This is a genomic window from Poseidonibacter lekithochrous, from assembly GCF_018861145.1.
In the GTDB taxonomy this organism is placed as follows: Bacteria; Campylobacterota; Campylobacteria; order Campylobacterales; family Arcobacteraceae; genus Poseidonibacter; species Poseidonibacter lekithochrous_A.
In genome coordinates this window covers 1-57671 of sequence record NZ_JAHKQT010000044.1, presented here as the reverse complement: position 1 = coordinate 57671, position 57671 = coordinate 1, and the positions used below count along the sequence as shown (strand labels likewise).

At 26.4% G+C, this 57671-nt stretch carries 48 protein-coding genes and 1 tRNA gene (1 of these 49 running past the window's edge); 27 read left to right on the top strand and 22 right to left on the bottom strand.

Annotation, left to right across the window (positions count from 1 at the left end; translation table 11 throughout):
* A protein-coding gene (locus KO488_RS14945; protein ID WP_216059610.1) for a diguanylate cyclase crosses the window boundary here: on the bottom strand, positions 1–713 show its beginning. 766 nt of this gene lie to the left of the window's left edge; the window shows 713 of its 1479 coding nt (coding positions 1–713); the start codon lies at positions 711–713; its stop codon lies beyond the left edge, outside the window.
* Between the two features lie 140 nt (positions 714–853).
* Here KO488_RS14945 and KO488_RS14940 point away from each other — a divergent pair, with 140 nt between their 5' ends.
* Both KO488_RS14940 and KO488_RS14935 read left to right on the top strand, forming a co-directional pair.
* Complete coding sequence (locus KO488_RS14940) at positions 854–3481, top strand: valine--tRNA ligase (RefSeq protein WP_216059609.1); 2628 nt, start codon at positions 854–856, stop codon at positions 3479–3481.
* Positions 3482–3514: 33 nt separating this feature from the next.
* The gene (locus KO488_RS14935) at positions 3515–4279 is read left to right on the top strand and encodes a hypothetical protein (protein WP_216059608.1); all 765 of its coding nucleotides are present in this window, start codon (positions 3515–3517) and stop codon (positions 4277–4279) included.
* A 48-nt stretch (positions 4280–4327) separates the two neighbouring features.
* On the opposite strand, the gene KO488_RS14930 is transcribed toward KO488_RS14935, so the two are convergent.
* The 4 genes from KO488_RS14930 to KO488_RS14915 all read right to left on the bottom strand — a co-directional run bounded on the left by KO488_RS14930 (position 4328) and on the right by KO488_RS14915 (position 11751).
* The gene (locus KO488_RS14930; RefSeq protein WP_216059607.1) at positions 4328–7414 is read right to left on the bottom strand and encodes an efflux RND transporter permease subunit; all 3087 of its coding nucleotides are present in this window, start codon (positions 7412–7414) and stop codon (positions 4328–4330) included.
* A gap of 85 nt (positions 7415–7499) precedes the next feature.
* The gene (locus KO488_RS14925; protein WP_216059606.1) at positions 7500–9713 is read right to left on the bottom strand and encodes an EAL domain-containing protein; all 2214 of its coding nucleotides are present in this window, start codon (positions 9711–9713) and stop codon (positions 7500–7502) included.
* A gap of 13 nt (positions 9714–9726) precedes the next feature.
* The gene (locus KO488_RS14920; protein ID WP_216059605.1) at positions 9727–10368 is read right to left on the bottom strand and encodes a transglutaminase-like cysteine peptidase; all 642 of its coding nucleotides are present in this window, start codon (positions 10366–10368) and stop codon (positions 9727–9729) included.
* A 69-nt stretch (positions 10369–10437) separates the two neighbouring features.
* Complete coding sequence (locus KO488_RS14915; RefSeq protein WP_216059604.1) at positions 10438–11751, bottom strand: MFS transporter; 1314 nt, start codon at positions 11749–11751, stop codon at positions 10438–10440.
* Between the two features lie 75 nt (positions 11752–11826).
* On the opposite strand from KO488_RS14915, the gene KO488_RS14910 reads away from it, so the two are divergent.
* A complete protein-coding gene (locus KO488_RS14910; RefSeq protein ID WP_216059603.1) occupies positions 11827–12426 on the top strand; it encodes a non-canonical purine NTP pyrophosphatase in 600 nt (199 codons plus the stop codon).
* Between the two features lie 91 nt (positions 12427–12517).
* Here KO488_RS14910 and KO488_RS14905 read toward each other — a convergent pair whose 3' ends face one another.
* A complete protein-coding gene (locus KO488_RS14905) occupies positions 12518–12904 on the bottom strand; it encodes a hypothetical protein (protein ID WP_216059602.1) in 387 nt (128 codons plus the stop codon).
* 115 nt (positions 12905–13019) lie between these two features.
* On the opposite strand from KO488_RS14905, the gene KO488_RS14900 reads away from it, so the two are divergent.
* From KO488_RS14900 to KO488_RS14890, 3 genes are read left to right on the top strand one after another with little or no spacing between them, the layout of a single operon-like run.
* Positions 13020–13376: a DUF805 domain-containing protein gene (locus KO488_RS14900; protein WP_216059601.1), complete on the top strand. Its 357-nt coding sequence runs from the start codon at positions 13020–13022 to the stop codon at positions 13374–13376.
* A gap of 28 nt (positions 13377–13404) precedes the next feature.
* Positions 13405–16185 (top strand): RDD family protein, encoded by a 2781-nt coding sequence (locus KO488_RS14895; protein WP_216059600.1) that lies wholly within the window; start codon positions 13405–13407, stop codon positions 16183–16185.
* Between the two features lie 52 nt (positions 16186–16237).
* A complete protein-coding gene (locus KO488_RS14890) occupies positions 16238–16828 on the top strand; it encodes a hypothetical protein (protein ID WP_216059599.1) in 591 nt (196 codons plus the stop codon).
* A 26-nt stretch (positions 16829–16854) separates the two neighbouring features.
* On the opposite strand, the gene KO488_RS14885 is transcribed toward KO488_RS14890, so the two are convergent.
* The 4 genes from KO488_RS14885 to KO488_RS14870 are packed head-to-tail and all read right to left on the bottom strand — an operon-like array spanning position 16855 to position 18547.
* Positions 16855–17178: a hypothetical protein gene (locus KO488_RS14885; RefSeq protein WP_216059598.1), complete on the bottom strand. Its 324-nt coding sequence runs from the start codon at positions 17176–17178 to the stop codon at positions 16855–16857.
* A complete protein-coding gene (locus KO488_RS14880; RefSeq protein WP_216059597.1) occupies positions 17175–17519 on the bottom strand; it encodes a hypothetical protein in 345 nt (114 codons plus the stop codon). Before KO488_RS14880 ends, KO488_RS14885 begins: the two co-directional genes overlap by 4 nt.
* The gene (locus tag KO488_RS14875) at positions 17509–17796 is read right to left on the bottom strand and encodes a hypothetical protein (RefSeq protein ID WP_216059596.1); all 288 of its coding nucleotides are present in this window, start codon (positions 17794–17796) and stop codon (positions 17509–17511) included. Before KO488_RS14875 ends, KO488_RS14880 begins: the two co-directional genes overlap by 11 nt.
* Positions 17783–18547: a pyrroline-5-carboxylate reductase gene (locus KO488_RS14870; RefSeq protein ID WP_216059595.1), complete on the bottom strand. Its 765-nt coding sequence runs from the start codon at positions 18545–18547 to the stop codon at positions 17783–17785. Before KO488_RS14870 ends, KO488_RS14875 begins: the two co-directional genes overlap by 14 nt.
* A gap of 94 nt (positions 18548–18641) precedes the next feature.
* Between KO488_RS14870 and KO488_RS14865 the strand changes: the two genes are divergently transcribed.
* From KO488_RS14865 to KO488_RS14830, 8 genes are all read left to right on the top strand, one after another.
* Positions 18642–19298 (top strand): outer membrane protein assembly factor BamD, encoded by a 657-nt coding sequence (locus tag KO488_RS14865; RefSeq protein WP_216059594.1) that lies wholly within the window; start codon positions 18642–18644, stop codon positions 19296–19298.
* 28 nt (positions 19299–19326) lie between these two features.
* Positions 19327–21744 carry an endopeptidase La gene (gene lon / locus KO488_RS14860; protein WP_216059593.1) on the top strand — a complete coding sequence of 806 codons (2418 nt, stop codon included), beginning with the start codon at positions 19327–19329 and terminating at the stop codon, positions 21742–21744.
* Between the two features lie 8 nt (positions 21745–21752).
* On the top strand, positions 21753–22361 hold the full coding sequence (locus tag KO488_RS14855) for a hypothetical protein (protein WP_216059592.1): 609 nt from the start codon (positions 21753–21755) through the stop codon (positions 22359–22361).
* Entirely contained in the window at positions 22345–22884 is a 540-nt protein-coding gene (locus KO488_RS14850; protein ID WP_216059591.1) for a rhomboid family intramembrane serine protease, read from the top strand. Before KO488_RS14855 ends, KO488_RS14850 begins: the two co-directional genes overlap by 17 nt.
* Before the next feature lie 15 nt (positions 22885–22899).
* Positions 22900–23757: a DUF808 domain-containing protein gene (locus tag KO488_RS14845; protein ID WP_216059590.1), complete on the top strand. Its 858-nt coding sequence runs from the start codon at positions 22900–22902 to the stop codon at positions 23755–23757.
* 324 nt (positions 23758–24081) lie between these two features.
* Positions 24082–25374, top strand: a complete 1293-nt coding sequence (locus KO488_RS14840) for a Y-family DNA polymerase (RefSeq protein WP_216059589.1) — start codon at positions 24082–24084, stop codon at positions 25372–25374.
* Positions 25375–25432: 58 nt separating this feature from the next.
* Positions 25433–25714, top strand: coding sequence for a hypothetical protein (locus KO488_RS14835; RefSeq protein WP_216059588.1), 282 nt, complete (start codon positions 25433–25435; stop codon positions 25712–25714).
* A 9-nt stretch (positions 25715–25723) separates the two neighbouring features.
* Complete coding sequence (locus tag KO488_RS14830; RefSeq protein ID WP_216059587.1) at positions 25724–26143, top strand: hypothetical protein; 420 nt, start codon at positions 25724–25726, stop codon at positions 26141–26143.
* Positions 26144–26161: 18 nt separating this feature from the next.
* Here KO488_RS14830 and KO488_RS14825 read toward each other — a convergent pair whose 3' ends face one another.
* Together KO488_RS14825 and KO488_RS14820 are read right to left on the bottom strand one after the other, a co-directional pair.
* Positions 26162–28105, bottom strand: a complete 1944-nt coding sequence (locus tag KO488_RS14825) for a mechanosensitive ion channel family protein (protein ID WP_216059586.1) — start codon at positions 28103–28105, stop codon at positions 26162–26164.
* 95 nt (positions 28106–28200) lie between these two features.
* Positions 28201–28285 (bottom strand) — tRNA-Leu (locus KO488_RS14820).
* A 167-nt stretch (positions 28286–28452) separates the two neighbouring features.
* On the opposite strand from KO488_RS14820, the gene KO488_RS14815 reads away from it, so the two are divergent.
* Positions 28453–29583 carry a PAS domain-containing sensor histidine kinase gene (locus KO488_RS14815; protein WP_216059585.1) on the top strand — a complete coding sequence of 377 codons (1131 nt, stop codon included), beginning with the start codon at positions 28453–28455 and terminating at the stop codon, positions 29581–29583.
* Between the two features lie 34 nt (positions 29584–29617).
* Here KO488_RS14815 and KO488_RS14810 read toward each other — a convergent pair whose 3' ends face one another.
* Together KO488_RS14810 and KO488_RS14805 are read right to left on the bottom strand one after the other, a co-directional pair.
* Positions 29618–31570 carry a methyl-accepting chemotaxis protein gene (locus tag KO488_RS14810; protein WP_228319238.1) on the bottom strand — a complete coding sequence of 651 codons (1953 nt, stop codon included), beginning with the start codon at positions 31568–31570 and terminating at the stop codon, positions 29618–29620.
* Positions 31571–31722: 152 nt separating this feature from the next.
* The gene (locus KO488_RS14805) at positions 31723–32037 is read right to left on the bottom strand and encodes a F0F1 ATP synthase subunit C (RefSeq protein ID WP_216059584.1); all 315 of its coding nucleotides are present in this window, start codon (positions 32035–32037) and stop codon (positions 31723–31725) included.
* A 223-nt stretch (positions 32038–32260) separates the two neighbouring features.
* Between KO488_RS14805 and KO488_RS14800 the strand changes: the two genes are divergently transcribed.
* The 9 genes from KO488_RS14800 to KO488_RS14760 all read left to right on the top strand — a co-directional run bounded on the left by KO488_RS14800 (position 32261) and on the right by KO488_RS14760 (position 45616).
* Positions 32261–34342, top strand: coding sequence for a hypothetical protein (locus KO488_RS14800; protein ID WP_216059583.1), 2082 nt, complete (start codon positions 32261–32263; stop codon positions 34340–34342).
* Between the two features lie 146 nt (positions 34343–34488).
* The gene (locus tag KO488_RS14795) at positions 34489–34689 is read left to right on the top strand and encodes a hypothetical protein (RefSeq protein WP_216059582.1); all 201 of its coding nucleotides are present in this window, start codon (positions 34489–34491) and stop codon (positions 34687–34689) included.
* A 108-nt stretch (positions 34690–34797) separates the two neighbouring features.
* Positions 34798–35502: an SDR family NAD(P)-dependent oxidoreductase gene (locus KO488_RS14790; protein ID WP_216059581.1), complete on the top strand. Its 705-nt coding sequence runs from the start codon at positions 34798–34800 to the stop codon at positions 35500–35502.
* Between the two features lie 107 nt (positions 35503–35609).
* Positions 35610–37637 carry a methyl-accepting chemotaxis protein gene (locus tag KO488_RS14785; protein ID WP_228319237.1) on the top strand — a complete coding sequence of 676 codons (2028 nt, stop codon included), beginning with the start codon at positions 35610–35612 and terminating at the stop codon, positions 37635–37637.
* 109 nt (positions 37638–37746) lie between these two features.
* Positions 37747–38391 carry a TetR/AcrR family transcriptional regulator gene (locus KO488_RS14780; protein WP_216059580.1) on the top strand — a complete coding sequence of 215 codons (645 nt, stop codon included), beginning with the start codon at positions 37747–37749 and terminating at the stop codon, positions 38389–38391.
* Positions 38381–40174, top strand: a complete 1794-nt coding sequence (locus tag KO488_RS14775; RefSeq protein WP_216059579.1) for a TolC family protein — start codon at positions 38381–38383, stop codon at positions 40172–40174. The genes KO488_RS14780 and KO488_RS14775 overlap by 11 nt, the downstream gene beginning before the upstream one ends.
* Entirely contained in the window at positions 40167–41279 is a 1113-nt protein-coding gene (locus tag KO488_RS14770) for an efflux RND transporter periplasmic adaptor subunit (protein ID WP_216059578.1), read from the top strand. The genes KO488_RS14775 and KO488_RS14770 overlap by 8 nt, the downstream gene beginning before the upstream one ends.
* A 1-nt stretch (position 41280) precedes the next feature.
* Positions 41281–44349, top strand: a complete 3069-nt coding sequence (locus KO488_RS14765) for an efflux RND transporter permease subunit (RefSeq protein ID WP_216059577.1) — start codon at positions 41281–41283, stop codon at positions 44347–44349.
* The gene (locus tag KO488_RS14760) at positions 44339–45616 is read left to right on the top strand and encodes a dicarboxylate/amino acid:cation symporter (RefSeq protein WP_216059576.1); all 1278 of its coding nucleotides are present in this window, start codon (positions 44339–44341) and stop codon (positions 45614–45616) included. Before KO488_RS14765 ends, KO488_RS14760 begins: the two co-directional genes overlap by 11 nt.
* Positions 45617–45634: 18 nt before the next feature.
* Here the strand turns inward: KO488_RS14760 and KO488_RS14755 are convergent, their stop codons facing one another.
* The 5 genes from KO488_RS14755 to KO488_RS14735 all read right to left on the bottom strand — a co-directional run bounded on the left by KO488_RS14755 (position 45635) and on the right by KO488_RS14735 (position 50310).
* Positions 45635–46858, bottom strand: coding sequence for an APC family permease (locus KO488_RS14755; RefSeq protein WP_216059575.1), 1224 nt, complete (start codon positions 46856–46858; stop codon positions 45635–45637).
* Entirely contained in the window at positions 46848–47750 is a 903-nt protein-coding gene (locus KO488_RS14750) for a DMT family transporter (protein WP_216059574.1), read from the bottom strand. The genes KO488_RS14755 and KO488_RS14750 overlap by 11 nt, the downstream gene beginning before the upstream one ends.
* 62 nt (positions 47751–47812) lie before the next feature.
* A complete protein-coding gene (locus KO488_RS14745; protein ID WP_216059573.1) occupies positions 47813–48604 on the bottom strand; it encodes an AraC family transcriptional regulator in 792 nt (263 codons plus the stop codon).
* Positions 48605–48640: 36 nt separating this feature from the next.
* Positions 48641–49921, bottom strand: a complete 1281-nt coding sequence (gene nhaA / locus KO488_RS14740) for a Na+/H+ antiporter NhaA (RefSeq protein ID WP_216059572.1) — start codon at positions 49919–49921, stop codon at positions 48641–48643.
* A gap of 20 nt (positions 49922–49941) precedes the next feature.
* Positions 49942–50310, bottom strand: a complete 369-nt coding sequence (locus tag KO488_RS14735) for a Fur family transcriptional regulator (protein ID WP_216059571.1) — start codon at positions 50308–50310, stop codon at positions 49942–49944.
* Between the two features lie 116 nt (positions 50311–50426).
* Between KO488_RS14735 and KO488_RS14730 the strand changes: the two genes are divergently transcribed.
* Complete coding sequence (locus tag KO488_RS14730; RefSeq protein WP_216059570.1) at positions 50427–51344, top strand: metal ABC transporter solute-binding protein, Zn/Mn family; 918 nt, start codon at positions 50427–50429, stop codon at positions 51342–51344.
* On the top strand, positions 51341–52837 hold the full coding sequence (locus tag KO488_RS14725) for a nickel/cobalt transporter (protein ID WP_216059569.1): 1497 nt from the start codon (positions 51341–51343) through the stop codon (positions 52835–52837). Before KO488_RS14730 ends, KO488_RS14725 begins: the two co-directional genes overlap by 4 nt.
* Before the next feature lie 80 nt (positions 52838–52917).
* Here KO488_RS14725 and KO488_RS14720 read toward each other — a convergent pair whose 3' ends face one another.
* Positions 52918–54018, bottom strand: coding sequence for a hypothetical protein (locus tag KO488_RS14720; protein ID WP_216059568.1), 1101 nt, complete (start codon positions 54016–54018; stop codon positions 52918–52920).
* A gap of 331 nt (positions 54019–54349) precedes the next feature.
* On the opposite strand from KO488_RS14720, the gene KO488_RS14715 reads away from it, so the two are divergent.
* Positions 54350–54946 (top strand): c-type cytochrome, encoded by a 597-nt coding sequence (locus tag KO488_RS14715; RefSeq protein WP_216059567.1) that lies wholly within the window; start codon positions 54350–54352, stop codon positions 54944–54946.
* Between the two features lie 218 nt (positions 54947–55164).
* Here KO488_RS14715 and KO488_RS14710 read toward each other — a convergent pair whose 3' ends face one another.
* Positions 55165–56658 carry a PLP-dependent transferase gene (locus KO488_RS14710; RefSeq protein WP_216059566.1) on the bottom strand — a complete coding sequence of 498 codons (1494 nt, stop codon included), beginning with the start codon at positions 56656–56658 and terminating at the stop codon, positions 55165–55167.
* A gap of 23 nt (positions 56659–56681) precedes the next feature.
* Positions 56682–57671: trans-sulfuration enzyme family protein (locus tag KO488_RS14705; protein ID WP_216059565.1), on the bottom strand; the 990-nt coding region annotated here is incomplete at its 5' end.

The following is a 57671-nucleotide window of genomic DNA, read 5'->3' as shown; positions in this document are numbered from 1 at the left end:
GATAGTTCATTAATATTTAAGTTATTTATCTTGTTATATTTATTTTTTGTTTTTAAAGATACTGTTTGATTATTGCTTTGATTGATTTTTTTTACATTAATTCGAGGACCTGATATAAATTTTATATTTGTAAAGCCTTGTGCTAAATCTTCAATAATTTTAGTATCAATTTTTGAACCTAAGTATACAAAACCATTAGAACTATTTTCATAATCAGTTTTATAAATAGGATTTTTTGATATATAATAAGCTTCATCTTTATAAATCATAATTTTATTGATTTTATTAATATCTTTAAATTTATTTATGATAAAAGAACTGAAGTTTGCTTTCTCTGTATTATTAATATCTTTTGTAAATTTAGAATATTTTATATTGCTTTTTTTATCACTTAGAATAAAATAAGATAAGTCTAAATCTTCAAGAGTATATGAACCCTCTCTAAAATTTTTATATATATAATCTTCATTTGCATTTTTAACAAAGTCGTAAACTTCATCTGAACTTGAATATTCTAATGCTATTTTATGATTATATTCGATTTTAGATTGAATTTTATAAATTAAATTTGAAATATTTGAATTGTTGATGTTTTTTTCTAGTTTGTTAAAATCATTTGTTATTATTATGAATGATAGTAATGTGAATATACTAAAAAGAGTAATTAAAATGATAAGTGTTTTTTTATTCTTATCCATAATTTTTTTTTTCATTTTTCTTTTATCCATAATATTATTTATTTACAATTAGTTTATGATTGTATCCAAAATAATTATATATTACAATAATGAATTTGATATATTAACAATTATTTTGATATAATCGCGAATAATAAAGAGATATAGGATTTTAAATGAGCGAAAAGTACGAACCATCAAAAGTAGAAGATTATTATAAAATTTGGGAAGATAGAGGCTATTTTGAGATTGAAGGAAATAAATCAATTCAAGATTGTGACGAAAATGGAAAAGCAAAAACATTTTCTATTATGATGCCACCACCAAATGTAACTGGATCTTTACATATTGGACATGCACTTACATTCACACTTCAAGATATTATTACTAGATATAAAAGAATGGATGGATTTAAAACACTTTGGCAACCAGGAACTGACCATGCGGGAATTGCAACACAAAATGTTGTTGAAAAACAATTACTTGCAGAAGGTACTACAAAAGAAGAAATAGGACGAGAAAAGTTTCTAGAGAGAGCTTGGCAGCAAAAAGAAACATCTGGTGGAAATATTGTTCATCAAATGAGAAAACTTGGAGTTACTCCAGCTTGGAAACGTGAAAGATTTACAATGGATGAAGGTTTAAAAGAAGCTGTAAAAGAAGCTTTTGTATCGTTATTCAATGAAGGTCAAATTACTCAAAATAATTATATGGTTAACTGGTGTACACACGATGGTGCATTATCTGATATTGAAGTTGAACATGAAGAAGTAAATGGTAAATTTTATACTATGGTTTATAAATTTGCAGATGGTTCTGGACAATTAGAGGTAGCAACAACTAGACCTGAAACATATTTTGGTGATACTGCTATTATGGTTCATCCTGAAGATTCTAGATACACTGATATTGTTGGTAAAGAGGTTTTATTACCGCTAACTGATAGAACTATCAAAGTAATTACAGATTCTCATGTTGATATGGAATTTGGAACAGGTGTTGTAAAAGTTACTCCAGCTCATGATCAAAATGACTACGAAGTAGGGAAAAGACACGATTTAGAATTTATCAAAGTATTTGATGAAAAAGGTATTTTAAATGATTACTGTGGAGAATTCGCAGGACTTGAAAGACTAGAAGCACGACCAGTGATTGTAAAAGCACTTGAAAATGCAGGATATATTGTAAAAATTGAAGACCATGTTCACCAAGTAGGGCATTGTTATAGATGTAAAAATATTGTTGAGCCATTTATTTCTCAACAATGGTTCTTATCTGAAAAAATAGCAAAATCTTCAATTGAAAAAACAAAAGCTCATAATAACTTCCACCCACAACATTGGATTAATTCATATACAGCATGGATGGACGAATTAAGACCTTGGTGTATTTCTAGACAATTATGGTGGGGGCATAGAATTCCTGTATTTACTTGTAATTCTTGTAATCATCAATGGGCAGATAAAAGTGATGTTCCTGAAAAATGTCCAAAATGTGGTGAAAAACATTATACACAAGATCCAGATGTATTAGATACTTGGTTCTCTTCTGCTTTATGGGCAATGTCTCCTTTAGGTTGGGGAAATAATGGAAAGCTTCAAGATTTATATAATGAAGCACAAGATATGAAAGACTTCTATCCAAATTCACTATTAATTACTGGTTTTGATATTATGTTCTTCTGGGTAGCTCGTATGATGATGATGGGTGATCACTTTAAAGGTGAGTTACCATTTAAAGATATTTATATGCATGCACTTGTTCGTGATGAAACGGGTGCTAAAATGTCTAAATCAAAAGGTAATGTAATTGATCCTTTAGATATGGTTGAAGAGCATTCTGCGGATATTATCAGATTTACACTTGCATATTTAGCTGTTCAAGGTAGAGATATTAAATTAGGTGAAAAGAATTTAGAACAATTTAGAAACTTTACAAATAAACTTTACAATGCTACAAATTTTTTACAATTAAATATAGAAACTTTCCCTGATTTAAAAGATATTGAGATTAAAACATCACTTGGTTTATATATGCAATCTAAACTTAGTACTGCTGTTGATGAGTTACGAGATAACTTAGAATCTTTCAAATTTAACGAAGCTGCTAGTACACTTTATAAATTTGTATGGAATGAATTTTGTAACTGGGGTATCGAGTACTCAAAAGGTTCAAAAGATTCTATTTTAGAACTTGGTGCAATTTTCAAGGAAACATTAAAAATGTGTTCACCATTTATGCCATTTATTTCAGATTATTTATATCATAAATTATCAGGAACTACTTTAGAAGAGGGTGAGTCTTTAATGATTACTAACTTCCCTAAAGATATTGCTAAAAATCAAGAGATGGAAGATATGTTTGCAGTAATTGAAGAAGCTATTATTTCTGTTAGACGTGCTAAAGTTGTAATTGATATGGGTAACTCTAAAATTGCAAAAGCTTATATTAAATTAGACTCAAGTATTGATAAAAATCTTGCAAAACCATTTATTGAAAAACTTGGAAAAGTTGAAAATATAGAATTTGTAGATGCCAAAGTTGAAAACTCAATTACAGATGTTTCTGATAATTTAGAAGTTTACTTACCAACAAGTGAAATTGATATGAGTCCAATTATTGATAAGTTAACTAAGCAAAAAGAAAAAACACAAAAAGAATTTGATAAACTAAATGGAATGTTATCAAATGAAAGATTTGTAGCAAATGCTCCTGAAGCAGTTATTGCTGAGAATAGAAAAGCATTAGAAGATGCAAAGAATAAACTAGAAAAAATAGAAAATGAACTAAAAGTGATTTCTTAATACTTTAGTTTAAAGATTTAAAAGGAGAGTACTATGAATATAAAGTTAGTAAAAAAGACTTTTATTATTACAAGTTTAGTACTCTTTCTTGATGGCTGTGGTTTTAATCAACAAAGTATTCAAAGTTTTGCACAAACAAACTCTTCAATTGAAATAGTGAAATACAAAAATGAAATCACCTCTTCTTTACTAAAATATAAAAAGAAACTAGACTTACGAAATCCAAACTCTTATAATAAAAAACTAGCAAAGAATATAAGTTTTCAGATACAAAAAAATCAAGATTATATTAATATTTCACAAAATGGTAAAAAACTAGAAACTTATAATGAATATTTTTACTATGCTTTTAAAGATGACGAAATATCAAATAGAAATGATTTTCTAATACTTGGTCTTTATAAACTTATTTATAAAGCATTTAGTTTAGATACAAATCATAAATTTACTGCACTTGAATATAATAAATATGAATTACAAAAACTTTATGAATATTTGCAAGTATTAAGATGGAAGATAAGAACACAAAAAGATGTAAATGGTAATTATCTTTTTAATACTTGGCAAAATAATTGGCAGCTAGAACTTTTACATAAAGATAGAAATGACTTAAATATTATAAAAGATTTAGAGTATATAAAAGCGAATAAAGAGACTATCTTCTCTCACTCTAATTTTTCTTTTGAGGTATTATTATCAAGAATTTTATTAAATGTAGAATATACATTAAGAAAGATAAATATCGAACCTTATGAGATGAGTACTTCGGCTATAAAAAGCTTTATTTTTATTCTTTAAAAGTACTTTTTGATATATATATTTTAAAGCAAAGCTTAAAAGCTTTGCTTATGATTTTCTAAGTTTATGTGAGATTGTATATAATACAGGTAGATAAATCAAGTTAAGAATTGTTCCCCATGCAAGTCCAAATCCTAATGCAATTGCAATTGGTTGGAATATTACAGCTTGTCCTGTTGGGAAAAATATTAAAGAAGCCATTCCAATTATTGTTGTTATTGTTGTAATAATAATCGGTCTAAATCTTTTTGTAGCTCTTTGGAATATCTCTTCTAATGTTTTTGCCTTTTTAAGATAAGTCATCATGATAATACCATCATTAATAACAACTCCAGCAAGTCCTAACGCTCCAATCATTGAAGGCATTGATAAGTTAAGACCCATAACCTTATGACCTATAAGTACTCCAAGGATAGAGAATGGAATAATACTCATTACAATAAATGTTTCTCTAAAAGAGTTAAATAAATAAAGCATTGCAAGCATGATTAAAATAATTGCTAAAGCAGATGCTAAAATCATATCTCTTAATAAATCTGCTTTCTTCTCTGCTTCACCTTTAAATACTAATTTAATACTATCTTCTTTTATTTGGTTAAGAATTGGCTGTAAAATCTCAATTACTTCAGAGGATGTAATAATTTCAGCATCAACATTTGCAAAGATATAGAAGTTCTTTTCTCCTTGATCTTTTAACAGTTGCTCAAAAGCTCTAATTGTATTTAATTCAACTATTTGATCTAATGCTACAAAAGTACCATTGCTTAAAGGTATTTGAGTATTTTTAAAAGCTTCGAAATCATCTTTGTTTTTTGACTTGATTTTAATATCTAACATTTCTTTATCATCAAAAGAAACACCTTTCTTTTTTAATAAGTAAAGATTTGAAAGATATGAACCAATAAAAGATTCACTTATACCTAAAGATTCTCCATATTGATTTACTTTAAGTTTTATTTCATCAATACCAAATTTTAAAGAATTTGAAACTGTTTTAATTCCTTCTATTGTATTGATTTTTTCTGTTAATGCATCTATTGCTTTTATAGCTTTTTGATCATTATGAGAAATTAAACCGATTTTTATATCAGCTTTTACCGGTCCAACCTTTCTTTCAAGTGTTCCAATTTCTTCTAGGTTGTACTTTTCTTTATAATTGTTTTTATTTAAAAATTTATTCAACTTTACTGCAATCTCTTTAGACTTTAAAGTTCTTGTTCTTCCTTCATCATCATAATAAAAACTTAAGTAGGGAGTTACATATCTATCTAAAAAATTTGCTGCTTTTAGTTTTTGTAATTCTACTGTCATATACATAACATAAGGAAATCTTTCTGTATTATTCCCCGTATCTTGTCTATATCCTGCAACTGAATCTATACTTCGTATAAAGAAGTCATCTTTTTTAAGCATTAAATCTTTTTCAATTTCTTGAACTATTTTAAAAGACTCTTCAAGTGTAGTATTTGAATTTGCTTTCATAGAAATTTTTACATCTGTTGCATCAAATTGAGGAAACATTTGGAACTTTGATGATTTTACAGCTGTAACTGTTGCAATTGGAACAAGTATAATAAATATGATAAGAAATGTTTTCTTCCAATTCATAAAAAAGTGAATAATTCCATTATAGATTTTATTTGCTTTTTCCCATGAGGTAACTTTTGCACCATTTTTTAAAGTATGTGCTGCATGTATTGGCAAGAATAAAAAAGACTCAACTAATGAAGCTACTACTAATGCACTAAGAGCAATAGGAATAAGCTTCATAACCTCTCCCATAGTTCCACTAATCATTAGTATTGGAAGGAAAGAGAATAGAGTAGTAATAGATGCAACAGTTACAGGTTTAACCATTTCACTAGCACCTTTTACAGCTGCTTCCTTAGGTTCCATTCCTTCTTCAATATGTTGTTGAATATTTTCGCTTACAACAATGGCATCATCAACAACGATACCAATTGCAATTAAAACTCCAACTAGAGAAATCATATTTATTGTATAACCAGAAAAATACATATAAATAGCAGCAATTACAAAAGAAGTAGGAATACCAATTGCTATAATAAATGACATTCTAAAGTTAATTAAAATCATTACTAAAACTGTAATTAAAATAATTCCTAATAAAATATTAGAAACTACAATATTTAACCTATCTGTAATTCTTTCACTATTATCATCTGCAATTGTAGTTGTAATATCTGGATTGGATTTATTTACTATTGGTAACAAATCTTTGATATTTTGTGCAACTATAATAGCATCAGCTGTATCTGATTGTTCAACTGCAAGAGAAAGTGCATTTTTACCATTAAAAGAATATAGAGTTGAAGAGTCTTCATATTTTTTAGATATTAAGGCAATATCTTTTACATAAATATTTGTATTTGAAACTTTGATTAAAGTATTTCCAAAATCTATAGCATTTTTTGCACCATTAAAAGTAGAAACATAATAGTGCTTTTTAGGGTCTTCAATTTTCCCAACAGGGAAGATATATGATAAAGTTGAAATGGCATTAAATACTTCACTTTTATTTAAACCTAAAGCATCAATTTTTTTATCATCGATTAGCACTTCAAAATACTTATCTGAGTCTCCAAAAATAGTAACATCATTAACACCATTGATACCTAATACTTTACTTTTAAGTGTATCAGCAAAAGGTTTTAATTCATCAGTTGAGTATTTATCAGAAGTTAATGTAATATCAATTAATGATTTGGAACGCTCTAGTACATTAACCGTAGGTTCATCCATATCTGAAGGAAGATTGGTTTTAATTAAAGCAATGGCATCCTTGATTTTATCTGCTTCATTATATTTGTTCTTACCCTTTTTTAGTTCCAATACAATTGTAAAAGCGCCGGGACTTATAATAGTAGACATTGTATCAACACTGTCAATATTTTTCACATTATCTTCTATTTCAACAACAGCCATTTTATCAAGTATATCAACTGAAGCACCTGCATATGAGCCTTTTATTGAAATCATATCAAGATCAAAACTTGGGAATATTTCTTTTGGTGTTTTTGTATAAGACCAAATTCCAATTGCAAAAACTAGTATAAATAGAGTATAGTTTACTCTAGCATTTTCTACAAAAAATTTTAAAATTTTATCAAACATTATTATCCTTCTTTAGATTAAGAATTATAATATATCTTTATTAACGCAGCATTAATATTACTGCGTTTATTAACTAAACTAGGAATTATCTACTAGCTGCATATAGGTTATAACTTCTTATTATTTCTAAATCTTCTTCATCTTTTACATTTTCAGCAAAAACTTTTATATTTAATAGTGTTGCTAATTCTTGTATAGATTCCACAAAATTTTGTTTTGAAGTATCATTAGAGATATTTGATGTATAATCTCTAGCTAATCTAATATAATCAAGATTAAAGTCTTTGATATTATTAAGTGGAATAAACTTACTCTCAAATCTTTTTATAATAATTTTTGCTCCACATTGATGAATCTCATCTGCGAAGAATTTAAATGTATCCATGTCTTTAGCAACTGCATAAGCTGTAACTGAGAATACTAATTGGCTAGCGATATTTTTATTTTCAAGTATTTTACTTTCAAGCCACGCAATAAATGCAGTGTTGTTAATAGATTCTAGTGATAAGTTAATTGAAATATCATGATTAATCTTATTAATTAAAATATGATTAATTACTCTTGAAATAACTTTTTTATCAAAGTCCATGATTTTTTCATATTTCTCTGCAATTGATACAAATGTTCCAATAGGAATATCAATTCCATCTTTATCGCAAGCACTTGTAAAAGCTTCTTGCATTATTAATTCATTTGATTGATTTAATAGTGTTGCATCTCCAATATACTTAACATTAAACTTAGAGTTATCAATAATATCAAAAATTAATTCTCTCCATGATTCCATATCTCTTGAAAGGTCATTTGAGTCTCTTAAATATGCTTCATTTGTACCAATTAATGTAGCTTTTTCATAAGCTTCATTTGCAGATTGAAGCATTTGAGGAGTTGTTCCAATTGGATTAAAAGGAGTTGCTCCAATATGCGCTATATCTTTTTTATCAAATTTTGAAGTAAGGTTTTCTAAATTGTTTTGTAATAGCTTAGTATAATGAACTGCATCTTCATAAGAGAATTTTTCCCCAATTAATGTAAATTCAGAACCAAAAAATCTATATGCAAAAGTTTTTTTATTTTCAATTGTTGTATTTCTTAAAATATTAGCAAATTCTTTTATGAAGTTATTTACTTCATTATCTGTATGCGCTTTAGCAAATGTACCTAAATCAAATATTTTGATTACAAATACATAACCACTTGATTTATGTATGAACATATTTTTCATATCTGTTTCAAAGTTTTGTTTTAAACTAAGTTTTGTTAGATCATCTTGTGATAATTTTTTTGTACTATTTTCTAAATTTTTATTTAATTTATTAATAATTGCTTCAATTTTTGTTGACATATCATTCATTGCAATTGCAACATGTTTTATCTCTGTTGTCCATGGAAGTTCTGAAATTGTGCCAAATTTACCAGCTGCAATATTGTTTGCAAGTTTCTCAATTCTTTTTAAAGGTTTTAAAATATATTGAACAAAAATAAATAAAATTATCATTGAGATGATAAAAGCAATTATTGCATAAATTATTGCACCTTTAACTTGGTCATATAATTTTGCATACGCATCTCCTGGATTTGCACTTACATATATAATTGCTGTTGTTTTCCATCCATCACTTATCTCACTGCTTTGCTCTTTAAGGTTTATAGGAATCATATCGATAAACCAACTTGGAATATAATCAAATTTTACATCTCTTGTTGCTCTTGCGATTACTTTGTTTATTGTAAGTTTTGCTTTAGTATCAACTTTTGAACCATTTTCATTTGTTGCAGTAAAATTAAAGGTAATTTTCCCTCCATTTTTATATTGTTCACTTGGTAAATAGCTATAAATATCTTCTTGAATTTCTTCACTTTCTCCTATATCTATTTCTTCATTTTCCAAGGCTGATAGTTGCTTTGAAATATCATCATCTGATGTGATTTTTTCAATTACTCCAAATGATGAATCCGTTTTTAAGTTCGAAATTTTCCATAAAGAATCATCTAAATCAGCACTTGCTCTAATTAATTGAGTTTCTTTTATAGTAAAATGAGCATCAACTAATCTAATCTCTTTATAAAAACCTCTATTAGAAATTGCTTTTATAATTGTTTCTATTTCGGGATCTTCTTTATCTTTTAACAAAGATTTTAAACCCATTCCTAAAGCAGTTGCACTATCTTGAGCTTTTGTAATTGACTCAATTTCTAAATACTCTTTAGTATTTTTTACACTAATAATAAAATTACCAGTAAAAATCATTAAAAATATAAAAGCAATTATTATATATAGCTGTTTTGATAAAGACATTTTTATTCCTTTTTTAAATTCTACTCATAAGATCTTTCCAAGATCTTAAGTTATTTGTTCCAACTCTTACAGAACCTTTGTTCTTAGCTTGCCATAAACCGCCTGCATTAAAACTATATACAGGTTTTAAATCTTTTCTTTTTGTTGCTAGTTTTAGTTTTTTATTAATATTATCAAGAACAATTGGTGTAGCACCTGGTTTATGATAATAAGTTAAAACCATATGTGCTTGTTCAAACTTACTTCTTGTTTTTATATATTTTACATAAGTGATTCTAAGTTTACTATCAGGAACACCAATTTTTCTAAGACTAAAATACTTAGCAATTGCATAATCTTCACAATCTCCTGCAGCTGTTCCCATAAATTCATAAGGAGTTGCCCAATAGTCCTTCTTCTTCCAATGTCTTGAATCAGTTTTATATTGTATTTTATTAAAAAAATCATTTACATTTTTAAGTTTGTTAAGTATTTTTTCATTTTTAGATGCTTGTAGCATATTATCCCATAATTCTACACGAGACTTTGCTTTAGTGCCATATTTTACAGAAATAGAATTTAGTTTAGAATTTGAGATAAAGAAAGTCTTATTAGCAGTTGTGCTAACAGCAACTAGTGAGATAATCAAAAAAGATATAAGTAATATTTTCTTCAAATCATCTCCTAGTTTAATTTTTATTTATTATTTTATAATATAAATGTTTAAAATAAGGTATTTAAAAAATTATATTAATGAACCTTTTATTTTGTGTTCAGTAATTTTTTCATCATCATATTTAATTGCAATGATATTTTCTGTATTATTTATATACCATTCATCAATAGCATCATTATTTTCTAATATAGAAGTTTTTTCAAGGTCATATTTATCTAAAGGTAAGTATAAAAACTTTTTCTTTATTGGATTAGGCATAGTATAAATTAAAATAGCCCATAAAATACAAATAATAGTAATTGCTATTACAATACTTGTAAAGTCTGCACTGTCAAAGAATATACCACCTATTAATCCACCTAAGAATGTACCTAAGTAACCAAAAGAGTTAAAGATACCAAGAACAAGTCCTCTTTGATGCACTTTTGCAAATTTTGTTGCAAGTGACTGCATAATTGGTTCATGCATATTAAATCCAATAAAGAATACTACAACTCCAATAATAAAAATAGTTGTAGATGTAGCAAATCCAATTATTAAATATGAAATTGCAAATAATGCAATACCAATAACTAAAATTTCTTTGAACTTACCTTTTTTCTCAGCGATTATTGCAGCAGGAGCCATTGCAATAAATCCAAATATCATTGCTGGAAGATAAACTTTCCAAAGGTCTGACAAAACCCATTCATAGTTTTTCATTAAAACCATAGGGATAATCATAAATGCAAATGTCATTAATCCCTTTTGTAAAAAGTTTGTAATATTCATTTTGATTAAGTTTTTATTTCCTAATACAGTAGAAAGTTTTGCTTTACCATTATATGTATGAGTAATATGTGGAGGATTTGGAACTAATTTAATAATTACATAAATAGATGCTAATGCTAAAATCATTGTGATAATAAATAGTACTTCAATACCAAATGCAGCACCTAAAGTAGGACCTGCTAACATTGAAACAGCAAAAGATACACCAATAAACATTCCCATTGTTGCCATTGCTTTTGGTCTTTGTTCTTCTTTTACTAAGTCACTAATCATTGCAGTAATTACAGCAGCAATTGCACCTGCACCTTGTAAGAATCTACCTACAAGTAAAGTATAAATATCTGTTGATAGTGCACAAATAAGTGATCCAATAGCAAAAAGTAAAAGACCAGTTATAATAGTACCTTTTCTTCCTAATTTATCACTCATAACTCCAAATGGGATTTGAAAAATCATTTGAGTTAATGCATATCCCCCAACAACAACACCTACAAGAGTAGTTGATGCTCCTTCTAAGTTTATAGCATATACTGATATTACTGGTAAAACTAAAAAAAGACCTAAGAATCTTAGAGCAATAATTGCACTAAGTGGTAAAACCGATTTAATCATTTGTAATCCTAAAGATAATATAATTTACCGTGATTATATATAATTAATGTTAATAATAGGTTGAAAAGGACAAAAGTGAAAATAGTTTTAGCTTCAGGAAACAAGGGAAAAATAAAAGAGTTTGAAAAATTGATGCCAAACGATGACGTTGTAGCATTTAAGGAAATATTAGGAAATATTGAAATTATTGAAGATCAAGATAGTTTTAAAGGAAATGCAATTAAAAAAGCACAAACTATTTATCAAAAGCTAGTAAGCGAAGGTCATAAAGATATTATTGTAATATCAGATGATTCAGGAATTACCGTACCAATATTAAATAATGAACCAGGTATTTATTCTGCAAGATATGCAGGTATTAATGCTAGTGATAAAGAAAATAATGCAAAACTAATTGATAATTTAAATAAAAAAAATATTGAAAAAACAAAAGCATATTATACTGCTTGTATTGCAATTGTTTATAAGGGCCAAGTTTACACGGTTCATGGTTGGATGCATGGAAATGTAATAAATAAAGAGCTAGGAGAAGGTGGCTTTGGTTATGATCCCATGTTCATAGCAAATGGATATGATAAAACATTGGGTGAATTAGGTTATGAATCTAAAAAAGATTTTTCTCATAGAACAAAAGCTTTATCTTTAGCTAAAAAAGCTCTTGAAGTTATTGTATAGTTAATAATTTCATATAATCATAGCCTACTATTTTGATTAGTACTATATTTTGTCAAATAGAGCTCTCTTAAAATAGAAAGCTCTATTATGACTAGTAATCAATTACATCTATTAATGTACAATTAAATTTATTATTAACATCACTAACTAACTTTTCAGATAATTTATTTATCTCATAAGCAAATTCTAATGATGATATTTCTTTTTTTAACATTTTCTCAGTTAAGGTATCAATGTTTTTATCATTTTCATTGTTAAAATAATCATATGCATTTCTAGCTCTTAACTTTATATTTTCACCTTCTTTTTCATCAGTACAGTAAAAAGTCATTTTTGATTCTAACTCTTTATTATCAAAAGTAAATTCTTTACCTTCTCCTAATCCCATTTTTACAATACTTGTACAGGATGTGAATAATACTATAATTGATAAAGATAGTAAAACTAAGCCTAAATTATTTCCTTGTTTTTTTTTCATTTCTTTCCTTATTTATTTTAAAAAAAGATTGTAATTAAATAATACTTTAAATATTATTTAATTATAATCTTTTTATACATTATTTAATAATAATGATAAAAATTTAGGAGAAAGAATGAATTGGTATTTTGAAGTACTAAAAAAATATACTGTTTTTAATGGTAGAGCAAGAAGGTCGGAGTTTTGGTACTTTATGTTATTCAGTACAATAGTATCTGTAATATGTGCAATTTTAGATTATATAATTGGAAGTGATATAGGTATGATTGGTTTGGTTTATTCTCTTGCTGTGTTACTTCCCACTTTAGCTGTGGGTGCAAGAAGATTACATGATATTAATAAAAGTGGTTGGTGGCAATTACTTATTTTAATACCTATTATTGGATTGATAATTTTAATTGTTTGGTATGCAAAAAATAGTATGAATGAAACTAATAAATATGGAGATAATCCAAAGGCTACATTCGCATAATATGCGAATGTAAATATAAATAGTATTTATGAAAGAGAATACTCAGTTTGCAAGTTTTTGGGATAGGTTATGTGCAAATATAATTGATACTATTCTTTTGATGCTACTTCAAATACCTTTATTTTTTATATATAACAAAAGCTATTTTGAACTTGAGGAATCTGATCCTTTTAAAATTATAGTTGCTTATGTATTACCAGTTATAATTGTTTTATTATTCTGGAATTACAAAAGTGCTACTCCTGGAAAAATGTTTTTAAAAATAAAAATAGTTGATGCTAGTACATTTGAAAAACCAAGCAAAAAACAATTTATCATACGATACTTAGGGTATATTGTTTCCTTAATTCCTATATTTTTAGGATATTTATGGATGTTATGGGATAAAAACAATCAAACATGGCATGACAAGATGTCAAATACAGTATTAATCAAGCCCAAAACATCAAAAAAGATTTCTTTATTTGGCTATTTTCTCCGAATTTTTGTTGGATTTATTATTGTGCTTTTTGTTGCTTTAGCAATAAGTTCATTATTTGCATATAATAATATGGTTAAGATGGAAGTGCATCCCTCAAGTTTAGTTGATATAGACATAAAAGAGGAATTGATTAGTAAAAAAATAATTAAAAATAAAAATGAGTTGTTATATTATAAATCAAATAGCTTTTTTGGTTATACTTCTTCTGGAATGGCAATTACAAGAGATTCTATCATTAACTTTGATACAGATGATAACAATGATATAAATATAGAAAAATATTCTTTTAAAGATATTAAATTTGAAATAGAGATAAGTAAGTATTTAAATACGATAAATAAACTTATCAAATTTTATGATAATGAAGATACTTATTTGTTTTTAGAATTTTTAGATTATTATGATGAAAATAAAAGAGATGCTTTTATATCTGATTTAATAAATATTTTAACAAAAGGTAAACTATTTTATCTTAATGATACTTCTTTAATAGATAAAATCAATGTACCTACAAACATAGATAAATATATTGAGCTAATAAAGAAAAACCAAGTAACACAAAATGATATCTATATAATAGACATGATTATACTTGCTTACAAAAAATATTCAAACAATAGAGAAACTTTCAAAAATTATGACACAGAAGTATATAAACTTTTTTCAAAAAGTCAATTAGAAAATATAGATAATTCATGGATAAATATCTCAAATCTTAAAGAGTTAGAAAGATATGACTTTAATCCATTCTTTAGTAAATTAGATGATTTAGATACTAATAGTAAAAATAGTATATGGAATTTATTATCAAAAAGATTATCACTTATTTATTTATATTGGATGGATAAAGAATTAGAAATTATTAAGAATAGTGATATAAATGTTCCTATAGTTAAACTTTATACTAAAGATGGAAAAATAATAGAGGATATAAATTCTTCTAGGGATTATCTAATTTCAAATATTTATAGAGAACTTGCAGAGTTTTGTGATGATGCTGAAAATATTTCTTGTTCAGCTTTAGATTATTATAAAAAAGCAGCTCAAAGTTCAGAATTAAATCCAAATGCATTATTTGATTATGCCTATGAATTAGATTTAGATGAAGAATCAATTACATTACTTGAAGATACTCTTTCTTTAATAAAAGTATCTGATAGATTATATGATAGAGGGACTGCTGCCTTATACAATAACTTAGGCTATGCTATATATAAAAATGAGATAATAGAAAAATATACTGATGCTCTTAAATATTTAAAAAAAGCACACGAACTTGAAAATTCGTATGTCTTTAGTTTAGCAACAATGGCAAGTATTTATAGAGAACGAAAATCTTATGAACAAGCTTATAACATATTAAAAAATGATGCATATAGTTTTTTTCAATCAAGTGATGATGAATTACAAGAAAAAGATAGCAATTACTGGATATTTGTTCGTAACTTAATTACAAGTTCCTATGAATTTAAAGATTATAATAGTACTAAATATATATGCGATAAATATGAACATATACAAGAAGAAAAATATGAATATTGTTCTGATTATTTAGAAAAGATAAGTAAGTTCAAAAACATAAAACCAAAATATTCATTTTGGGAACTTTACACACAACCTGAATTGTATGTTCCTAGAGAGACAAGTACGACAAAAGTATTAGAAGTAGGGTCAGTATTACCTTATGGTGAATCACTTAAGTTTAAGTCAACTTCTCAAACACAAAGTAATTTATTGGAAAAATTTACAGAACTTTACAAACCTTTTTCTGTACCTAATACTTTAAAAAAACTTATTGAAATAGAAGAAAAACTTGGTGCAGATAATTATGTAGTTTCTTTTTATCTCAATCCAGAAAATACAGAAGATTTCTTTTATTTAAACTTTTCAGAAGATGAAGAAATAAATAAAAAAGTATCACAACACTTTTTACCTTTGTCAAACTTAGATGGAACAGGTGGTAGTGCTGGGTTTTGGTTAAAAGATGGAAGGAATACAGATTTAGAGAATGCGCCAATTATTGCATTTGGTAGTGAAGGTGCTATTAATGTTGTTGCAAAAAATATTAAAGATTTTATTTATATTCTTAGCCTTGGTATAGAAGGTATGGATGGAGAATACTCTCAATATATAGCTGATGGTGAAGTAGCTTATCGGAGAGAATATTTTATGGAATATAGAAAATGGCTAAAAAATACAATGAATATAGAACCTGTAAAAGATTGGAAAAGGCAGGATACTCCAAAAAAAATAGTGGAGTTACAAAAAGAAGCAAATGATTTATATAAAATAGAACTTTATAGAATGCTTTCTAAGTATAAAAGATAGAAGAATTAAAACTTAAAATTAAATAGTTAAATTATTAAAAAAGGAAAATAATATGAAAAAAATATTAAGAATAGTATTTGTTTTATTTAGTGTGATATGTTTATCATCTTCTATATTTGCAAATGACAAAGAGATGAAATCTTTAGAGCTAAGTTTAGATAACTATTTTACTGCTCTAAAAAACAATGACGTTAAAGGAATGGTAGATTCCATTTATGAACCAGCATTTAAATTGACACCTAAGAAAGATTTAGTTGCAGCGATGGAGATTGCTTATGAAAGTAATAAAACACCAAAATTAATCAATGCAAAGAAAATAAAAATTTTGCCAATTGCAAAGTATGAAAAAGGTTTATTTACAAGAGCATATTATAAAATACTAATGAGAATGGATTCTCCTAGTAAAAAAGAAGAGGAAATCAAACAATTTGAATCAATCTTAAAAACAATGCTTGCAGATAAAAAACCTAAAATAACATATAATAAAGAAGAGAATGTATTTAATATTGATATGGAGTCTTTTATATTAGCTATAAATGAAAATAATATTGAATGGAAATTTTTAGCAGATAATTTTATTGATAATTTAGTCGCAGCAAAATTAATCCCGCTAGATATATTAGCGTCAATTAAAGAAAAATAATAAGTATATAAATAAGAGTTTTTCTCTTATTTATATACAAGCTCATGTATTGAAATATCAAACTCTTTGGCTTTTACGTATATATCTATCTTGTACTTTTTATCTTCTTCTTTGATAATAGAATATATATCAAAAAATTCATCTTCAATATTCACATGATTTATATCTTTTAAATCAATTGATATAAGGTATGACTTTAAAAACTCTTTATGATTTTTTGCTTGTAAATATAAATATTGATTTTGTAGATTTGTATTTATTAATGATTTTGTTTCTAAAATTGAAACTGCTAAATATGAAAAAATTGATATTAAAAATATTGTAATTAATAAAGAAAAGGACTTTTTCATATAAGAATATTCCATTTTTCTTTTATTCTATTATTAACTTTTATAGAAATTTCATAAAATGTTACTTTTTTTAATATAGTAAATTCATCTACATTTTGAAGTAATATATTTTTATCAAAATAAAGTACATTATTTTCATAGTTAAGCTTTTTATCCAAATCTTCGTTGTTTTTTTGTAAGAATATCTTTGTAGATAATAAATCAAGTTTTAGTATTTCAATATTTTGTATATCTTTATTGGTTTGAAATAGTTCTTTTGAAAAGTAAGCAGAATTGATTATTACTATTGCTGAGATTAAAATACTTAGAATTATTTCTAAAAGTGTAAAACTATTTTTCATACTTGAAAATCTTTATTTCATCATTTATAAAAATGTGTTTTTTTACTATTATTTCTTCTTTATTCGTATAGTTTTTTGTAATAGTAATTTTCTTTGAACTTGTAGAAAAAGAATCAAAGTTATTTGTAGTAAATTTATTTTCTAAGGTATTTAATATTTTAGAATTGTTTATAGCTTTTTCATCATAATAAGAGGAGTTTGAAAAACCACTTATTATGATTATAAGGATAGTAATGCTTAATAAAGTTTCAAAAAGTGTAAAACTATTTTTTACCAAGTTCAACAGCTTTGTCATATGCTGCATTGATTGCTTCAATCATCGCACTTCTTACTGCATGTTCTTCAAGTTTTGCATAACCAGCAGCTGTTGTTCCTCCTGGACTCATAACAGAATCTTTGATAAGAGCAGGGCTTGAATATTCTAAAAGTGAAGCAGTTCCTGAAAATAATCCTTGTACTAATTGCTTACTAAGGTTTCTTTCTAAGCCAGCATTTACCGCACCATCTGCTATTCCTTCTGCAACTAGTGCTAGAAAAGCAGGACCAGAGCCAGCAATTGCAGTTGCAATATCAAGTTGATTTTCTGTATTCACCCATAATGTTTTTCCAATTGAAGAACAAATATCAAGTGCAGTATTTTTTGCTTCATTATCACCTGTTAGTGTTGTCATTGAATTTTGTACTGAAGCCGCAATATTTGGCATTGTTCTTACATAATATTTAGATTTAATTTGTTTCTTTAACGATGATAGTTTTGTTCCTGCTAAAATTGATAGAAGTATATTTGCTTCTCCTGTAAGTCGTGCTGAGACACTTTCTAAGGCATAAGGTTTCACACAAAATATAATATTTTTACCTTGGATATTCTCTTGATCATCTAAAGTTTTAAATGTAATTTCTGGTATTTTTACTTGAATAGCTTTTAGTTTATTCTCATCTCTTCCAATTATTTCTACATCATGATTTTTAACTAATCCACGAGCTAAGGATTGAGCCATAATACCGTTACCAATTAAAGTAAGTTTCATAAAATCGCCTTTTAAATTATTTTTAATAATTATAGCAGATATTTCCTAAGCAAGTATTAGATAAAATATCATTTTTATAATAAAGGATATTTAGATGATTGATAACTCAAAAATTAAAAGTTTATTATTAGTAATTACTTCAATATTTGTTTTTACAGCATGCTCAAGTAAAAATGAAGTTGCAGAGTATAATAAGCCAGCACTTTATTGGTATAATAAAATGCTAACTCAGATTTCAAGAGGTGATTTAGATCAAGCAGATGATACTTATACATCATTAGAAAGTGAACATAGAAACTCACCATTAATCGCTACTTCATTACTTATTTTAGTTAATTCACATATTGATGAAGAAGAATACTCTTTAGCAAACTTTTATTTAGATGAATATATTAAAAGATTTGCACTTAGTAAAAATATTGATTATGCTAGATATTTAAAAATTAAAGCAAACTTTTTAGGTTTTACATATCAATTACGAGATCAAGAATTAATTGAAAATACAATTAAAGATGTAGCAGATTTTAAAGTGAAATACAGAAATTCACCTTATATGCCTTTAGTTGATACAATTAATGCTAGATTATATATGGCAAAAGCTTCACTAGACTTATCTATTGCTAAACTATATGAGAAAAAAGACAAAAAAGAAGCGGCAGCTTTTTATAATAAAAAAGTAAAAGAATCTTGGATTAATCCAAAAGAAATTGAAGCTGTAAATGTTCCATATTACAGATCACTATTTGAATAAATATAATAAATTTTAGGAGCCAGACTACATGGAATTAGAAAATTACGATAACTTTCCACAAGATATACCATTAATAATAGAAGATGAAATATTCTTATACCCATTTATGATTGCACCACTTTTTTTAAGTAATGAAGATAATATTAAAGCAGTTGAATATGCGATTGAAAATAACAGATTAGTTATAGTTGCTGTTTCTAAACAAGGTAGCGAAGATAAAAGGGAAAAAGACTCTTTTTATGATGTTGGTGTTGTTGGAAACATAATGAGAAAAGTATCATTACCTGATGGTAAAATAAAAGTACTTTTCCAAGGTTTAGCAAAAGGTAGTATTAAAGACTTTAGGGAAGAAAACTCTCTTTTTGCAAGTGTTGATATTTTAGAAAATAAAGAATTTAGTGAAGAAAATATTAAATCTATTATTTCAGTTTTAGTCGATCAAATCAAAAAACTTTCAAGACTTAATGCAAAGTTTCCAGCTGATTTAATTAAAACAATTGAAGAAAACGATGATGCCGTAAGAATTGCTGATTTAATCTCTTCTGTTTTAAAAGTAAAAAAAGATGAAGCGTATCTTTTATTTGCTCAAACTGATATTGAACAAAGACTATTAGCTATTATTGAAGTAGTAAAAAAAGAGATTGAATCATATAAAATTCAAAAAGAGATTACACAAAAAGTAAACTCTAAAATAGAAAAAACACATAAAGACTACTTCTTAAAAGAACAAATCAAAGCGATAAATAAAGAGCTTGGTACTGATAATAAAAAAGATGAAGAAATTAAGTCATATACAAAAAGACTTAAAAAAATCAAAAAACATATGCCAAAAGATGGATATAAAGAAGTTAAAAAACAAATAGAAAAACTTGGACGAATGCACCAAGATTCACCCGATGCTTCACTTTTACAAACTTATATTGAGCAAGTATTAGATATTCCATTTGGACAATTTGCAAATGAAGAGATTTCTGTTTCAAATGTTGAAGAACAATTAAATAAAGATCATTATTCATTATTTAAAGCAAAAGAGCGAATTTCAGAATTTTTTGCAGTAAAAGAATTACTTGAAAGAAGAAAAGTTGAGAACTTAAAAACAAGAGGAACAGTTTTATGTTTTGTTGGACCTCCAGGTGTTGGTAAAACTTCACTTGCAAACTCAATTTCAAAAGCACTTAAAAGACCACTTGTAAGAATTGCACTTGGTGGAATGGAAGATGTAAACGAATTAAGAGGTCATAGAAGAACTTATGTTGGAGCAATGCCAGGACGACTTGTAAAAGGTTTAATTGATGCAAAATCTATGAATCCAGTTATGGTTTTAGATGAAATTGACAAACTAGGTGCAAATCATAGAGGTGATCCAACAGCTGTTATGTTAGAAATTTTAGATCCTGAACAAAATAATGAATTTAGAGATTTATACTTAAATTTCCCAATTGATTTATCTCAAACTATTTTTGTTTCTACTGCAAATGATGCTAGAAAAATTCCTGCACCATTAAGAGATAGAATGGAGTTTATTGAAATTTCTTCTTATACTCCTAATGAAAAATATCATATTGCTAAAGATTATTTAATTCCTCAAGAGTTAGAAAAACATGGTCTTAAAAAATCTGAAATATCTTTAAGCAAAGCAACTATTGAATTAATTATTGCTAAATATACAAGAGAAGCAGGGGTAAGAAATTTACGTAGAGTATTTTCTAAATTATTTAGAAAAGCTGTTAAAAAGATATTAGATGATGATGCTTTAACAAAAGTAACAATTTCTATAAAGAATTTAAAGTCATACTTAGATAATCCTATTTTTGAAATAGATCCAGCTGATAAGAAAAACTCAATTGGTATTGCAAATGGTTTAGCATGGACTTCTGTTGGTGGAGATGTTTTAAAAAGTGAAGCTATTAAATTAAAAGGTAAGGGACTTTTATCTGTTACTGGTAACTTAGGCGACGTTATGAAAGAATCATCTAGAATTTCTTATTCAGTTGTAAAAGTTTTAATTGATAATGGAACTTTAAAAATTGATAATTCAATTATTCCAAAAACAGCAAAAGAACAAGAAGATAAAACTGAAGTAGATGCAAGTGAAGTTTATAAAAGATTTGATATTCACTTACATATTCCAGCAGGGGCAACGCCAAAAGATGGCCCAAGTGCAGGTATTACAATGGCTTTAACTATTGCATCTGTTTTATGTGAAAGAGAAATTAAATCAGATATTGCAATGACAGGTGAACTTACACTTTCTGGAAAAGTTTTACCTATTGGTGGATTAAAAGAGAAGTTAATTGCTGCGTTTAAAGCAAAAATGACAAAAGCTTTAATTCCTAGAAAGAACTATGAAAGAGATTTAGAAGATATCCCTGAAGAAGTTAAAAAAGCTATGGAAATTATTCCTGTTGATGTTATTGAAGATGTTTTAAAAGAGGCATTAGTTTAAGAAAATAAATGAAAAGAAATAGAAGACAAAGTGCAATAATAAACAATTTTTTTACTTTGGCTTCTATTATTATGATTACTATTACATTAGTAGTTTATATGAAATATATACAAGTAGAAAAACCTAATCCTGATTCTAAAGCTGTATATATGAAAAAAGAAAAAGTAACTCCTCTTGAATGTGAAGATGAAACTTCAAAATCAAAACTATTTAATCAAAAACTTTTAAATAAATCACTTGAAGCTTTAAATAAAGGTTATTATAAACTTGATGGTGGACATATAAAAGCTTTAAATTCTAAGTCTATTATAGAAGATTTTATTCCTGTTTTAGAAGCTGATGAGTATTTTGTAAAAGCTATAAAAGTTCCTGCAAAAAAAGATATTCAAAAATTTTTGACTATTAATTATGAGATTATTGAGAATGATAAAGAAAAAAAGATAAATTTAAAAAAAGAAAATAAGTTTAAAGCTGGAACAATAAGAACTTCTTTTAGAGCAAATTCTATAGAGATTTTTATATTTTCAAAAGATTTTAAATTTTATGATAAAAATGAAATACAATCTATAATTGATTGCACAATAAAGGTATATAAAAATCATGCTAAAAAATATTAGTAAAAAAGATTTCACAGCTACGAATATAATTATAATTATCACAATTTTAATGTATATTTTTCAAATAAATTTACAAAATGGTGGCTTATATTTAGGTCTTAATATGTATATGATAATTGCAGATTTTTGGTGGCAACCTCTTTCTTCTATGTTTGCTCATGGTGGATTAGGACACTTAGGTATGAATATGTTTGTACTGTATCAATTTGGTTCATTAATTGAGCGTGGACGTGGTGCAAAAGAGTTGATTTATGTATATTTTATTTGTGGTATTTTGACTTCTCTAGGCTCTTTTGCTTATGTTTATTATTTAGATCAAACTGTAAATATAGTAGGAGCTTCAGGTGCAATATCTGCACTTTTAGGATATGTAGCTTACTATGATAAAGCACAAAGAGGTGGGATTATTACTTGGGTCTTACTTATCTCTGTTGCACCACTACTTATTGGACTTCCAATTGCTTGGTATGCACACTTTATTGGTTTAGCCTTAGGCTTTGTTTACGCATTAATTAGAAAATAAAAGGAATAAAATTATATGGCATCGGGAATTTTTGCATTATTAGATGATCTTGCTATTTTAGCAGATGATATAGCACTTAGTACAAAAATAGCTACACAAAAAACAGCAGGTATTTTAGGTGATGATTTAGCAGTAAATGCTGAAAAGGCTACTGGTTTTAAACAAGATAGAGAATTAAAAGTTATTTGGGAAATTACAAAAGGTTCTTTAAAAAATAAAGCTATTATTTTGCCTATTTCTTTTATTTTAAGTGCAATTGCTCCTTGGACAATACCAATAATACTTGTATTTGGTGGTTTATACCTTCTTTATGAAGGTGCTGAAAAAATAGAAGAATACTTTCATAAAAAATCACATACAAAAGATGAAGAGGTATTAAAAAACTCTACAAATGAAGATGTTCTTAGTGTCGAAAAACAGAAGATTAAAGCAGCCGTAATTACTGATTTTATTCTATCTATTGAGATTGTAATACTTGCTTTAGGAACAGTTTTAGATCAGCCTTTAACAACTCAGATTATATCAACAACAATTGTTGCTTTGTTAGCTACATTTGGTGTATATGGAATAGTTGCTTTGATTGTAAGAATTGATAACTTAGGTTTTTACTTAATTAAAAAAGAGAAAGTGAGTTTAGGTAATTTTTTCATTGCCTTAATGCCAAAACTAATAAAAATCTTATCTATCGTTGGAACTATTGCTATGATTTTAGTAGGTGGTGGGATTTTATCTCATAATATCGAATATGTTCATCATTTGTTTATTTCAGCAATTCCTGTAATTTTAAATGAATTTATAATTGGTTTAGTAGTTGGATTTATTGTTTTATTTGTAATAAATATAGCTAAAAGTTTTAAGAAAAAAATAGCTTAGTAATATTTACATAAAATAAGTTACTATACTCATTACAACTAAAACGATTGCTAAAGATATAAAAATATCTCTTAGTGTTACTGTTGGGTTTAGTATCCCACAGTAAGGGCATTGTCTTTTTTTTGCTTCGATTTCTCTTTTACAATTTTTACACTTTACTATTTTTTATCCTTTTTAAATAAAGTTCAAAATAATATCTTTTAAGTGCTATATCCTGACTTAATAGAATTTAACAGCTTATTTTATTTTCATTGCAATATGTAATAAAAATACATCCTTTTAAAAATATTCAATATAATATTATTTATAAAATAGGAGACTGTATTGTTCATACATTTAGATTTAGATTGCTTTTTTGTTTCTGCTCATAGAACTATTGATTCAAGTTTACTTCATATTCCAGTTGCTGTTGGAGGAAGAAGTAATTTAAATATCTTTTCTAGTAAAAAAGAGATAAGAAAAATATCTTCAAATGAGGGTGCTTTTGTATCATCAATACTTACAAATGAAGGACAAAAAACCTTTAAAGAGTATTTTGTAGATGAAAATGGAAAAATAAGAGGGATTATAACTACATCTTCATATGAAGCAAGAGCTTATGGAGTTAAGACTGCAATGAGCGTAAACGAAGCTTTAACACTTTGTCCAGAGTTAAAAATGCTTCCACCAAATTATCCTTTATATCATGAGTTATCACAAAAACTAAAAGAGTTGTTAATAAAAGAAATACCTTTAGTTGAGCAGTTTTCAATAGATGAATTTTTTGGTGACTTAAGTGGATATATTGAAGAAGATGAGGTTGTAGAGTTTGCTTATAATATTAAAAATAAGATACAAGAAGAGTTAGGACTTCCAATTTCAATTGGTATTGCAAATACTAAATATCTTTCAAAACTAATAACAGAATATGCAAAACCTGATGGTGTTAAATATGTAAATAAAGATAATATTGGAAATTTTATAAGAAATATTCCAATCTCTGAATTTCCTGGTATTGGTAAAGCTTTTCAAGAAAGGCTTAAAGGCTATGGGGTTAAAACACTTGGAGATATAAAAAATAAAAGAGAACTTTTTTATTCTTGGAAAAAACCAGGAATTGATTTATATAACCGTGTTTGTGGAATTAGAGATAATAAGCTTACAACTTTTAGAGAAAAAAAGTCTATTGGAATTGGACGAACTTTTGATTGTATTTATGATAGAAATGAATTAAGAAGGAGAGTTGCAATTCTTTCTCGTTATCTTTGCTTTTTAGTAAAGAAATCAAAAGTAAATCCTTTAACTTATGCACTAAAAATTAAATATGAATCAAATCAAAAATCAAAAAACTATATAAATGTAAATACAATTTTTAATGAATTAGACTTTAAAAATCATATGATGGAACTTTTTTCAAATAATGATACTCATCCAAGTCATGGAGTTGTACAATTAAGTATTACTGTCTCAAATTTTGCAAGAGCAAATGAGTTTACTTATAACCTTTTTGAGTATGAACAAGATAGTAAAAAAAGTAAATTAACCAATCAAATGCAAAAACTAAGAGATAAATATGGTATTGATATTATTAAAACGGCTTTTGAAATTAAAGATGAAAAAAATGATAAAAAAAGCTAGTGAAATTTTTTGTTAATTGTTAAATGATATAATGATAAAAAAATTAATGGGAAAGTTAATGAGTTTAAAACAAATTATTAAAGAAAATGCCAATAAAGCATTTGATTATCCAAAATTAAAAAGTAATAAACTAAAAGATGCAGTAAAATCTAAAATAAGAGAAAAAGCAGTTCTTGCAACAAAAGCTAGACTTGCTGAAAATCATAAAACATTTAATGATTATCTTGATGAGCAACTTGAGGTTATTATTGCAGATGAAGAAAGAAAAATAATAGACGATTTAAAGACAAAATCTTTGGTAGTTGCACTTGCTGCTTTAGGTTTAAACTTTTTTGTATAAAGATAAAACATGTTTAAACAAGTAAAATCTGCACTTTTTTGGTATTATTTAATCAAGTTTAGAAGAAGAATAGTTTTAATAGTTTTACTTCTTATTATTGCATTATTTGCAAATGCAATATATTCTGATGTTGTTGAGTATTTGACCTTAAAGAAGAAACTTGAATTTCTTGAAATTGTATTATTAGCTAAATGGTTTATAATTATATTTAATATTGTTTTTTCAATTTATTTACTTTTAACAATGTTTAAAAAAGAAGAGGAAAAAGAAGTTTCAGGAAAAAAAGAAAAGAAAAAAGAGAAGAATAAAATATTTAAAGAAACTCCTAAAAAAGAAGAACCTTCAAGAGAAAAATTTACTGATAGAGAAAAACAGTTTTTATATAAAAAGAAACTAAAGAATGAAGCAGATATGTTAGTAGATAAATAGAAAAATCTTCTATTTATCTTAACTCATAGAGGATAATTTTTCTGATATTAAATCTATTTCCTCTTCTTCTTTTTTTAATACAATAGTTTGTGTAGGATAAGCAAAATCACAATTGTTTCTTTTAACTAAAGCTTCAAGTTTAATCAAAACATCTTCTTTTGTAATTAGCCATTCTTCCCAATCTGGACTTCTTGAGAAGCAGTATATTAAAATATCAATAGAAGAGGCTCCATAGGCATCAATATAAACCAATAAAGTCTTTTTAATACCAATTAAGTCTTCTTGTTTAATAGCTTCAAATATTCTTGTTTGACCTGATTTAGTATTTGCCGAAGATGCAATCCCGGGATGATTTTCAAGCATATTTAAAATATCTTTTTTTAATTGAACAATATCTTCCATTTTACTATCATAAGTAATACCTAGATTCATTTTTATTCTTCTACCAATTCTTCTTTTAGACCAATTTGTAATAGGCGTGTTTGCAAGTTCTGTATTTGGTACAGTAATCATTGCATTATCAAAGGTTCTAATTCTTGTAGTTCTCATTCTAATATCTACTACAGTACCTTCAACATCATTTGTCTTAATCCAATCGCCTTGCGAAAAAGAGTTATCTGTCATGATATTTAAAGAACCAAAAAAGTTTGCAAGAGTATCTTTTGATGCTAAAGCAATAGCAATACCACCAACCCCAAGTGAAGCAGCAATTGCTTTTATATCAATTCCTAATTGAGTAAATAAAAATAGAATAACTAATAAAATTAAAATAATTTTTATAATTCTAAGAATAAATACAATCATTTCTTTTCTAACATTAGGATATTTTTCTAATAAATTATGTGCATAAATACTTATACTATTATTTAAAATAGCATATAGTCCCCAGGTTAATAATGCGATATATGTAGTATTTATCCATGGCATAATTTTATCAATTAATTCAGGATCATCTACAAGGATAAATACAGATATTTGTATACCTAATAAATATAAACCAAGTTTTAAAGGAGTGTCAATTGACATTCTTAAATATTGTCTTATTGTTTCACTATCAGAGTGCTCACTACTTACAAAAAACTTTGCTATTAAATTAGCAACAATACTAATAATTCTTAAATTTAAAAGTCTTAATAAGCCCATTATAAAAAGCACAACAACAATTTCACCTATTGAAAACTTTAAATGATAAGATGTAAGACCTGAGATAAAAGAAATTCCATAAATAGAGTCGATTTTATTTACTAGATATTGTAAATTAAATTCATCAATAAAAAAGTTTGTTTTTCTAAAACTTGACATGTTGTCAATTAAATACTCTAATATAAAAATTTGGATGTGAGTTTGATTATATAATTCAATATAGTTGTCAGTAAAAGCATTTGAGATATAATTTTTGTTTTTTAACTCTTCTTCATAAAGTTTTGTATTTTCATCAATTATATTTTCTGATATTTTTAAATCTTTAAGACTATTTTTTATAAGATTTTCAAAATATTTTCTATCTTTATACTCTTGTTTTGCTAATATAATATTTTTTAGTGTCTGCTCATAATTATATTCTTGTTTTAAATATTGTCTTTTTAATTGATCTCGTTTTACAGCGAGTATATTTTTTTCAATTTTATTTATATTAATTTTATTTGTAAGAAGACTTATCTCTTTTTTGTAAGCAGGTATATCTATTGTAGAGTTTAAATATTTTTCACTATTTATATTTTTAATTACTTCTTCTAGAAGTTTATTTTGTTCCTCTATTTGTTTTTCTATTGGACTTTTTTCAACTGCTTCTACAGCTCTTTCTTCAGGAAGATCCAAGTTCTCAGTTATTTGTGTATTTTGTACTTGCTCTGTAGGTTCAGATTTTATTAGTTGTACAGGTTCTTTTTCAATATTTTCAGAGTATAAAAAAATTGGAAGTATAAGTATAAATAAAATTTTAGATAATATATTTAAATGCATTGTTACTCCATAGGATAATTGTTAAATTTAAATATCATTATACGATGAGTAGGCTTACTTTTGAGTAATAAACTTTTAAAGAGAAATAAATAATTTGGTGCAGATAGGGGGATTTGAACCCCCACAGCTCGCGCCATACACCCCTCAAGCGTACGTGTCTACCAATTCCACCATATCTGCACAAAATAAATAAAAATATTAATCAAACCATATGTTTAGTGATTTATGATTTATGATTTATGTATTTTAAGATTTGGATTTTACAACTTATCTGCATAAATAATGCTTAAGATAAATAAAGATTTAATTAAAATAATAATATTATTGTATGAAAGGGCAGGTGCAATATGTACAATTCAGATGAAAATAAATTTGTTGAATTACTTGGAAAAATACCTAATGTAGCTGTTCAAGGTTATGATAAAGATAGAAATGTAATTTATTGGAATAAAGCTAGTGAAGATATGTATAAATATACAAAAGATGAAGCTTTTGGAAAAAAGATTGAAGATTTAATTATTCCTGACCTAATTAAAAAAGATGTTATTAATGCACATTATAACTGGTGTAAAAATGGCGTTCCTATTCCTTCTGGAGAAATAACTTTAATAAATAAAGCTGGAGCTAATGTTTATGTTTATTCTTCTCATGTTATGTTAAGTGAAGATAGTGAATATCCTGAGATGTTTTGTATTGATGTTAATTTGACAAAAGAAAAAGAAAAAGAAATAGAGTTAAAGAAAAAAGATAAAATATTAACACAACAATCAAAGATGGCAGCAATGGGTGAAATGTTAGATAATATTGCACATCAATGGAGACAACCTTTATCCATGATTTCAAGTGTTGCAAGTGGAGTTAAACTTAAAAAGGATTTTGGTGAATTAACAAATGAATATATAGATGATTCAGTAGATTCAATCGTTGATACAACAAAATATTTATCACAAACAATAGATGATTTTAGAGATTTTATAAAAGGAACTCATAATAAAAAAGTTTTTAATCTTTTTGATAATTTATCATATTCTCTAAGGCTTCTAGATGGTTTTATTAAGAAAAATGAGATAAAGGTAATTGTTTCTACATCATTAGATACAGTTAATATTTTAGGCTATCCTAATGAACTAGTTCAAGTTATTATTAATATTGTAAGTAATTCAAAAGATGCTTTTGAAGAGCATAAAATTAAAGATAAATATATTTTTTGCAATATTGATAAAGAAGAAGATTCCATTTTTTTAAAAATAAAAGATAATGGAAAAGGTATTGATGAAAATATTATAGAAAAAGTTTTCGATGCAAACTTTACAACAAAAAAGGGAAGTAAAGGTACGGGTATTGGTTTATATATGTCTCAAAAACTTGTTACTGAAAGTATGAATGGAAAAATAAAAGTTTCAAATGTTTCTTATGAATATAAAGGAAATGATTTTAAAGGATCTTTGTTTGAAATAATTTTACCTATTGATAAATAATTAAGAGGTATACTCTTAATTATTATTAGATATTTTACTTTTCTCTAAATTTCTTTGTATTTACAGTTTCTAAAATTTGGATAGCTAACTTTGAGGTATTTTGCGCAATATCATGAGTCTGTGTTGCTACTGCTGCATTATTTTGAGATTGTTGGTCTAATTTAGTTATAACATCGTTTATTTGCTCAATACTAGTTCTTTGTTCTCTTGAAGCTTCAGATATATCAACAATGGCATCTGTTGTTTTGATAATATTTTCATTTAACTTATCATATCCTTTAATCATACTATCAGCAATTTGTTTTCCATTATCAGTTTTTGAAGTGGCATTTAGAACTAATTCTTTAATCTCTTTAGCCGCATCAGCTGATCTATTAGCTAGGTTTCTAACTTCTGCTGTAACTACTGCAAATCCTTTTCCAGCTTCTCCAGCCGTTGCTGCTTCAACAGCTGCATTTAATGAAAGAATATTTGTTTGGAAAGCAATTTGATCAATTACTGTAATTGCATCTGCAATAGCTTGTGTTTGTTCATTAATTTCATCCATAGAAATAACCGTTGAGTTAGCAAGTTTTTGCCCTTCTTTTATAGATGCTGAAAGTTCATTTGAATGATTAGACATTTCTGTTATTCGATTAGTATTATTTATAATAGTACTTGTGATTTCTTCAATTGCAGCTGCTGTTTCCTCTAAGGATACAGCTGTTATATTTGATGATTTATTTAAAATATCGACATTTTGAAGTAAAGTTTGTGAACTATCTTCTAGTGCTAAACCATTTGATTTATTTTCTTGAAGCATTTTGTTAATAATATTAGATAGATTATTTAGACCTTTAGAAATATTCCCATTTGCATCTTGAATATTATGGACAAAATTTAATTCTGAATATTCTTGAAGTTGAGATAATATAGGATTTATATCACTATTAACATTGTTACTAATTGTTGTAATCATTTTATTTAATATATCTTTTAGTTCATTTAAAGATTTATTTGAAGCAGATTCTCTAACTTTTACATCGAGTTTCCCTTTATTTACTTGAGAAACAACTTCTTTCACATTATTAATTAATTTTCTATCTTGATTAATATCTTCAGATATTAACTGCATTTCTGAGTTAATAACTTTTGCCATATTTCCAAATTCATCACTAGTATTGATAGCTATCTTCTTAATTTCATTTTCATCACCTTTCAAATATCTAAAGAAAAAATTTAAACCATCTTCAACTGTTGATAAAGGTGCCAATATTTTTCTTAATGAAAAGAAGATGATTCCTAGTATTATAAATAGTAAAACTAAATAAAGTATGATCTCTTTTAAAATAGTATTATCAATCTCCTCGAAGATTTCATCTTTATTAAGTTTGATTATAAGTTTCCAGTTTGTAGTTAAAATTGTTGCATAAGAAACTAGTTCTTTAGCTCCATTATTTATAGCTTCTCCAAAACCTATTTTATTATTAGTTTTAATCTGACTATAAAGTTCATCTTTTGTATTTATTGCTTTTTTATTTTTGTGAATGATAATTTTTCCTTTTTCATTCAACAAATATGACATTCCCATACCATCAATTTTTACATCTAGAATAGTATCTACAACGGTAGTAATAAAAATATCTGATCCAATAACACCTGTTACTTTGTTGTTGATTATTAAGGGTGTATACACAGATACTACAAGTTTCTTTGTACTTACGTCAACATAAGGTTCAGATACTCCCGATTTCTTTTTTGTTATGGCATCTATATACCAAGGTCTTTTTCTTGAATCGAAATTATCTTTTTCAACATTTAAGATTGAATTGTCAGATAAAAGTAACGCCCCATCCGATTCAAAACCAAGATATACATCAACAAAATTTCCTGCTTTTTTACCTAAACTTAGTGCTTTTATGATCTCTATATTATTTATATTAATATTAATATTATCTTTTTGTAGTTTATTTGCAATTGCTTCAACGATATCTATTTTAGATTGCAAATAACTATTAATAAATTTATGAAGTTATTTTTTGACTTTAGAGAATAAAATAGTTTATAGAATGGTAAAGTAAGAATAAAAAATTAAGTAAAAAAAAGGGCCAGAAGTAAAACTTCTGACCCTTTTAAAGTTTATAAGTTGAAACTTATAGCTTACCCTAAAAATGGGTTTGCATATAATGCAATCATAGCAATAACAAGTGCATAAATAACTTGTGCTTCGATCATCGCTAAAGCAATGAACATTGTAGTCATTAATTTTCCACCTAAACCTGGGTTTCTAGCAGTACCAGCAATAGTTGCAGCAGCAGTATTACCCATACCAACAGCTCCACCAAGAGCAGCAAGACCAAGACCTACACCAGCAGCAAGTACTGAATAAGCTTTTAATGTTTCGTTTGCAACAGCACCGTCAGCAGCAAAAGCAGCTCCAGCAATAGCAAGCATTAATAAAACGATTTTTTTCATTTGAAATCCTTAAAAAATATTTTGATAAAAGTCTGTTCGGATAGCGTAACCAATATATAAATACATTAGCAATACTCACATAAATGCAAATATTTCCCTACTAATTACTTTAATCGGAAAAATTATATAGAAAATTAGATTATAAATAGATAAAACAATTATTAATCTATAGTTTATTTAAAAATTTGCTATAATTAATCTAATTATTAATTCAAGGGTTATTATGAAAAAGTTTTTTATAGGGTTAACGATATTAATTATACTTATTATTGGTACAGTTTATGGTGTTTTATTTACAAAAACAGGTAACAATTTTGTAGCGTCATATATTGAAAATAAAGTGAATGATGAACAAAAGGATGTTCAACTAAAAGTGAATGATTTTACATTAACATTTAATACAATTAATTTTAATGCAACAATTAGTGATAATTCAAATATAAATATTGCTGGTGATCTAGAAATATTTAAAAAGAAAGTTGATCTAAAATATGATATTAAAATAAATGAATTATCAAAGTTAGAAAATCTTATAAAGCAAAAATTTAATGGTCCTTTTTCTACAAATGGAACTTTTAAAGGTGATGCTAATTTTGCAGTTATAAAAGGTATCTCAGATATTGCTGAAAGTAAAACATCTTATGATTTAAAGCTTGTAGATTTTGAAGCAAAGAATATTAACTTTCTTGTTGAAGATGCAAGAATTGAAAAACTTTTACATCTATTAAATCAAAAAGACTTAGCTGCAGGTAATCTTACTATTAAAGGTGATATTAAAGATGCTAATATCCCTAGTTTAGATGGGAAGGTTATTGTAAATATTTCTAAAGGTAAGTTAAATAATCAGGTAATAAATAAAGATTTCAATCAAAATATATCTTCACCAATTTATTTTAAAAGTGATGTTATCGCTAATTTAACTCCTAATAAAGCAAGTATTAAATCTGATTTAATTACTTCTATTACAGATGTATTTGCAAATGAAACTGAAGTTTTTTTGGATAGTGGAAAAATATTAACGGATTATAAGTTAGATGTAAAAAACTTACAAAAACTTGAAGGAATTATAGGAACAAAACTTTATGGTAATTTTATAACTAGTGGAAATATTGCTATAAATAATGGAATTATTAATATAGACGGTAGCTCAAATATTTTTGATAGTTTAACAAAGTATTCTCTTAAGTTAGTAGATTCAAATCCTGAATATGTAAAATTTAATATTACAAATGCAAAAATTGATAAGTTATTACATATTTTAAATGAGCCTGTATATGCTGATGGTATTTTAAACATTGATGGAAATATTACAAATGCAAGGCCTGAGTCTTTAGCTGGTTTTATAAAAACTGAGATATTAAATGGAAAAATAATCAACCCTGTTGCAAATACAGTATTTAAACAAAACTTGAAAAAAGAGATTACTTTTAAGGGTGAAACTGCAACTACATTAGTTCCAAATGAAGCAATAACAAGTAGTAAAATTACTACAACATTAGCAAACCTTGATATTAAAAAAGCGGTATTTACTTTCAAAGATGCCGCTTTTGATACTGATTATGTACTTGATATTCCAAGTTTAAGTAATTTATATGATATTACATCTACAAAAATGAGAGGCGAAGTAAGTATAAATGGGAATATGAAAAGTAAAAATAAATCACTTCTTTTAACTGGAAACTCAAAGCTTCTTGGTGGAGATTTAGATTTTAATTTAAAAAATGATGACTTACATGCAGATATTAAAAAGGTTCAAATAAAAGAACTTACTCATATGCTATATTATCCAGATGTTTTTGATTCTGTTACCGATTTAACTTTAGATTATAATATGCTAATGAAAAAAGGAAAACTAAAAGGTAATTTAGTAAAAGGTCATTTCTTACCTAATAATTTTTCAACTTTATTAAATCAGTTTGCTAAGTTTGATATTACTAGAGAAATTTACGATACCGTAGATATAAATACAAATATTGATAAATTAGTTTTATCTTCAACTGTTAATATGAAGAGTAAAAATACTCAAATTGATGTAACAAAATCTATTTTGGATTTAGAAAAAAGTACAATAGATGCCGTTATAGATACGAAAATCAAAAAAACACAATTTGCTTTAAAGATAAAAGGAGATACTTCTAAACCTAAAATCTCACTTGATTCAAAAGATTTAATATCAAATCAAGTTAATAAACAAATTGATGAAAATAAAGAAAAAATAAAAGAGAAACTAAATAAAGTTTTAAAAGGTAAGTTAGGTGATGATGGAGCAGAAGAAATATTAAAAAATTTCAAATCGCTTTTCTAAAATAAGGTGTAAAACCTTGTTTTATTTACTTTTAATTAAGTCTAATCGGGTATTATATATGTATATTAAAAAAAAGGGTTCTCATCAAAATATTACTTTTAATATTCATAACCATCGGATTAAGTGCTAATACGTACAAGTTTAAAATGTTAGAAGAAGAGAAGCTGGGACTTATTAATAAATACGAAATTAGAGTCGAAGTTGCAAGGCTTGATAGATTTTTTAAAAGAGTAAAGGTTTTAAATAAAACTCTTAGCTGCTTTAAGAACTCAAGAAGTAAAAGAGAAATTACAGCTTGTAAAATTGATGAAAATAAAAGAATAATGCAAATGATAAAAAAAGGTTAATCCTTTTAACTCTCTATATTAATTTAATCTCCTTTTTAAACCAATCTAAAAGAAAAAATACTAAAATAATCTCATATTAAAATTATATAAACTTACAAAGGTTAAACAATGTCAAAAAAAGTATTAATTACAGGTGGAAATAAAGGAATAGGGCTAGCAGTTTCACGAGCAATGTTAGAGCTTGATTATAAAATTATTGTTGTTGCGAGAGACTTTAAAAATTTTGCATTAGGTGGACTCCCAAATGTTACAGAAATCAAATATGATTTATCAAATATTGATGGTTTAAAAGATTTAGCAAAAGAGATTGGAAATGTTGATATTTTGATTAATAATGCAGGTTTTATGCAACCTAAATACTCTTATGATAATTATCCAAAAGAAGCAAAAGAAAAAATATTAAATGTTGATTTACATGCACCAGTAGAATTAATGAATTTATTATGTGAAAATATGAAAGCTCAAAAGTCTGGAAGAATAGTAAATGTGGCTTCAATAGCAGGACAAATTGGACATCCTGATATTTGGTATGGAATAGCAAAAGCAGGTTTAATTAATGCTACGAAAATATATGGAAAACTTCTAGGGGCACATGGTATTACAGTAAATTGTGTTGCACCAAGTCCTACAGAAACTGATATGCAAAAAGATAATTCAGAAGAGAGAAAAAAAGAGTTTAAAAAAACTGTTTCATCAGGGAGATTTGCAGAACCTGAAGAAGTTGCAAAAGCTATTGTTTGGTTAGCAACAGAGTGTCCTTCTTATATAAATGGAGTTACTCTTGATATAAATGATTGTTCTTATAGTAGATAATAATTATTATTAAAATCTTATTTTAATGTAAATTTTAATAAAATAAATAAAACGGAATAGCTTTTTATCTTGTGAATACAAAGCTACTTCATGCTACAAGGGGCATTATGTTTAAAAATTCTTCTATAAAAAAAGTATTGATTTCTAGTGGATTTATTATTATTTTATTCTCTACAATAAGTTTTACACTTAATGTGGTGGAACTAAATTCTATAGAAAAAGAGGTAAAAGAACAAGAAGAGAATATCTTACCTAAAGTAATTGATTTTTTAACTCTTGAAAAAGATGTAATTCAAGTACAGCAATGGCTAACTGATGTTTCAGCAACAAGAGCTGCTGAAGGATATGATGATGGTTATGCAATTGCTAAAGGATATTTTGATGAAGGGAATAAGCTTCTTGATAAGTTAATTACATCTTCTAAACAGGATAATGATTCTAAGAGTGTTACCGATTTGCAAAATTTTAAAACTGACTTTAAAATGTTTTATGAAGTTGGTGTTAGAATGGCAGATAGTTATGTAAAAGATGGACATACTGAAGGTAATAAACTTATGTCTGAACTTGATCCTTTTAGTGAAAAATTAACAAATAAATTAACATCTTGGATTGATATCCAAAAGAAATTAAGTGAAGATAAATCTGTACTTATTACTGAAACTATTAGTTTTATGCAAAGTAGTTTATTAATATTTGGAATTATTCTAATTATTGTAAACTTTCTGATATTTGGAATGTTAATAAAAAGAATAAATGGTTCAATTTCTAACTTTCAAACTGGATTATTAAATTTCTTTAGGTATTTAAATAAAGAAACAAAAGAAGTATCTATGTTAGATGATACTTCAAAAGATGAATTTGGAATGATGTCAAAGGTTATAAATCAAAATATCACTAATGCAGATTTAATAATCAAAAGTGATGAAAAGTTTCTAAGTGAGGTTGCCGATTTTGTTGAAAATATTAATAAAGGTTATTTAACAACTAGATTAAATAATAAAGTAGAATCAGAAAACCTTGAAAAACTTAGAAATAGCATGAATAATATGATTTCAGATTTAAATGAAACTATAGGTAAAGATATAAATAAGATTATTGAAGTATTAGAAAGTTTTTCAAAATTAGACTTTACTAATTCTATAAAAGATGATAATAATAAAATACCAATGGCTTTAAATAATGTTACAAAATTAATCAATGATATGTTAGTTGAAAATAAATCAAATGGTTTAACACTTCAAGAAAGTTCAGACTCTTTAATGCATAATGTAGAAGTGTTAAGTAGTTCATCTACACAAGCAGCTTCATCTTTAGAAGAAACAGCAGCAGCTCTAGAAGAAATTACTTCAAATATTTCTAGTAATAATCAAAAAATAATTCAAATGTCAAACTATGCAAATGACCTAACATCTTCAGCTTCAGACGGTCAAAGTTTAGCAAGCCAAACTACTGTTTCTATGGATGAAATAAATACGCAAGTTAATGCTATTAATGAAGCAATTACTGTAATTGATCAAATAGCATTCCAAACTAATATTCTTTCATTAAATGCAGCAGTTGAAGCAGCAACAGCTGGAGAAGCTGGCAAAGGATTTGCAGTTGTTGCACAAGAAGTTAGAAATCTTGCAAGTAGATCAGCCGAAGCTGCTAAAGAAATAAAAGTATTAGTTCAAACGGCAACATCAAAAGCTGATAATGGCAAAAATATTGCAGATGAAATGATAAAAGGATATAGTGACTTAAATGATAATATATTTAAAACATTAGATTTAATAAAAGATGTTGAAAGCTCATCAAAAGAACAATTAACTGGAATTGAGCAAATAAATAGTGCTGTTAATGAGTTAGATCAACAAACACAACAAAATGCAAATGTAGCAAGTGATACAAAGCATATTGCAGAAAGTACACAATTTATTGCAAATACGATTGTTACAAATGCCAATGATAAAAACTTTATTGGAAAAGATACTGTTAAAGCTAAAGATTTAGATACAAAAAAATCATATAGTGAAGTAATTGTTTCAAAAGAAAATGAAATATTAAAATCAAAACCAAGAGCTACAAAGCTAGAAGAGAAGTCAAAAATCATCACTTCAGATAAAAAAGATGATGATGAGTGGGAAAGTTTTTAGGATTAAAATACAAGTTTTATAAAAGCAGTCTTTTTTTGACTGCTTTTTTTTAAGTTCTTGTTTAGAGCATTTGTTCTAAAATAATATAATAAATGATCTAAGGTTAAAAATGGCTACAACAAAAGAAAAGATTATAGAAACTTCTATTAAACTATTTAATGAGAAAGGTTGCTTAAACACTTCTACTAGACATATTGCAGATAAACTTGGTATTAGTGTTGGAAATTTATATTATCACTTTAAAAATAAAGAAGATATTCTTATAGATATTTTTACAAATTATGTAAAGATTGTATTTAAAGAAGTAAACTCAATAAATTATGAAAAAGATGAAATGTTTCTATTGAAAGATTTTTTATTAAATAATCTTGAAACAGATATTCAATATAGATTTTTACATTTGGAGCTAAACTTGTTACTTATGAGTTTTCCCAAATTTAAATATATTATGGAAGAACAACTTAAAAATGAGATTAAAATAATAAAAAAACTTTTAGATCATCAAATATTGTATGGATATATCAAACCAATGAGTGAAAATGAAATGAATTTTTTAGTTTCAAATACTTGGATTATTGTTACAAATAATCTATCTTATTGGAATATTTTATCAAATGATTTACATTCAAATGTAAAAAATGGTTCTTTAAATATTTATTATTTTATTAAACCTTATTTAACACAAAAAAGTTTAGATAATGAAAAACTTAAAAATATAGAAAACTTATTATTAAAGGGTGATAATGAATTATAAAATAGTATTAATCCTTGCCTTTTTTTTGAATATTGCAAATGCTAAAACATTTAAAATTGATTTATTTGTAGATTCTTCATCGAATAAATATATAAATGAAATAAAAACGCAAGCTAAAACCTTATTCTCTTCAAAGGATAATATAGATTATAATATAAAAATATGTGATAAGAACTGCAAAGATAATCTTAATAAGTATACTAATAAAATTATTTTGGTTAATAGTAGAAAAAAATATGAAAAAAGAAATAACTTATATATAATTTCTTACAATTTTTTACTAAGTAAGTATGAAAAAGATATTTTTATAAGAACTAGTGCCTTAGCTATTTTTGAATACTTAAAAGAAAATATAAAAAGTAAATCTATTTATCTTGAAAATAAAGAGATACTTATAAGCACGGTAAATACAACAAAAGAAACAAGTGAAATATCAAAAAATGCAAAAAAATTAAATCTAAAAGATGTATTTTCCCTAGCTTTTAAAAACAATCTTGAAATACAGCAAAACAAAAATAGTTTATTATTAAATAAGCTAAATATTAATGATGCCAAAAGTGACTATAAGCCAGATATTAGTCTTTTTTCTAACTATACACAAATAGATGATGACCGTGCAAAATATTCAAGTGGTATTTATTCAGAAGGTACTTTTACTGCTGGTTTAAAAATAAGTCAATTAATTTATTCAAATGATGTAATTCAAAATATTAATATTAGAAAATCAATTTTTAAAGCAAGCAAACAAGAAACAAAAGCTTTAAATGATGAGATTATGTATAAGTTAACAATTATTTATCTAAATATAATAAAAGCAAAAAAATATAATGAGATTATAAATATTAAACATGATTTTATTTCACAAAATTTAAACTTTTCAAAACAAAGAGTGAGTATTGGAGTTCAAGATAGAAGTGATATTTATAGATGGGAAAGTGAATTAGCAAATGTAAATATGGAACTATCTCAATCAAAGAAAAATTTAAACTCACTTAAAATTGAATTGGCAAATATTTTACAAATAGAAAATAATTTAGATTTTAAAGAGTATGGAATGAACTCTGAACTTTTTAAAATATTGGAAGAAGATGCGATTGTACATATAAGAGATAAAAAAGTACAAAATAGCTTTATAAATGAACTTGTTTTTACTCATTCACGACTAAAACAGTTAAAAGAACTAAAAGTTGCAAAAGATTATGAATTGGATATGAATAAAGATTCAAAATATCTACCAACATTGGCATTTGTAGGAAGTGCAACAAAGATAATAGATAGATATGGAGAAGGAAGTGATGCGAAAAGATATACAGATGATAAAGAATATCAAGCTGTAATAAATTTAAATCTTCCATTATACGAAGGTGGAATTAAAAATAATAAAATAGAAAAAAACTCAATAGAATTAATAAATTTAAAATTGAAATATAATGAAACAAAAAATTTAATAATTCAAAATGTAAAGAAAAATTATGAATCTATTTCTAGCTCATATGAAAAAATAAAGTTTGCAAGGGTTTCAGAAAATTCATCAGAAAAAAACTTTGAGTTAATACAAGATAAATATAAAAATGGAAAAGAAAATATAATATCTTTGCTTGATGCTCAAAACTCATATATTGTTTCTAAGTTAAACTTGAATATCTCAATTATAGATTATTTAGTTGATTTAAGTTCTATATATTTCTTTAGTGGAAAAATAGATATTTTAGTAAACAAAGATAAAAAAACAAAATTAGAAGAAAAAATTATAAATATTACTAAGGGAACACAAAATGATTAAATATATTAAAGCTTCACTTATATTGCTTACTCTTACTTTAATTTTTACTTCTTGTGAAAAAAAGCAAGAAGTAATAGAGAAAAAGGACTTAGTTAAATCTGTATATGTAACAATTCCAAAAGTAAATAAAGATAATGAAAAGAGGATATTTAACGCACTTGCATCTTCTAATAATCAAATTAAACTTAGTTTTAAAGTTCAAGGTAATCTAAACTATTTTAAGCTTAAAAATGGTGATGAAGTTAAAAAAGGTGACTTACTTGCAAAGCTAGATTCAAAGCCTTATGAGTTAAAAGTATCTCAAGTTCGTTATGCTCTTAGTGAAGCAAAAGCTGCTTTACAAAATGCAAAAAGTATATATGATAGAACAAAAAAGTTATATATAAATCAAAATGCAAGTGTTAGTGATATAGATAACGCACGTGCTAATTATAATGCGACTAAAGCAAAAGTTAATAATGTATCAAAAGAGTTAGAATATGTAAACCTACAGTTATCATATACAAAATTATATGCTCCAATTAGTGGATATATATCTTCTAAATTTGTATCTGAAAATGAGAATATAGCAATAGGAACACCAATAGTTTTAATAAGTGATAAATTAGTAGATGAAGTAACAGTTTATCTTCCGGAGTCTTATATAAATAAGATCAAAAAAGGTGATGAAGTTAAAGTTACTTTCACTTCTATAGATAAGAAAACATTTGATGGTAATATTTCTGAAATATCAAAGTTTATATCTAAAAATTCAAAAACATATTTAGTTATTGTAAAACTAAAAAATAGCTCTCCAAAGATAAAATCAGGAATGTCTGCTGATGTTTCTTTTTCTGTTTTAAACCAGAATAAACAACAAATATTTAAAGTTTCTTCTACTTCTGTGTTAAATGATAATAAAGGATATTTTGTATATATCCTTGAAAAAGAGAATAATAAATATTTTATTAAAAGAAGAAATATAAGTATTGGAAAGCTTGATGATGAAGGATTTGAAGTGTTATCTGGGTTAGAGGAAAATGATTTAATTCTAAAAGCTGGAATGAGTCAAGTTTTTGAAAATATGGAAGTTGTTATAGGAAATAAAAAAGAGTTAGGACTATAAAATGGATATAACGTCATTTGCTCTTAAAAGAGATAAGGTAACGATAGTTTTTACCCTTTTACTTTTTGTTTATGGACTTATTTCTTTTATGGATTTACCTCGAGCTAAAGATCCTGGATTTATAATAAGAACTGCAACAGTAGTTACTTATTTCCCAGGAGCAAGTGCAAAAAGAGTAGAACAACTTGTAACTGATAAGTTAGAAAAAAATATTCAAGAAATGCCTGAAATTGATTTTATAAAATCAACTTCAAAATCTGGTGTTTCAATTATCTTTGTAAATATATTAGAAAAACATAAAGAGATGCGTTCAATTTGGGATTCTTTACGAAGAAAAGTTGATGCAGGATCTAGAGAATTGCCAAGTGGTGTTTCCTCTCCTATTGTAAATGATGAGTTTGGCGATGTTTATGGTACTTTAATCTCAATTTCAAGTGATGGTTTAAGTCCTAAAGAATTAGAAGATATTGCAGATGATACAAAAGATGTATTTTTAAGACTTGATGAGGTTGCTAAAATAAATATCTTAGGGGTTCAATCTCAAAGAGTTCATATTGAGTTTGATAACTCAAAACTTGCAAACCTAAACTTAAGTGCAACATACTTGAAATCTATTTTACAAAGTAAAAATATTGTTTTATCAGGTGGAAGTATAAAAGTTGATTCTTCTAGATTATCAATAGAGCCATCAGGGAATTACAATAACTTAAAAGAAATAGAAAATACTTTGATTCCTTTAAAAACAGGAGAGAGTATATATTTAAAAGATGTAGCAGTTGTAAGTTATTCATATAAAGATCCTACTACTTATTTAGTAAATAAAGATGGTAAGAACTCCTTGATTTTAGCAATATCAATGAAAAAAGATGGTGATATTATTAATCTAGGAAAAAAAATTGATGAACTTCAAGAAAAAGTTCAAAGTAAATTACCTTTAGGAGTTTATCTTGATAGACTTTTTAATGAACCAAAAATTGTAGATGATATTATTAGTAATTTCGTAAGCAATTTATTACAAGCAATGGCGTTAGTTATTATTGTTATGCTTTTATCTTTGGGATTAAGATCAGGTCTTATAGTAGCTGTTTTAATTCCTATGTCAATTTTAACTTCTTTTATTATTATGTCAACTTTTGATATTTGGTTAGATCAAGTTTCTCTTGCTGCCTTAATTATATCTTTAGGTCTCTTAGTTGATTCTGCTATTGTTATGAGTGAATCAATTATGGTTTTAATGCAAAGAGGAAAGAGTGTAGTCGAAGCTTCAATTCAAAGTGCAAAAGAGTTAAGAATTCCTCTTTTAACTTCAGCACTTACAACCTCAGCCGCTTTTTTACCAATTTTTTTGGCTAAATCAACTACTGGAGAATATACTGCTTCAATATTTAAAGTAGTAACAATTGTATTATTATCTTCTTGGGTTTTAGCTCTTACGTTAACACCAGTTTTAAGTAAATACTTTATGAAAAAAGATATGAATAAACATCATGAAGAAGGATTTATTTATAAAGGATATAGAAAATTTTTAGCTTTTATTTTAAACTTTAGATTAGTGACTATTGTTGTTGTAATTACTGTTTTTATAAGTTCTTTGATTCTTTTAGATAAGGTTCCAAAAAAGTTTTTCCCAGATTCTGATGCTAATAGTCTTACTGTGGAAATACAACTTCCAGTTGGAACGGCAATTGAAACAACTATAGAAGATGTATCTGTAATTGAAGATTTTATACGTGAAAAATATATGAAAGAGGAGAATAAAAAAGTTATAAATTTTGTAACATTTATAGGTGAGAGTGCTCCTCGATTTTGGCTTGCATATAATCAACAATTAGCAAGTAGTGAATATAGTACAATTCTTATTAATGCAAAAGATGCAATATCAAAAAGTAGGATAAAAGAAGAGATTGAAATTTTTGCAAAATCAAAATTTCCTGATATGCAAATTGATGCAAAGTTTTTATCAAATGGTCCACCTATTAGTAAGCCAATTGAAATTCGGATTAGTGGAAAAGATATAGATACACTATTTGAAATTACATCAAATATAAAACAAAAACTTACACAAATTGAAGGTGTAAAAAATATATCTGATGATTGGGGATTAAAAAATAAAAAACTTATAGTAAATATTGATGAAGCAAAAGCTTTAAAAGAGGGTGTTTCAAACTTTGATATTGCACTTTCTTTGCAAACTGCATTAAGTGGATTTGAAGTTACAACTTTTAGAAAAGAAGATAAACTAATTCCAATTGTTTTACGTTCAAATCAAAGTAGCAAAGATAGTATTAATGCATTAGAATCTATTAATGTATATGCACAAAGTAGTGGAAAGAATATTCCACTTTCACAAGTTGCAAGTATTCAAACTGTTTATGAAGAATCAAAAATTATTAGACGAGATAGATCTAAAACTGTAACTATTGGAACTTATGTAAAAGATGGATATAGCGCAATGGCTATATTTGAAGAGATAAAGCCATGGTTAGATGAGTATTCAAGGGATTTTGCTTTGGGATATTATTATTCTTTTGGTGGAGAATATGAAGCTTCTGGAAAAGCGAATGAATCAATTGTTGTAAATATTCCAATAGCTTTTATGATTATCTTACTTTTAATGGTTACACAGTTTAATTCAATTAGAAAGCCCTTAATCATCTTAAGTACAATTCCTCTTGGAATGATTGGAGTTTCCTTTGGATTGTATGTTATGGACTCTTATTTTGGCTTTATGACACTACTTGGTGTTATTTCTTTAGCCGGAATTGTAATCAATAACGCAATTGTATTACTTGAGCGAATAAAAACAGAAGAAGAGGATAATAATAGAAATGCATATGATGCAATAATAGAAGCTTGTATTTCAAGATTTAGACCAATATTTTTAACAACAATAACAACTGTTTTTGGTCTTATTCCTCTTTGGTATAGTGGAGGACCTATGTGGGAACCAATGGCAATTGCAATTATTTTTGGTTTAATGTTTTCAACTATTTTAACACTTGGCTTTGTGCCAGTTTTATATTCACTATTATTTAAAATAAAAAAAGAAAAGGTAGAAGATGTTAAGTAAACTTTGGGTTCAAGTTTTAATTGGAATGGTTTTAGGTGTTGTCGTTGGTTTGATGTTATCTCCTAGTGCCTTTGCTTTAATTCCTGAACATATAGCACTTGAAATTGCACCTTGGGTTGCACTAGCTGGTAATATTTTTCTTGCACTTATAAAAATGGTTGTTATTCCTTTAGTTATGAGTTCAATTATTTTAGGTATTACAAGTGCTGAAAATACTGAAACATTAAAAAGTTTAGGTATGAAAATCGCTCCATATTTTGTATTTACGACAATAGTTGCTGTTACTATTGGTATTTTTATTGCCTTTACTATTAAACCTGGAAACTTTGTTTCAAGTGATATTGTAAATAATATAACTTCTAGTGTAGCTATTGTAAAAGATAAAGTTCCTATGCCAAGTATTTCTATTCCTGATATGATTGTAGGATTAATTCCTGTAAATACTGCTCAATCTGAGCTTGATGGAAATATTTTAGCATTTGTGATTTTAGCTATTTTTGTAGGTGTTGCTTTAATGAATATGGATAAAGAAGATGCTCAGCCTATGAAAGATTTAGCAAGGTCTTTTCAAGCTTTTTCAATGAAAGTAGTAGATTGGGCTATGAAATTAGCACCAATAGCAGTGTTTGGATTATTATGTAGTATTACAATTAAAATTGGTTTTGATGCAATTTCCTCTATGTCTATGTATGTATTTACAGTTCTATTTGGACTTTTTGTTTTATTATGTTTTTATTTATGTGTTGCATATTTTATAGGAAGAGTAAAACCTTTGGATTTTTTAAGAGATATTAGAGAAGTTCAACTTATGGCCTTTTCAACTTCAAGTTCAGCTGCTGTTATGCCTTTATCTATGAAAACAGCAGAAGATAAACTTCATATTCCAACTCCTATTTCAAAGTTTGTTATTCCTTTGGGTGCAACTATTAATATGGATGGAACAGCTTTGTATCAAGTAATTGCAGCAATATTTTTAACTCAACTTTTTGGTATTGATTTATCACTTGTTGAAATTATAATTTTAGCATTAACAACTGTAGGAGCATCAATAGGATCTCCTAGTACCCCTGGTGTTGGTATAGTTATACTTGCAACAATTCTTCAAGGTATTGGAGTACCTGTTGAGGGAATTGCTTTAATCTTAGGAGTTGATAGAATACTTGATATGTGTAGAACAACTATTAATGTTACAGGTGATTTAACTGCATCTTTAGTAATGAAAAGATTTACTTCGTTTAATAAAGTAAGTGATCTTAGTGAATCGTAAATATTAACTTTACATCACTTATTTTAAAGAATTAGATTTCTTAAAATAAGTGAAAATAAATAATCCAATAATTACAGCTAAAATAAAAATATTAGAGAAAAGTAAAATAACTCCAAACAAAATAGTTAAAATAATTGCACTAGTTTTAAAAAAACCTTTTTCAAAAAGAATAATAGCTGTAATCAAACCTATTATTGCATTTGCAATAAAGAACCCATCTGCAAAGGCAACTAAATTCTCTAGTGTTAAAACATCAAAATATACTAATAAAAGTGTAATAATATATATTATTGATAAAAGATTCAATGCACCAATAGGAGTATTATTTTTCAGATGTTTTGAAGTATAAGAAGTAAGTTTTAAAGATGAAATAAGTCTTGAAACACCACCTACGAAAAGAATCAAAGTACCAACACAAAGTATTGTTGATACACTTGCTAAAATGATATTTGAGTACTCTTTAAAAATAGGTTCTATTATCCATACAAGTTTAAAATCTTCATCTTTTGGAAACTCTCCAAAACAAATAGCTAGAGTTGTTAAGATATAAACTAAAGATATTATAATCGCAGATAATTTAACAGAATTTGTAAGTATTTTAGTATCTTTTACTTCTGTTGAATAATTTCCAATTACTTCCCATCCCACGATTGACCAAAATACAATAATCAAAGCATGTCCAAGTTCATTTAGTGATATAGATGGAATTAAAAAACTAAACTCATTTATCTGTAGTATTATATTTATACTTGAAATTAGAAAAATAAGTGTAATAGCTGAACTTACTACTAGCATGATTTTTCCAAGGGAATCAATCTTTATCAAAAGTAGAATATAAGTAATAATATAAGTAAAAAAGCCTAGCAGTTCAAGCGAAATATTTGGGAAATAAGGCTGTATAAATTGTGCTGCTATTATTAAAACAGCAACTGGACCAAAGAAAACTGCGCATATTAAATAAAAAGATGTAAGAAGTTGATATTTTTTACCCATTGCTTCTTTAGTTGCAAGAGACACACCACCATCCCCTGGATATAAAATTGCAAGTTTTCCAAATATAAGTGCAAAAACAAAACCTAAAATTAATATAATTGCCCAAACAACTAATGTAAAGTTTCCAACCATATTATATAAAAGTGGAGGAAGAAGTATTAACCCTGAACCTAAAATTGGTCCAATAATTAAACCTGATAAGGTAAAGGTATTTAGTTTTTTAGTATCTTTGTTAATGTTATTGCTCAATTTTCTTCTTTTTAAATATGGTAATATTATTTAAGGTCTTAACGGCAAAAAGTGTTAAAATTACACCTATAATTGTAGTTAGATGTACAGTTTCACCTAAGAAAATTATACTTAAAATTATAGCAAAAAATGGAACTAAAAAGATAAAAGAACTTACTTCATTTGTTCCTAGTTTTTCAATACCAATAAAATATACACTTGTTGCAAAAGTCGTTGAAATTATTGATAAAACTAAAAGATTTATCCAAAATATTGAATCAAATGCTTCATAGTTTATTGCAGAAAAATCTACAAAAAATATAGAAACCATTGCTGTACTTATGATATACATATACAAGGTAAATACCATAGGAGAAGTTTTAGTAATTTTTGAACTTGTAATTGTTAAGGCAGGCCATAATATACTTGCCCCTAAAAAATACATATTTTGTGTTGAAAATATTTGTTCATATGAAAAAGACCAAATGTTAAGCATTGTAAGTACACCTACTCCTCCAATTATAAGAGCAAAAATATCTTTTCTTAATATTTTTTTACCAAAAAATAAAGCCATAAAGATAAAAGTATTTATAGGAATCAAAGTAGTTACAAGTGCACCTCCAAGTGATGCTGTTCCATGCATTGTTCCTAAGAAATAGCACTTTAAATATACAATCATAATAACAGATGCCAATACAGCTAGTAATAAGCTATGTCTATTTATATAAAAATATTTTTTAGTTATTATTAGAACTGGGGCTAAAGTTATAATAGTAAAGAAGTTTCTTAAAAATATCATTTCATATTCATTTACATAAGAACTTAATACTTTTGCATTAACCCATGATGCACCCCAACCAGCCATTGCTAGAATCATTAAAATATAAAATATGTTTTTATTTGCTTGTGTCATATGTATCTTTTATCTATCGATTTTTTTATTCTGGAAGAAGTATAGTAGAAAATAAAAATAATTTATAGAATAATATTGCTATTTTTTTGTAAATAAGATGGCGTGTAACCAAAATATTTTTTAAAGTTACGTGAAAAGTGAGATTGATCGTTAAACCCGACTTGTACACTTGCAGAACTAAGTGAATATCCATTTTTGATTAGATTATTTGCACGATTTAATCTTTCATTTACTATAAAAGCATGAGGTGTTAATCCAAAGTTTTTTTTAAATAATCTTAAAAAGTGGAATTTACTAAGGTTTACATTTGATGCAAGTGCTTCTAGTGTAAAGTTAGTATCAATTGAATCATTGATAAATTCATAAGTATCTTTGATTATTTTTTTATCTTCAAATATATCATTATATTTTTTAGTATAAATTGTAGAACTAATTATAAGATGAGATAAGGCATCAATTAGATTAGATTCTATTACTATATCATCTTCATTTTTAAAATATGAATCAAAAAAATTATGTAGTTTTGCAAATAATATTTTATCTTCAATTATAAGTCTTTTAAAAAAAGGTGTTTTTCTATCATAAAATATTTGTTGATATAAATCTGTCATAAGATCAACTGATGGATAGAAATTTACATGAGACCAATCTTTAGATTTTCCAGCATGAACTTCACCTGGATTGTTAATTCGTACTGAATATTCATAAGACTCATAACTTTCATAAGAATTATAAGATTTTAAAACACCTCTATATGTTAATCCTATAGTATATGTATCATGGTAGTGTCTAGTAAAATCTGCAGTTGAATGTGTAACATTTTCAAAAAGAGTATTTGTAAGTAACTTTGACATGAATTATTATATCTAAATAAAAAAGCATAGATTTAACTATGCTTTTTTTACTCTAAGAATTAATAAAACACCAATAATGGCTGCAATAAATGAAGCTGCGAAAACACCAAGTTTTACTGCCGCTATTACTGATTCATCTAAGAAAGCAAGGTGTGTTATAAAAATAGACATTGTAAATCCTATTCCACCTAAGAAACCAACTGCTATAACCTCTGCCCAAGAGATATTATCTGGTTTTTTAACTATTTTTAATTTAGTAGCTAAATATGTAAATCCAAAAATACCAATAGGTTTACCAATAATTAGACCAAACACAACACCTAAAACTATCATTAAGTTTGCATCTATTGTAGAAAAGTCTATAATTACACCTGCATTTGAAAAGGCGAATAATGGCATGATAAAAAAGGCAGATAAACCATGAAGTTGATGCTCTAATCTTACAAGTGGATTTTGAACCCTATCATAGTTGTATCCAATATTTTCAAGTGAATCAATTTGATGATGGTTTAACATAGGAATTTCATCTATATGTTTTTCAAAATCATCAATATCTTTTTTTGATTCTTCAATAAAGTTTTTTTCATCAAGTTTAGATTTGATTGGAATTGCAAAAGCTAATAAAACTCCAGCAATAGTTGCATGTATACCAATAGCATGAATATATACCCATAAAGCGATACCTAAAATTAAATAAGGTAAAAGTTTTGTAACACCTTTAATATTTAATCCCCAAATTACTGCATATATAATAGCTGCATGTAAAAAATATTGTGTTTGAATATCACTTGTATAAACTGTAGCAACAACTAAAACAGCACCTAAATCATCTACAACTGCAAGTGCAACTAAAAATAGTTTTAATGCTGGATTTACTCTTGTTCCTAAAAGCATTAAAATACCAAGAGCAAAGGCAATATCTGTAGCCATTGGAATACCAAATCCTAGTGGATTATCAGGATTAAAGCCTACATATATAAGTGCTGGAATTAACATTCCACCAATTGCAGCAATAATTGGGAATGATGCTTTAGCAACACTTGATAATTCACCTATCATCATTTCTCTTTTTATTTCAAGTCCAACCATAAGGAAGAATAGGGCCATTAATCCATCATCTATCCAGTACGTTAATGTCATAGATATTGAAAGTTCTCCAACATTGATTCCAAGAGGTAAATGCCATAAGTCGTAATAGTCTTGTCCTAAACTAGAGTTTGCAACAATAACAGCTGCAACTGTTGCTAGAAAAAGTAAAATTCCACTTAGGGCTTCTTTGTTTATAAATTGATTTAATGCAACCAGATTTTTAAGCATGTTTATTTCCTTTTAATTTTCTATTTGTCTAAACATTTAGGGCAAATACCCTTAATGATGATATTGTCAATTTGATATTTTGAAAGCTTTAAATCAAGCTTTTCATGGATACATTCTATTTTTGAACATGAAGTACAAATGAAATGAGAATGCTTTGTTTTTTGAATTTCAAAATATCTCTTTTTATCATTTGATTCAAAAGAATTTATAACATTTTCTTCTTCAAATTTTGTTATATTTCTATAAAAAGTTGCTTTATCCATCGACAATTTACTTTTTATATCCTCATAAGATAAGGGTTTATTAGAAGATATTAATATTTCTAATATAGTTTTTCTTGCACTTGTTAATTTTATATTTTTTGTATTTACTATGTTTTCTATATTCATAAAGCAATTATATCGAGTTTTCTCTAAATTTATTTACAACTAAGTTGCATTAAAGAAAGAATTCATTAAAATTCGCTAATCGCAACTAGGTTGCAGTATTTGAAAAAAGGAAATAAATGAAAAGATTATTAATAGCAACTTTTTTAATGATAGCGTCATTAAATGCACAAGTAAAAAATGTAACTGTAAGTATTTTACCTCAAAAATATTTTGTAGAAAAAATAGCAGGTGAGAAGATAAATGTGAATGTAATTGTAAAGCCAGGTTTTTCACCTGCCACGTATGAACCAAAAACATCACAGATGAAGAAATTAGCTGATTCAAGTATTTATTTTGCAATTGGTGTACCTTTTGAAAATTCATGGCTTAAAAGATTTCAAAATTCTAATAAAAATATGTTAATTGTAGACACATCAAAGAGTATAGAAAAACTTGAAATGGAAAAACACTCACACCATGAAGAAGAAAAACATGAAGAGCATCATGATCATGAAGAGCATGCAGATCATGATGAACACCATGAACATGAGGAACATGAGGAACATGAATCTTCAGATCCACATATTTGGAATGACCCAATACTTGTAAAAGTTCAGGCAAAAAATATTTATGATGCTCTTATAAAACTTGATAATACAAATGCTTCTTTTTATAAAAAAAATTATGAAAATTTTATAAAAGAGTTAGATTTATTAGATGTGAAACTAGAAAGTATTTTAAAACCTTTTGAACATAAAGCATTTTTAGTATTTCATCCATCATGGGGATATTTTGCAAAAAGATATTCACTAGAGCAAGTTGCTATTGAATCGCAAGGTAAAGAGCCAAAACCAAAAGAGCTTGTTGAACTAATTAAAGATGCAAAAGAACATAATATAAAAATAGTATTTGTATCTCCACAATTTTCGAAAGGGAGTGCGGAAACTATAGCTAAAAGTATAAATGGCTATGTTCATGTTATAGATCCTTTATCCGAAAATTGGGAAGAAAATCTTATTCAAACTGCGCAAAAAATAGCTGATACTTATAAATGATAAGATTCTTAGTATTATTCCTCCTATTTAAGAGTATCCTTTTTGGATGCTCTTTATGCTCAATTTATTCTCCTCGAACTGATATTTCTATAGATATTAATGCTAATGAACAACTAATTAAAGATGCAAAATTTAAATGGACTTTCTCTAAAGAATTTAGTGATGAATTAATGCGAATTTATGATGTTAATCTTGATGGAACATTTAGTAAAAAAGAACTTGGACCTATTAAAGATTCCTTGTTAAAGTATATCAAACCACTAAATTATTTAACTTTTATATCATATTCAAATAAAATCGTAGAAGAAAGCAGAGATTTAGATGTAAAGGAACACAAGCTCTTTTTTGAAAAAGGCATTTTATCTTTTGAATATAAAGCAAATTTAAACTACAAAATTTTTGATAAAAATGAACTTTATATAAGAATCTATGATGAATCAGAATATTTTTCTATTTTTTTAGATGAAATGAAACAATCATTTACTATTCCTTATAAGGTAAAAAAAGTTTTTTCTGAAGATAATATATCATATACAATTGATGCTCCAGGATTAAAACAAGCTCCACAAATAGAAGAAAAAGAGATAATTGAAGAGAAAGAGACAATAGAAGAAAAAGAGATTTCTATAACTGAGAGTTTTAAAGAAGAAAATCTTATTAAAGTTGAAGATAGAAAAAGTGAAGTAAAACCACTTGATAAATTTGTTCAAAAAATCAAAGAATCTTTATTAGAAATTGAAAAAGGAGAAGATAAATATGCAATTGTATTTTTATTATTTGCATCATTTGTTTATGGAATGATACATGCTTTAGGGCCTGGACATGGTAAGGCTTTAGCATTTTCATATTTTTCTTCTAAAAAAAGTACTTATTCACAAGCTTTTCTAATATCATTTTTAACAGCATTTATTCATATAGTTGGTGCTTTAGTATTAGTGAGTATTTCTATTTTTATTATAGAAGGTATTTTTTCTAGTTTTTTAGATGATTCAATTTCATATATTACAAAGACTAGTGCGGTATTAATAATGCTTTTATCTATGTATATTTTATATAGAAAATTAAAAAATAAATCATGTGCTTGCTGCGCTTGTAATATTCCAGATGATAAAAATCAAATATTTACAACATTTAGCCAAAAACCAAATTATGTTTTTAAGAATACTAATAGTATACATATTCAAGATAAAAAGAGCAAAAATGAAAATTTATTTTTTGTATTAACTGCTGGCTTAATTCCTTGTCCTGGAACGGTTATATTATTTGTTTATGCATTTATTTTAGAGACTTATTTTTCTGTATTCTTAGCGAGTATTTTTATTAGTTTAGGTATGGGTTTAGTGATTTTTGCTTCTTCATTCTTAGGTGTTTCTTTACATAAAGTATCTCAAAAATCAGGAAAAATTACTAATATATTAGAAATACTAGCACCTATTTTTATGTTTATTCTAGGTTTATTACTTTTATTGAATTCTAGTAGTTTTAGTTTTTAATTAATTTTAAAGTCTAAATTTAAATCAAAGCTCTGAATTATTAATTCAGAGCTTCTATTTTGCGCTTATATTAATTTAGTTTAGAATAACCAAAGAATATTAGCTCTTCCTACTGTTTCTTTATCAGTATTTAAATCATCATCAACTTGTGCCATTCTTACGTAAGCTGTAAGACCTTTTGTAATTTTATATGTTGCTGTTGCATAAATTTCATTTACATCTGTTGTTTTTCTTTCCATATCAGCATAAGTTAAAGACAGATTTAACTTAGGAACTACATCTACATTTAATCCAGCTTTGATTAATTTTGAATCATCATTTCCTAATAATCCTACTTTCCAACCTTTTAAGTTTGCACTTGCATCAGTATCAAAAGTAACCCAACCCCCATCACCAGTTTGACCATAAGCAACTTCTGCACCTACAATTCCAGCTTGTACTTTAACGCCAGCTTTCCATAATTCATGATCAACATTTACTCCATCAATATCACTTGCTGTATATCTAACAGAAGGAGTGATTTTTACACTTCCTGCATCAATACCAGCTGATGCTCCCAGAGTATAAGTTTTATATTTATCTTCCATTGTTGCATATAACCCATCTAAAGATACTTCACCAATTTTTGTATTAAGACCTGCTTGAATATATGATTCTCCACCAGTAATTGCAGTTCCTGGGAATATTCCAACTGTATCACCATAATCAAAGTTAGTATTTGCAAAATAAGAGGCAGTAAAATTAATATTAGCAAGTTTACTAGTTAATGTAAGACCATTAGCTTCAGAAGTAGCCGTTGCTGGATCATAAACAACAGTTAATGGCGTATCAACACCAACTTTACCAGCAGAAATTGAAGTATTCTGAATACCTGTATAAGTAAAGTAATTATATACCATTAACACGCCTGAATATGGTGCAGAACCACTAGTATCATCAACTTCAAGGTTAGCTCCTGCAAACATGTAACTAATATCATCTGTTAATTTACCACTAGCTCCTAATACTTCTTTATGTGTATATTTAGCACCATTAACATCACTATCATCATATCTTACTTGAGCATAACCAAATACATCAAAATTATTTGCTACTTCAGCTAAAGTATTTGCACTAAGATTAGATGTTAATCCCGTTAATGTTACAGCAGCCACTAAACTCATTTTTACTAATTTTTTCATTTTCTATTCCTTGTCTAATAGGTTTATTTTGTTAATTAATAAAGAGTGATTTTATTTAAATTCATTAAAAAAAATAACTATAAATTAATGAAACATTGAGAAAGTGTACTTGGCTTTTTTTAAACTTTACTTAGTGCTATAATCATGCTACAAAGACGCTATACTGGGGCTATATAGCCGCTATACTGAAGCTATAAAAACCTGTTTTTTTATTATTTTGTTTCAAAAAATGCCTAAAAATCATTAATTTTATAATTTTAAATTGATAAAATTAAAATTTGAAATTTTTTATGATATTCTAGTTTTATAAAATTAATTTTGAAGGAAAAAAATGAAAATAATTACAAAAATAGCATTAATTACAAGTTTAAGTACTTTTGCTTATTCTGAAGTTACTATATGTTTTAAGAAAAATCATTCAGATATCTCTACTTTAGAGAGTGTAAAATTAGATGGAGGAAAATGTTTAGGAGTTAATAGTCAAAATGAAATGTTAAAACAAGGTTGGACTTTACAAAACTTTAATATAAAAGAGGGTGATTATTTATATATATTTAAAAAAGATGATAAAAATTTAAATGTTACAAATAAAGAATCAATTGAATCTATTGTTGAGAAGAAAATTGAAGAAAAGAAAACTGAAGATTTAACTAAGACTTTAAAAATAGAAAAAGAGAAGTCTTTCTCACTTGGTAAAAAAACATACCTATCTAAATGTTCTTCTTGTCATGGAATAAAGGCTAATAAAAAAGTAGGTAATTCAGCTGTTTTAAATAACATGAGTTTAGATGATTTTTTAGATTCTCTTAAAGGATATAAAATTGGTTCTTATGATTTAGGAAATGCAAGTGAAATGAAACCCTATGCAGTTGGTTTTTCTTCTTATGAGATGAAAGGTATTTATGAGTATATAAAAAATATAAAATAGTTTATAATTTAAAATGCAGAGTATATTAAGGAGAATTATACTCTGCATGAGGAAATTTTATTCTTAACTTTAAGTATTTAAGGAATTCGCAAAAAAGCTAAATATTTAAATATTAAGTCTTTTGTCATTAAAAATATCTCCAAATGACAGATGTAGATATTTTCTAGAAGAAGTATACTTTATTATTATAGCCCTCAAATAGCTATTTAAAATAAATACTACTTTATTCTTTCAAACTCTTTTATAATCTCTTCAATAGGTTCTATTCCTACGGAGATTCTAACTAAATCAATTGGCAAGGAAATTTGTTTTAAAAACTCATTTCCTTTTTTTGTAAGAATTAAATCATAATGAGCAAGATAAGTATATGGCATAAGTAAAGTAAATTCCGTACCTAAACTAGGCCCCTTTGCAAAATTTAATTTATCATAAATTTCTTTTATAGGTTTATTAAAAGTAACAGAAACAACACCTGTATATGAATTATCATCTATTATTGTTTGTGAGTAGTTTTCTTTATTGTTTTTATCAAAACAGTAAAATACTTCATCTATATAAGAGCAGTTTTCTAAATACTCAACTAATTGTTTTGTATTTGAAGATATTTTTTTTACTCTTGATCTATAGTCTTTTATTTGTAAAGCTAATCTTTGTATATCTTTTATATACACGCTCTCACAGTACCTAAAAAACTCTGTTGTCATATGAGATAAGTTATGCTTTTTGTTTAAAATAATTGCACCCATTAAAACATCAGCATTTCCACAAGCAAATTTTGTAAGAGATTCTACAAATATATCTGCATAATTTTTTAAATCGAGATTATATGGTGTTGCAAATGTTGTATCTATTACTAAAGGAATATTGTACTCATCACAAAGTTTTCTCAATCTTTTTATATCAACACTTGTTAAAAGTGGATTTGTTGGAACTTCTGTAACTATAGCACTTACTTTTAAACCATTTGTTTTTAAATATTCTTCAAGTAAATCTAAATTTGTAATATCTGGAAATATTTTTTGTTGAGTATAGTGATGATTTACAATATTCATAGTGTCTAAATACAACCAACCAAATTGAACTAATATATCTCTTCCATTATGACTTTGAATTGAGTTTAAACCTCTGATTATTGAATAAATTGCATTCATACCTGAAGGTGCTAAGCATATGTTTTCTTTTGGCTGAGAATATGCGTCTGCTAGAGTTTGAATAATTATATCTTTTGATGTATCTTTATCCTCTACATCTTCTTTATGAAGAGTATCAATAAGTTTTTCTTTATATAAATACTCTTCTGCTAATCTTGAAGATAAGTTACAACCAACATGTTGAATATAAGTTAAAACTTTTTGAAGTTGGCACGTTCCTTTTTGAACTAAAATAACTCCAAAAGGTTCATCTATTTCAATTTTATTATGGATAAAATATTTATCACTTATAAGATCAACTGCTTTTGATGAACTTAGTACTACAACTTCATAATCATCAGAAACTTTATATTTTTCTTTTATAAAAAGTCCAAGTTTCTTTAAATATGGATGAAGAATAAACCTAGGATATCCACTTTTTATCTTTTCTAAGATTTCTGGTGTTTGCTCTTCATAATCTATTACATCTTGAATTAAAGGCATTGATACTGATACTGCATGGACATTATTTATAGGTAATGTTTCACCGCATTTTATTGCTTGAAAAAACTCTTTATTCATATACTTTTTATTCTTTCTTTAATCTATTTTACGGCTTGTTCAATATCTTTGATTAAGTCTTCTACATTTTCTAAACCAATTGAAAATCTAACTGTACTGTCACTTATTCCAATTGCTGCTAATTCTTCTTTAGAAAATGTTGCATGAGAAATTTTTGCAGGTATTTCTACTCTAGAATCTGGACTACCAAAAGAACATTTTTCTCCAAATATTTTTGTATTTTCAATAAACTGCTCAGCTAACTCAATACTAGCAAAGTCAACACAAAATAGACCTGGAATATATTTCATTTGCTCATTTGCTAAATCATATTGAGGATGTGATTTCAAACTTGGATGTGTAACTTTTTCTATATAGTCTTGATCTTCTAAATACTGTGCAATTAAAATTGAGTTCTTTTCATGTTCAACCATTCTCACCTTTAATGTTGGAATTCCTAATGTGATTAAATATACATCCATAGGATTTTGAGATCTTCCACCTGCATTTGCATAATAATGTATTTGCTCTGATAACTCTTCCGTCTTTGCAACTATTGCACCAGCAACTACTGCTCCATGACCTGAGATATATTTAGTAGTTGAAAATAGTGAAAAATCAGCACCAAGATTTAAAGGCTGTTGAGATATAAATGTAGCAAGTGAATTGTCAACTGCAAATAAGGCATTATTTTGTTTTGCTAATGCAGCAACTCTTTTAAGATCAATAATTTTTAAGCCAGGATTTGTAGGACTTTCACATAAAACTAAATCAATAGGATTTGATTTTAAAATATTCTCAAGATTATCAAAATCTAAGAAATCTGCAAAATGAACAGTAACATTATATTTCTCTTCAAATATTTTAAGTAATCTAAATGTTCCACCATAACAATCAGCTTCAACTAAAATATGAGAATTTGCTTGTAATGTAGTTTCAAAAAGTAGGGCAACTGAAGCAATACCAGTATGTGTACAAACGCAACCAGCTCCATTTTCAACTTCAGTAAAAAGATTTTCTAACATTTCTCTTGT

Excerpts from the sequence above, each read along its gene's own strand:
- KO488_RS14940 (WP_216059609.1), top strand. The coding sequence starts at position 854 with ATGAGCGAAAAGTACGAACCATCAAAAGTAGAAGATTATTATAAAATT.
- KO488_RS14935 (WP_216059608.1), top strand. The coding sequence starts at position 3,515 with ATGAATATAAAGTTAGTAAAAAAGACTTTTATTATTACAAGTTTAGTA.
- KO488_RS14930 (WP_216059607.1), bottom strand. The coding sequence starts at position 7,414 with ATGTTTGATAAAATTTTAAAATTTTTTGTAGAAAATGCTAGAGTAAAC.
- KO488_RS14925 (WP_216059606.1), bottom strand. The coding sequence starts at position 9,713 with ATGTCTTTATCAAAACAGCTATATATAATAATTGCTTTTATATTTTTA.
- KO488_RS14915 (WP_216059604.1), bottom strand. The coding sequence starts at position 11,751 with ATGATTAAATCGGTTTTACCACTTAGTGCAATTATTGCTCTAAGATTC.
- KO488_RS14905 (WP_216059602.1), bottom strand. The coding sequence starts at position 12,904 with ATGAAAAAAAAACAAGGAAATAATTTAGGCTTAGTTTTACTATCTTTA.
- KO488_RS14900 (WP_216059601.1), top strand. The coding sequence starts at position 13,020 with ATGAATTGGTATTTTGAAGTACTAAAAAAATATACTGTTTTTAATGGT.
- KO488_RS14895 (WP_216059600.1), top strand. The coding sequence starts at position 13,405 with ATGAAAGAGAATACTCAGTTTGCAAGTTTTTGGGATAGGTTATGTGCA.
- KO488_RS14890 (WP_216059599.1), top strand. The coding sequence starts at position 16,238 with ATGAAAAAAATATTAAGAATAGTATTTGTTTTATTTAGTGTGATATGT.
- KO488_RS14885 (WP_216059598.1), bottom strand. The coding sequence starts at position 17,178 with ATGAAAAAGTCCTTTTCTTTATTAATTACAATATTTTTAATATCAATT.
- KO488_RS14880 (WP_216059597.1), bottom strand. The coding sequence starts at position 17,519 with ATGAAAAATAGTTTTACACTTTTAGAAATAATTCTAAGTATTTTAATC.
- KO488_RS14870 (WP_216059595.1), bottom strand. The coding sequence starts at position 18,547 with ATGAAACTTACTTTAATTGGTAACGGTATTATGGCTCAATCCTTAGCT.
- KO488_RS14865 (WP_216059594.1), top strand. The coding sequence starts at position 18,642 with ATGATTGATAACTCAAAAATTAAAAGTTTATTATTAGTAATTACTTCA.
- lon (WP_216059593.1), top strand. The coding sequence starts at position 19,327 with ATGGAATTAGAAAATTACGATAACTTTCCACAAGATATACCATTAATA.
- KO488_RS14855 (WP_216059592.1), top strand. The coding sequence starts at position 21,753 with ATGAAAAGAAATAGAAGACAAAGTGCAATAATAAACAATTTTTTTACT.
- KO488_RS14850 (WP_216059591.1), top strand. The coding sequence starts at position 22,345 with ATGCTAAAAAATATTAGTAAAAAAGATTTCACAGCTACGAATATAATT.
- KO488_RS14845 (WP_216059590.1), top strand. The coding sequence starts at position 22,900 with ATGGCATCGGGAATTTTTGCATTATTAGATGATCTTGCTATTTTAGCA.
- KO488_RS14835 (WP_216059588.1), top strand. The coding sequence starts at position 25,433 with ATGAGTTTAAAACAAATTATTAAAGAAAATGCCAATAAAGCATTTGAT.
- KO488_RS14830 (WP_216059587.1), top strand. The coding sequence starts at position 25,724 with ATGTTTAAACAAGTAAAATCTGCACTTTTTTGGTATTATTTAATCAAG.
- KO488_RS14825 (WP_216059586.1), bottom strand. The coding sequence starts at position 28,105 with ATGCATTTAAATATATTATCTAAAATTTTATTTATACTTATACTTCCA.
- KO488_RS14815 (WP_216059585.1), top strand. The coding sequence starts at position 28,453 with ATGTACAATTCAGATGAAAATAAATTTGTTGAATTACTTGGAAAAATA.
- KO488_RS14805 (WP_216059584.1), bottom strand. The coding sequence starts at position 32,037 with ATGAAAAAAATCGTTTTATTAATGCTTGCTATTGCTGGAGCTGCTTTT.
- KO488_RS14800 (WP_216059583.1), top strand. The coding sequence starts at position 32,261 with ATGAAAAAGTTTTTTATAGGGTTAACGATATTAATTATACTTATTATT.
- KO488_RS14795 (WP_216059582.1), top strand. The coding sequence starts at position 34,489 with ATGTTAGAAGAAGAGAAGCTGGGACTTATTAATAAATACGAAATTAGA.
- KO488_RS14790 (WP_216059581.1), top strand. The coding sequence starts at position 34,798 with ATGTCAAAAAAAGTATTAATTACAGGTGGAAATAAAGGAATAGGGCTA.
- KO488_RS14785 (WP_228319237.1), top strand. The coding sequence starts at position 35,610 with ATGTTTAAAAATTCTTCTATAAAAAAAGTATTGATTTCTAGTGGATTT.
- KO488_RS14780 (WP_216059580.1), top strand. The coding sequence starts at position 37,747 with ATGGCTACAACAAAAGAAAAGATTATAGAAACTTCTATTAAACTATTT.
- KO488_RS14775 (WP_216059579.1), top strand. The coding sequence starts at position 38,381 with ATGAATTATAAAATAGTATTAATCCTTGCCTTTTTTTTGAATATTGCA.
- KO488_RS14770 (WP_216059578.1), top strand. The coding sequence starts at position 40,167 with ATGATTAAATATATTAAAGCTTCACTTATATTGCTTACTCTTACTTTA.
- KO488_RS14765 (WP_216059577.1), top strand. The coding sequence starts at position 41,281 with ATGGATATAACGTCATTTGCTCTTAAAAGAGATAAGGTAACGATAGTT.
- KO488_RS14760 (WP_216059576.1), top strand. The coding sequence starts at position 44,339 with ATGTTAAGTAAACTTTGGGTTCAAGTTTTAATTGGAATGGTTTTAGGT.
- KO488_RS14750 (WP_216059574.1), bottom strand. The coding sequence starts at position 47,750 with ATGACACAAGCAAATAAAAACATATTTTATATTTTAATGATTCTAGCA.
- KO488_RS14745 (WP_216059573.1), bottom strand. The coding sequence starts at position 48,604 with ATGTCAAAGTTACTTACAAATACTCTTTTTGAAAATGTTACACATTCA.
- nhaA (WP_216059572.1), bottom strand. The coding sequence starts at position 49,921 with ATGCTTAAAAATCTGGTTGCATTAAATCAATTTATAAACAAAGAAGCC.
- KO488_RS14735 (WP_216059571.1), bottom strand. The coding sequence starts at position 50,310 with ATGAATATAGAAAACATAGTAAATACAAAAAATATAAAATTAACAAGT.
- KO488_RS14730 (WP_216059570.1), top strand. The coding sequence starts at position 50,427 with ATGAAAAGATTATTAATAGCAACTTTTTTAATGATAGCGTCATTAAAT.
- KO488_RS14725 (WP_216059569.1), top strand. The coding sequence starts at position 51,341 with ATGATAAGATTCTTAGTATTATTCCTCCTATTTAAGAGTATCCTTTTT.
- KO488_RS14720 (WP_216059568.1), bottom strand. The coding sequence starts at position 54,018 with ATGAAAAAATTAGTAAAAATGAGTTTAGTGGCTGCTGTAACATTAACG.
- KO488_RS14715 (WP_216059567.1), top strand. The coding sequence starts at position 54,350 with ATGAAAATAATTACAAAAATAGCATTAATTACAAGTTTAAGTACTTTT.
- KO488_RS14710 (WP_216059566.1), bottom strand. The coding sequence starts at position 56,658 with ATGAATAAAGAGTTTTTTCAAGCAATAAAATGCGGTGAAACATTACCT.